We start from the raw sequence: 57,671 nt of genomic DNA, 5'->3' as shown, positions 1-57,671 counted from the left end.
TGGCGATGCCGTGCTCGTCGGCAGCGGCGATCACGTCCTTGTCGTTCATCGAACCGCCCGGCTGGATGACGGCGGTGGCGCCGGCGGCGATCGCCGACAGCAAGCCATCGGCGAAGGGGAAGAAGGCGTCGGAGGCGACGACCGAGCCCTTGGTCAGCGGTTCGGCGAGGCCGGCGGCCTCGGCGGCGTCGAGTGCCTTGCGGGCGGCGATGCGTGAGGAATCGACCCGGCTCATCTGGCCGGCGCCGATGCCGACGGTGGCGCCGTCCCTGACATAGACGATGGCGTTGGATTTGACGTGCTTGGCGATGCGGAAGGCGAATTTCAGGTCGGCCATTTCGGCTGGCGTCGGCGCCCGCGTGGTCACCACTTTCAATTCGAGGTCGTCGACGACGGCGTTGTCCCGGCCCTGGACGAGCAGGCCGCCGGCTACGGATTTGACCGTCGTGCCCGGCGTGCGCGGGTCCGGCAGCCCACCGGTGACCAGCAGGCGCAAGTTCTTCTTCGCCGCCACGATGGCCGCTGCCTCATCGGTGGCGCCGGGCGCGATGATCACCTCGGTGAAGGTTTTTACGATCTCTTCCGCCGCCTCGGCGTCGAGGGTGCGGTTGACGGCGATGATGCCGCCGAAGGCCGAGACCGGGTCGCAGGCCAGCGCCTTGGCGTAGGCGGCTTTCAGCGAGTCGCCTTCGGCAACGCCGCACGGATTGGCGTGCTTGATGATGGCGACGGCGGCGGAAAGGTCGGGGTCGAACTCGCCGACCAGTTCGAAGGCGGCGTCGGTGTCGTTGATGTTGTTGTAGGATAGCTGCTTGCCCTGCAGCTGGCGCGCCGTGGCGACGCCCGGGCGCTTGTCGCCGTTGACGTAGAAGCCGGCGCTCTGATGCGGGTTCTCGCCATAGCGCATCACCTCGACCAACCTGCCGCCAAAGGCGCGCCATGTCGGATGTTCGATCTCGAGCGCCTCGGCGAACCAGCCGGAGATCGCCGCGTCATAGCTGGCGGTGCGGGCAAAGGCCTTGGCCGCCAGCTTCTTGCGGAAATCCAGCGAAAGCGAGCCGATGGTCATCTCCAGCGCATTCAGCACCGAGGCGTAATCGCCGGGGTCGGTGACGATGGCGACATAGGCGTGGTTCTTGGCCGAGGCGCGGATCATCGCCGGCCCGCCAATGTCGATGTTTTCGACGATCGACGCGTAGTCGGCGCCGGAGCGGCGGACCTCCTCGAACGGATAGAGATTGGAGACGACGAGATCGATCGGCTCGATGCCGTATTTGCGCATTGCCGCGGAATGCTCCGGATCGTCGCGCACGCCAAGCAGCGCGCCATGCACCCCAGGATGCAAGGTCTTGACGCGGCCGTCCATGATCTCGGGGAAACCGGTGAGCTCGGAGACGTCGCGCACCGGAAGGCCCGCGTCAGCGATCGCCTTTGCCGTGCCGCCGGTCGAGACCAGCTCTACGCCTGCGGCTGCCAGCGCTTTGGCGAAATCGATGAGGCCGGTCTTGTCGAAAACGGAGAGCAGGGCGCGACGCACGGGAACAAGGTCTGGTGCGGGAATGTTCTTGGCGGCGACGGCCATGGGCTGGCAGCCTTTCACGACTGGTGTGATGGATGCCCGCGCCCGTAGCACATGCCGTCCGGAAATCAAACCGGCGGTCAGGTGGGGCAAGGCAACGAATCCGTATTAAAACGAAAAACCCGCCTGTGTGGCGGGTCACTGGCGCAAATCAGCACCATGGGCGAATTTATACCATAGCTGAGGTCACCGAGTCAAGAAAAAATTCCTATCGCTGCCGACGCAAGCTGCCGATGCCGCCGAACTGGTTGTCGTCAGGCCTTCTGTTAACCTGCGTTGGAAGCCCTGCCAGGAGGATCAGTTGTTTTCCGGATGACCGGCGATGCTGGTGCGCGTCAGCTGCCAGTGGACTTCGGCGATTTCCGAGGCCTTGAAGGCAAGCACGATCTGGCGGCTGCGGCGCGGGCCGCCAAGACCGGCGAAATAGATCGATTCCTCGACTTCCGGCACCACTTCGGCTGCTGTGAACACCCAGGTATCGGCCTGATCGGCGGCCAGCACCAGGCGGTCATGCTCGTCCTGCAAAAGGTTGATGTCGGGGTGGACATGGAAGCGGACGGTGACGAAGTCGCGGCCATTGTTGCGGATCGCTGCATTGCCGGGCCGCTGGAAGCGGTCGCGACCAGCCAGCACATTGCCGTTCGCCGACAGTTTCAGCTCGCGCTCATGCAGGAAGCCGAAGCGCGGGACATAGCCGTCATGGCGGGCGATGAAGCCCTGAATGCCCTTCTGGTCGGTGCGCTTGCACTGCACGTGCTGCGGGCCGCCGATCAGCGGCGAACCGAGCAGGTCGTTGACGCGCAGTGAATGGCTGAAGCGCGCCGACGAGGTGTCGTTGATGGTGGCGGTCGAGTGCGCGGCGGTGGCGCGCGCCAGCGGCCGGAATTCAGCCGCGCCATAGGTGTCGATGCCGGCATTGACGATGTAGTGCTGGCGGCCGGACGACAGTTCGAAGGCGAGACAGCTGGCGTGTGCGGCGTTGGACACATCGACCGGCGGCGGCGGGCCGGTGTCGGCGATGACCGTGGTGCCGCCCATCGACAGGCGCTCATAGCCGGAATGCGGCGCATGCAGCAGCGGCGCGCCGGCGGTGTCGTCGTGGCGCAGAATGGTGGCGATGCGGTCGTGGATGGTGGCGCCCATGCCGTTGAAGCGGGCGAGGCTGCCATCCTGATGGCGAAAGAAGCGCAGCGCCGGCAGCATGCGGTCGATGGCGCCGATCAGCGCCTGCGGCGGCGTTTCCGCCTGGTTGGCATAGGTCTGGCGCAGCGGCAGAAGGTCGGCGAGGATTTCCAGGACAACCATCGGATTGCGCGAAATATGCCCGCCATCGGCGAGGATCTGGCGGTCGAGTTCCTCGGCAAGATTGCGGGTCGCGCCACGCAGGGCCGATGCCGGCGCCGGCAGGGACAAGGCAGCGAAGGCGAGCGCGATGCGGGCCCGCAGCCTGTCCTTGCCGTCGGGCATTTCGCGCGCCATCGACCTGAGGTAGCGGATCTGGATGGCAACCGATTTCAGGAAGGCGCGGTAGAAAGGGAACTCGGCGCCCTGCAATACGACCGAGGAGTGCTGCAACCAGGCGATGATGCGCTTGGCCGTCGTGCCGGGCTCCCAGGCGATGCCGGAAATATGGCTGCCATGCATGGTGATCCAGTCGGAGACCAGGGCGCGGGCATTGGCGGCGGCGAGCTCGGTGCCGGCGGCGCGCATATGGCGCAGCCAGCGAAAGCCGTGCAGCGTCTTCTGCCAGCCGTGATTGGGCACGCTGATCTGGAAAGGCGACTTGCCGCCGGTCTCGACGAGATGCCCCGACAGGGGATAGCGGCCGTAATAGATCTCGAGTGCGATCTGCGGGTCGGCGAGGCGCAGGTCCGGCGGCGCGATCAGCACACGTTCCGGCGTGCGGCCGGAATAGCGCCAGCGATAGACAGGCCCGGCGCGCAGGCGCCGGCGCGTTTTGCGCCAGAACTCCTTCGCGACAAGCGTCCACAGACGCGTCGTGCTGCTGGCAGCAAGTGCCAAAACCCCTCCTGATCGTCCTCTACCCCGGCGCCGAGTCTACATGATTGCACGATTCGTGCGAAGGCGAATTCCACGACCCCACGCCGGTTCACCTGGCTTTGCCCCCGATCCTACCCCAAAAAGTCAGTAAATCCGGGCAATTCAATCGCTAGCCGGCTCGCCGCATGCGAGCGGCGAAGAAGCCGTCGAGGCCCGAGCGCTCCGGCACGCCGAGCTCCAGATCGGCGGGCGTGGTGCGCAGCGTGCCTTGCGGCGTCAGGAACGGATCGATGCCGGCGATCTCGCCTTGCCGCAGCGGATCGTTGGCGACTTCAGGCGTGCCGGCCAGAAAGGCGTGATAGAGATCCTCGCCTTCGAGCGGATCGAGCGAACAGTTGGAAAAGACGATCCTGCCGCCGGGCTTCACCAGCGTGACGGCGCGGGCGAGCAGCCTGCGTTGCAGGTCGGCCAGTTTTTCGACATCAGCCGAAGTCTTGGTCCATGGCACGTCGGGGTGCCGCCGCACCGTGCCGGTCGACGAGCAGGGTGCGTCGAGGAGAACAGCGTCGAACAGTTCTTCTGGCTCATACTTGAGCAGGTCGGCCTGGACGACTTCGGCCGACAGGCCGAGACGGTCGAGATTCTGCGTCAGCCGCACGAGCCGGTTTTTTGACGTGTCGACGGCGGTGACTTTCGCGCCGGCAACGATCAGCTGCGCGGTCTTGCCGCCGGGCGCGGCGCAGAGATCGGCAACCCGGAATCCCGTGACATCGCCGAACAGCCGGGCGGGCAGGCTGGCCGCGGCGTCCTGGACCCACCAGGCGCCCTCGGCAAAGCCAGGCAATTCAGTGACAGGACCGACAAGATTCTCGACCCGCACCGTGCCTGTCGGCAGGACTATACCGCCGAGTTTTTCGGCCCAGAGACCGGGATCGGCCTTGACCGAGAAGTCGACCGGCGCCTCAACGCGATGCGCTTCGAGGATCTGTCTGGCCTTCTCGTTGCCGTAAGTGGTCTTCAGCCGATCGGAAAACCACTTTGGCGCTTCGTCGGTGGCGGCAAGGGCGGCAGGCAATTCCGTTTCCTTGGCACGTGCCAGTGTGCGCAGAACGCCATTGACGAGGCCGGAGAAGCGCAGCGTGCGCGGATCGGACTTGGCATGGGTCACCGCAATGTCGACGGCGGCGCTGTCGGGAATATCGAGGAACAGGATCTGAGCTGCGGCCACATGCAATATGTGCGACAAAGCGGTGGCATTAGGCGGCAGCGGCTTTTCCAGGCGCCGCGCCAGCAGCCCTGATACGGTCATGCGATAGCGCAGCGCGGTGACCAGGATCGCGCGGACAAGGCCGCGATCGCGCAAGTCGAGCGCCTTGTACTGCGGGTGGCCGTTTTCGTGATCGGTCAGCCCATCAAGCGGGGTCCTGGCATCGATGACGGCGGCAAGCAGGCGCGCCGCCGCCTTGCGAGCGGCGAGCCCGGCAACGAAGTCGCCGCCGTCCCTGTGTTCCTGATCGCCTGAAACCGTGCGTCGAGCTCCTCTGTCCGCCACGCTCACGACCACCGGCCCTTGGGCCCGGTCGGATTGCGACCCCATGGGTTGGATTTGGGCTTGGCGGGCTCCGCCGGCTGCTCGGGCTGCGCTGCCTCGCTCCACGGGCCGGATGGCCGCGGTTGATCTGCCTGCCGTGGCGTCGACGCCTGGCGCGGGGCGGCCTGGGTTTCGCCTTGCATCTGCTGCGCCATCGCCTGCAAGGCTGCGATGCGGTTCTCAGTGGCGGGGTGGGTGGAGAACAGGCTGTCCATGCGCTCGCCGTGAAGGGGATTGATGATGAAGAGATGCGCGGTCGCGGGATTGCGCTCGGCATCGGGGTTGCGGATGCGTTCGGCGCCACGGGCGATCTTGTCAAGCGCCGATGCCAGCCAGAGCGGGTGTCCACAGATTTCAGCGCCACGCCGGTCGGCCTCGTATTCGCGGGTGCGGCTGACCGCCATCTGCACGACCATCGCGGCAAAGGGCGCTACGATCATCGCCGCCAGCACGCCGACAAAGCCGAACGGATTGTTGTCGCGATTGCCACTGAAAAAGAAGGCGAAATTGCCGAGCATCGAGATGGCACCGGCAAAGGTGGCGACGATCGTCATGGTGAGCGTGTCGCGGTGCTGCACATGGGCGAGCTCGTGCGCCATGACGGCTGCGACCTCTTCAGGCGTCAGCGCTTGTAACAGGCCGGTGGAGGCAGCAACCGCCGCGTTCTGCGGGTTGCGGCCGGTGGCAAAGGCGTTCGGCTGCGGGTTGTCGATCAGATAGGTCTTCGGCATCGGCAGGCCGGCCTGTTTGGCCATTGCCTGGACGATGGCGTAATATTCGGGCGCGTTCCTTTCGTCGACCTCGACGGCACGGTTCATCGACAGCACCATCTTGTCGGCATTCCAGTAGCTGAACAGATTGGTGCCGGCCGCGAACAGGAAGGCGATCATCATGCCGCCGGTTCCGCCGATCAAAAAGCCGACGCCCATGAACAGCGCCGTCATCGCGGCAAGAAGCATGGCGGTGCGGATGGTGTTCATCGTCTGCTCCTGTCGAAATGGCACCGAAAAGGGGTCGATCGTCGTGCGTTCATGGCTATATGATGGGAAACGCCAGTTCCTGTTTCAATTGACCGGGCTCAATCTGCCGAGATTATCGCATGACCGACGAAATCAGTAAAACAGGCGCCGCTTCTGCCGAAGCGGCATCGCAGAGAGAGCTAACGCCGGCCGCACGCCGTGCGTTGGCCGAGGCCGCAGCGCGGCGGGAAGACTACCGCGAAAAGGAGGCCGCGCTGCCGAAGGAGATCGGCGGCCGCGGCGGCAAGGAGCCAGGGCGCTACGGCGACTGGGAGGTAAAGGGCCTCACCAGCGATTTCTAGATGCCGCCTAGGCGGCGTTGCGCTGCGGCTCGAGCGCGATCCAGCCACGCTCGTCGACGGTGATGCCGACCATGTCGTAGCCTGCGATCGCGGCATGTTGCGTTGGCAAGGGGTGCTTGTGCGTGGCGCTGATGACCATGACCGCGGCGCCCGCCGCTTCGGCTGCCGCGATGCCAGCTGGAGCATCCTCGAAGACGAGGCAATCGCGCGCGTCGAAGCCGAGCCGTTCCGCGCCAAGCCGGAAGCAATCGGGCGCCGGCTTGCCGCGGGAGACATCTTCCGCCGCGACGATGATGGCCGGGACGGGGATGCCGGCGGCCTTCATGCGCAACAGCGCCAGCTCACGTGGGGCGGAGGTGACGATTGCCCAGCGTTCGGGCGGCAGCGAATCGAGGAATGCCACGGCGCCTGAGATCTGGATAATGCCATCGAGATCGGCCGCCTCGGCCTTCAGCAGCAGATCAGCCTCGTATGCCGGGTCGACGCCCGGCAGTGCCAGGCCGGTGATGGTCTCGATCGCGCGCACGCCATGGATCGTCGGCAGGAAGGCGGCGACGTCGAGCCCCTGGCGGAGAGCCCAATTGCTCCACACTCGTTCCGCCGAGGCGATGGAATTGATGAGCGTGCCGTCCATGTCGAAGAGGAAGGCCGCGAATTTTCTGCCTGAATACATGATTTTCCTTGAGTCCGGGGAGGCGCTTGGTCGGGTGGCCGAACCTAACGTCTCGACTGCGGCAGGGGAAGACACGGGGGCGTGCTTTTCGATCGGCCCAGGGAACCACGATATCCTCCGGGCGTTTGGGAAGGACTGCTTCTCACAACAACGATCGAAGGGGGACCAACGGTGCTGATCCGGCTCGGCTACGAAATCGCCATCGAATGCGTAGCCGCCACGCCGGTGATTTCAGTGCTCGAGATCCATCGGGACAGGCAGGGCGACATCAAGCGGCAGACGCGGGTGCTGACCTCGCCCGCGGTGCCGACAAGGCTGTACCACGATCTGCATGGCAATGCCTGCCGGCGCTTCACAGCGCCCGCCGGTGGTTTTCGCATCCTGTACGACGCGGTCGTAGAGGATAGCGGCGAGACGGACGAGGTAAACACCCTGGCCAGGGAAGTGCCGGTGGCGGATCTGCCCGACGAAGTTCTCGGTTATCTCCTCGGCAGCCGCTATTGCGAGACGGATCATCTGAGCAGCCTGGCCTGGCAGCTCTTCGGTGACATCCCGTCTGGCTGGGCGCGCGTGCAGGCGATCGTCGACTATGTCCACAACCGGCTGTCGTTCGGCTATGGCTATGCGCGCTCGACCCGCACCGCGGCTCAGGCGCATGAGGAGCGCGTCGGGGTTTGCCGCGACTTCGCCCATCTGGCGATCACGCTTTGCCGCTGCATGAATATTCCGGCACGCTATGTGAACGGCTATCTCGGCGATATCGGCGTGCCAGCCGATCCGGCGCCGATGGACTTCTCGGCGTGGCTGGAAGTGTTCCTCGATGGCAAATGGTACACGTTCGATCCTCGCCACAACACGCCCAGAATCGGCCGTATCGTCATCGCCCGCGGCCGCGACGCCACCGACGTGCCGCTGCTGCACAGTTTCGGCCCCCACCGGCTCAGCCTGTTCAAGGTGTGGACCTATGAACAGGAAGGCAATCTGTTCAACCCGCCCTACCACGGCATCGACAGGACCGTCAGCGCACAGATGCTAGCGTAATCGCGACGCCTACCGATGCGACAGGGTGGCAGCGAGGTTCTTTCCAGGCGCAACTTTCGGGACACATGGTCCGCTTCGGCACAGTGAGCTTGTGCCGCAACAGGACGCCGTCGATGGCGTCGCGATGCCTTGGGCCAGATCATGGTAAGCGGCCGGTAAACGCGAGCGCCACGGCGCGTTCCCGTTTACCAACCGTTCACCTTTGTAGGTTCCAAAACTTAACAAAAACAACGACTTGCTGTTGGAAGGCGAGCTCTCCGCCAGGCCAAGGCGTCATCCGGCGGGAATCCTGCATTGCCCTTTCCGCGGCGACGAGGCCGAGGCGAGTGGAGGCTGTAGGATGCGGAATTACGGGGGTCTTGTTCACGCGGTCGGCGGCTTCGCCAGGGATCGCGGTGGAAATTTCGCGGTCCTGTTCGGCCTTAGCGCCTCGGTCTTGGCGCTGGCAGCGGGCTTCTCGGTCAACGTATCGCAGCTCTACAATGCCAGATCGAGCCTCCAGAGCGTGGTCGACGCCGCGGTCACGTCGACGGCACGCGACCTGACGACCGGCGCCACCAACGAAGCCGATGCCGACACATCGGTGCAGGCCTTTCTCGACGCCAACAGCCAAGCAGGCATTCTGCAGGCCGACCAGATCGTGCTCGACAGGCTGATCGTCAACAGGACTGCCAAGACGGTTCAGGCCGACGCCCATATCGATGTCGCGCTGTACTTTCCGATTTTCGGCACGGGCGACATGAAACGCGTCACCGCTTCCACAACGGCGCTCTATTCGGACAAGACCGTCGAAGTGGCGATGATGCTCGACATAACGGGATCGATGGCCAAGCGCGGCAAGGTCGACAAAATCGGCGATCTGAAAGCTGCTGCAAAAAATGCTGTTCTGACGATGCTGCAGAAGCAGGATCCGCAGAACCCCCGCATCCGCGTAGCGATTGTGCCTTATGCATCTGGCGTCAACGCCGGCAAGCTGGCGGAAAACATCTATGCCGAGAAGCAAGGCAGCTCTGAGCTCCCACCCGTCGCCGGCAGTCCGCTTCTCGTCGCCAAGACAGGCAAAAATCTGCTGCCGTCCTTCAGCGACTACATCTCCATTGTCGGCGCGGCGATGCCACGCCCCGACAATTGCGCCACCGAGCGCAAGGACAAGAACGGCAACGCGGATATGAGCGCCGACGGCCCAGACACTGTTCGCACCGACAGGAACGGCAAGAAATACTATGCCCTGGTCAACCGGGACGATCATCTCGGCGGAGGTATGAACAGGTGCCCTGATGCGGAGGTGATCCCGCTGACCGCCGACTCCGATGCATTGCTTGAATCGATCGAGGACTTCCAGGCCGATGGCTACACGGCCGGCGCGATCGCCATTCAGTGGACCTATTATATGCTGTCGCCGCAATGGCGCACTGCAATCAGGAACGCCGGTCTCGGCAAAGGCGCCTCGGATGCCGATCCGAAGAAGATCGCCAAGGTCGCGATCCTGATGACCGATGGCCAGTTCAATACCGCCTTCGCCGGGGCTGGGGACAGGTACAACAGCCAGGGCAACCTTGCGCGCGGCAACGCCGAAACGCTGTGCGAAAACATGAAAAATGATGGCATCGAGATTTTCACCATTGGCTTCGATCTGGACGACAAGGACATGTCGGCAACCGAGCGGGACCAGGCAAAGGCGGTGCTGAAGGACTGTTCATCGAAGGACGCCTCCGCCGCCAAGAGGCATTTCTTCGACGTGTCCACCGGAGCCGAATTGGACGACGCCTTTCAGGAAATCATCCGCAACACCGAAAAGGTCGCATTGACCCAGTAGTCTAGTCCGCAAACGGAAAAGGCCGCCGCTTCTTTCGAAGCCGGCGGCCTTCCGTGTTTCCGTCCGTGGCGCGGCCCTATGGCGATGACCTATGAGGTCACCCGCCGCGCATTTCGCGCCTTAACGGGAAGACTGCTTCCCGAAAGTGCAATCCGCTGAGGCCACGTTCTGGAAAACGAAATCACTCGACATCGGATCACCTCCTTTCGATTTGTTGAACACATACTCATGATGGGGTGCGTTGCAGCAAAAGACAAGGCGCAGGTTTGAAAAAGTGGGAAGGTGCTTTTGGCACGACACTGGGTTGCGGGCTGTCGGCCGGGCAGGCAAGATCATGGCATAGAGCCGAGCCGGCAATCCGGGTCGGCCCCTGTGGGAGGGATGCATGGAGGCAGCCGAGAGAGCGGCGCGGATCGTGCGGACGGTTGTCGAGACGCTGAAACCGGGCTTTGCCGTCAGGCTGTGGACCGGGGAGCGGATCGGCCCCGCCACGGGTCCAGTGCTCACCATCAACGACCAGGACATCGTCTGGCAGGTGGTGAAGCGACCATCCCTGTCGACGCTGATCGAAATGTGGATTTCCAAGACGATCGATATCGAAGACGGGACGTTTTTCGACTTCTACGCCCTGCCGTCGCAAGGCAAGCTCAGAACCAAGCTCAAATCGCTGCCGAAAATGGCGATCCTGCGCGACCTGCCTTCCGTGCTTTTGGCACGCAGGCAGATGACGGCGCGGACCGATCTGTCGGGGCGCAACCCCTATGTCAGCGGTTCGAGCCAGGAGGCGATCCAGCATCACTATGACATTTCGAACGCCTTCTACCGGCTCTTCCTTGACGAGCGCATGGTCTACAGTTGCGGCTACTTCAAGGATTTCGCCAACAGCATCGATCAAGCGCAGATCGACAAGCTCGACCATATCTGCCGCAAGCTCCGGCTGAAGCCTGGCGAACGACTGCTCGACATCGGCTGTGGCTGGGGAGCGATGCTGATCCATGCCGCGAAGAACTATGGCATCATCGGCCACGGTGTCTCGCTGTCGCAGGCCCAGACCGAGCTGGCCCGCGAACGCATTCGCGCCGAGGGGCTGGAGGACCGCATCACCATCGAGATCAAATCCTATGCGGAGCTTACAGGCAGCTTCGACAAGATCTCGTCGATCGGCATGTTCGAGCATCTCGGACTCGCCAACCACGCGACCTATTTCTCAACTGTCCACCGCCTGCTGAAGCCCGGCGGCATCTATCTGCATCACGCCATCACCAGGCGCAGCAAGGGCGACATCAAGAAGACCCTGCGCAAGGGGCCGGAGTTCAAGGCGCTGATCAAATACATTTTCCCCGGCGGCGAACTCGACACGATCGGCATGACAACAGGCAATCTCGAGGCGCACGGCTTCCTGGTCTACGACGTGGAGAATCTGCGCGAGCATTACGCCCGCACCTGTCGCCTGTGGGCCGAGCGCCTGCACGCGCGTTTCGACGAGGCAATCGCCGAGGTGGGCGAAGCCAAGGCACGGCTATGGCTGCTTTACCTGACGGGCTGCTCGATCACCTTCGAACGCGCCTCGGCACAGATTTTCCAAACCGTCGTGACCAAGCGCGCGCGTGGTCCAAGCGGCCTGCCGCCGACGCGGGCGGATCTGTATCGATAGCTTACAGGAAGCGCATCGCGTCGCCGACTTCGACGCGCGCCGGCCGGTCGACCGTGCAATAGACCCCGAGATTGTGGGCGTTATGGCGGACAAGGTTGCGCAGGATCGCCGGATCGTGATCGAAGCCATCCTGGGCGACGATGGTGAAACCGCAGCGGCGGCAGGGTTCGGAGACAGTCAGCAGGAGATCGCCGACGGCAAGCTTGCGGCCGATCCATTCCGTTTCGGGAAACGACCCTTCGATTGCCGCCATGTCGACGACGATGTTGGGGCGGAAGCGGCGTGGGTCGACGACCCCTTCCGGGTGCAACGCTTTGAGCCGTGCCAGCGAGGCGGTGGTCAGCAGATGGATGGGCGCCTTGCGATAGCGCTCCGCGGTCAGCGGGCCGGAATAGTCAGGTCCGGCATTCTCGCGGCGAAACGGCCGGATCGAGGCCCCGAAGCCGAGATAGGCCGACACCGCGCGGTCGCTCTCGATACTTGGCGCAGCCAGCCAGTTGTCCCCGGGAACGGCAATCTCGAGTTCCAGGGTCGGCGACAGCCGGGTGCGGATGCGCGGCACCTTGTGCCATTTCGGGTCGCGGTCCGGTCGCGCGATCTCATTGTCGGACGCGTCGACGAGGCCGAACATGCGGTCGCCCTCGATGCTCTCGATATCGACCGAGATTGTTTCCCGACGCTCGCCGGCAAGCGAACTCGCCGGATAGCGCCAAAGCTCACTGACAGTGCCGAGCGCGGCCTGCATCAGCTCTTCTTGTTCTGCCGGTTGGCGATCAGGTCTTCGACGACGGCCGGGTCGGCGAGCGTCGAGGTATCGCCGAGGGCGGAGAAATCGTCCTCTGCGATCTTGCGCAGGATGCGGCGCATGATCTTGCCGGAACGCGTCTTCGGCAGGCCGGGCGCGAACTGGATCTTGTCGGGCGAAGCGATGGCGCCGATCTCCTTGCGGACATGGGCAACCAGCTCCTTGCGCAGTTCCTCGCTCGGCTGCTCGCCGGCCATCAGTGTGACGTAGCAGTAGATGCCCTGGCCCTTGATGTCATGCGGATAGCCGACGACGGCGGCTTCCGAAACCTTGTCGTGGCTGACCAGTGCGGATTCGACCTCGGCCGTGCCCATGCGATGGCCGGAGACGTTGATGACGTCGTCGACGCGGCCGGTGATCCAGTAATAGCCGTCGGCGTCGCGGCGACAGCCGTCACCGGTGAAGTACTTGCCCTTGTAGGTCGAGAAATAGGTCTGGATGAAGCGATCATGATCGCCATAGACGGTGCGCATCTGGCCGGGCCAGGAATCGGTGATGCACAGATTGCCGTCGGCCGCACCTTCCAGCACCTTGCCGTCGCCGTCGACCAGCTGCGGCTTGACGCCGAAGAAGGGCCGTGTCGCCGAACCCGCCTTGAGGTCGGTGGCGCCGGGCAGCGGCGTGATCAGGATGCCGCCGGTCTCGGTCTGCCACCATGTGTCGACGATCGGCACCTTGCCGTTGCCGACGATGTTGAAATACCACTCCCAGGCTTCCGGATTGATCGGCTCGCCGACCGAACCCAGCACGCGCAGCGACTTGCGCGACGTCTTCTTTACGTGCGCATCGCCGGCGCCCATCAGCGCGCGCAGGGCCGTCGGCGCGGTGTAGAAAATGTTGACCTTGTGCTTGTCGATGACTTCCCAGAACCGCGACTGCGACGGATAATTCGGCACGCCTTCGAACATCAGCGTGGTGGCGCCGTTGGCGAGCGGACCGTAGACGATGTAGCTGTGGCCGGTGACCCAGCCGACATCGGCGGTGCACCAGTAGATGTCACCGTCATGGTAGTCGAAGACATATTGGTGGGTCATCGAGACGTAGACGAGATAGCCGGCGGTGGTGTGCAGCACGCCCTTGGGCTTGCCGGTCGAGCCCGATGTGTAGAGGATGAACAGCGGGTCCTCGGCCTTCATCTTCTCGGGCTTGCATTCGGCTTTTACCGTCGCGACCTCGTCGTGGTACCAGACGTCGCGGCCGGGAACCCAGCCGGTCTTGCCGCCGGTGCGACGCACGACCACCACCTTTTCGACTTTCGTCCCGGCCTTCGCGGCGATCTCGATCGCCTTGTCGGTGTTTTCCTTCAACGGGATCGGCTTGCCGCCGCGCAGGCCTTCATCTGATGTGATGACGAAGGTCGACTTGCAGTCGTCGATGCGGCCGGCCAGCGCATCCGGCGAGAAACCGCCGAAGACGATCGAATGGACGGCGCCGATACGCGTGCAGGCCAGCATCGCATAGGCGGCTTCCGGGATCATCGGCATGTAGATGGTGACGCGGTCGCCTTTCTTGACGCCGTGTTTCTTCATCACATTGGCGAGCCGGCAGACATGCTCGTAGAGCTCGTTATAGGTGATCTTCTTGTCGTCGTAGGGATTGTCACCTTCCCAGATGATGGCGGTCTGGTTGCCGCGCTTCTTCAGGTGCCGGTCGATGCAGTTGTAGGAGACATTGGTCAGTCCGTCCTCGAACCATTTGATCGAGACCTTGCCGTCGAAGGAGGCGTTCTTGACCTTGCTGAAGGGCTTGAACCAGTCGATCCGCTTGCCGTGCTTGCCCCAGAATTTGTCCGGGTTCTTGAGGCTGTCGGCATACCATTTCAGGTAGGTGTCATTGTCGATCAGCGCGTTTTTCTTCCACGCCGGCTGGACGCGATGGACATGAACCTCGGACATTCCTGACTTTCCTCCCGAACAATCGCCGGCTTGAAATGCCGGCGGGATCGCAGCGACACGGCCGCGAATTCGGCGGCATTATTACCAGTTCCGCCGTTACGGCAACATTAGACGTTGGATTCGCGCGGCGGGATGCCGCAGGTGTTTTTCCCGCCGCTGTCAGCACTCGATCAGCGTCGCTGCTAACTGCATGTTTTCGCGCGGAAAACCCGTTTTCGATCAGGAAAAATCAATAGACAGTTAAGCAACGGCGCGCACACTCTGACGTTGGGAGGAAAGGAGACTCAACCAGGACCGCCCAAGGGGGACTGCCATGCGCGACCATTCCGAAATGGACCTGATGCTCAAAGGCTATGGCCTGACCACGGCCAAGATTCTCTATCACTTTCCCGATCATCCGCATCTGTTGCAGAGCTTCATCTGGCAGGACTACGATCTGGCGCCACAATTTCCGGTACTGATCAAGTTCATCGAGTTCTGGAAGGCCAAGCTGGACGGGCCGCTGCATTCGATCAGCTACACCCACCAGAAGCTGATCGCGCCGAATGAATGGCGCAAGGTGGATGGCGAGTTCGTGCTGCACTGAACGCGGTACAGCCGATCTCCCCCGCAAGGGGGGAGATTGGCAGCTTCAACGCCAGTGCTCACACCACCGGCGGATTGAGCCGGGCAAAGCCTTCCTGCCGCCGATACGGGAAGTACGGGTAGGGCGCGGTGACTTCGCTTGCCGCGTCGAGTTTCCTGATCTGCTCCGGCGTCAAATTCCAGCCGACGGCGCCGAGGTTCTGGCGCAGCTGTTCTTCGTTGCGGGCGCCGATGATGACGGAGGAAACAGTCGGACGCTGCAGCAGCCAGTTGATGGCGATCTGCGGCACGGTCTTGCCGGTTTCCAGCGCCACCGCATCGAGCGCATCCATCACCCGATAGAGATGCTCGTCCTCGACCGGCGGTCCGAAGCTTGCCGTGTCGTGCAGCCGGCTCTTTTCCGGCAAGGACTGGCCACGGCGGATCTTGCCGGTCAGGCGGCCCCAGCCAAGCGGGCTCCACACCAGCGCGCCGACGCCCTGGTCGAGGCCGAGCGGCATCAGCTCCCATTCATAGTCGCGCCCGACCAGCGAATAGTAGACCTGATGCGCGACATAGCGTGGATAGCCTTGGCTGTCGGCTTGCGCCAACGACTTCATCACCTGCCAGCCGGAGAAATTGGAGACGCCGACATAGCGCAGCTTGCCGGCGCGCACGAGTTCGTCCAGCGTCGACAAGACCTCCTCGATCGGCGTCCCGGCGTCGAAAGCGTGCAGTTGCAACAGGTCGATGTAATCGGTGCCGAGGCGCCTCAGCGCATCATCCACGGATCTGATCAGCCGCGACCGAGACGAGCCATAGTCGGCCGGCCCATCGCCCATCGGCAGCGCGGTCTTGGTCGAGATCAGCACGGCATCGCGGCGGCCTTTTATCGCTTCGCCAAGCACCTCTTCCGAGGCGCCGTTCGAATAGACGTCGGCAGTATCGAACAGATTGACGCCGGCCTCCAGGCAGATGTCGATCAGCCGCCGCGCTTCCCTGGCGTCGCTGTTGCCCCAGGCGCCGAACAGCGGGCCGGAACCGCCAAAGGTTCCCGCGCCAAATGAGAGTGCGGGCACTTTCAGGCCCGATGCACCGAGACGTCGGTAGTCCATCTTTTTGCTCCTGTGGAATGAAGGGTGTGGAAAGCGGGTTTGCAGAGGACGGTCACGACCGGATGGAGGCAGGCTCGCCGAGCGTGGCGGTGCGATCGAGACGCAGCGCCAGCCCCGCCACACCGAGTGCCGCGAGCGGCAGCAGGGCGGCGACCCAGGTGAGTGAGCCCAGGCCAAGGCCATGGGCAATCACCGCACCACCAAGCCAGGCACCTGCCGCATTGCCGAGATTGAAGGCGGCGATGTTGAAGGACGAGGCGAGGCTCTGGCCGGCACCTTGTGCCTTTTCCAGCACCCACATTTGCAGCGGCGCCACGGTGGCGAAGGCGGCGGCCCCGAGCAGACCGACATAGATGACGGCCATCACCTGGCTGTGGATGGCGAAGGTCATGGTGGCGAGCACCAGGGCCAGCACCACGAGACTGCCCAGCACGGCCGGCACCAGCCAGCGGTCGGCGACCTTGCCGCCAAGCAAGTTGCCGGCAATGAGGCCGCCACCGAAGACGAGCAGGATCGGCGACACGGCCGCTTCCTTGAAGCCGCTGATCTCGGTCAGCAGCGGCGCGATATAGGTGAAGACGGCGAAGACACCGGCATAGCCGAGCACGGTGGTGGCAAGACCGAGCAGGACAGGCGTGCGGCGCAAAACGGCGAGATCGGCGCGCAGATCGCTCTTTTCGGGCGCTGTTCGGCTGCGCGGCACCAGAGCCAGGATGACGGCGAAGGCCGCCAGACCGACCAGTGTCACCGCCCAGAAGGTCGCCCGCCAGCCGAAGGCCTGGCCGAGCCAGGTGCCGAAGGGTACGCCGAGGATGTTGGCGATGGTGAGCCCAGTGAACATCAGCGCGATCGCCGAGGCTTGTCTGTTGGGCGCGACCAGCCCGGTGGCGACGACAGAGCCGACGCCGAAGAAGGTGCCATGGGCGAAGGCGGTGATGATGCGGGCGCCCATCAGCGTCCAGTAGTCGGGCGCCAGTGCACAGGCGAGATTGCCAAGCGTGAAGATCGCCATCAGCGCCAGAAGCACGGTCTTGCGTGGCCAGTTGCCGGTGGCGATGGTCAGCAGGGGCGCGCCGATGACGACGCCGAGCGCATAGCCCGAAATGAGCTGGCCGGCGGCCGTGATCGAAACGCCGAGATCCTTGCTGACATCGAGCAGCAGACCCATGATGACAAATTCGGTGACGCCGATGCCGAAGGCACCGGCGGCAAGGGCGTAAAGAGCAAGAGGCATGGCGATTTCCACTTCGATGAGGAAGAGCGCCGTCCCGCGCCCCGACCCGTGAGATCGTGCTGCGACGCATTGTGAACCAGACTTGCCTTGGGCACATTTTCTGTGAAATAGATTCACAAATGGCCAGACCCGACATCAATCGCTCCGGTGAGATCGAAGTGTTCGTGCGCGTTGTCGAGGAAGGCAGTTTTTCCTCTGCCGCACGCGCCTTGCGCATGACGCCATCGGCGGTGAGCAAGCTGATCGCGCGGCTGGAGGCCCGGCTTGGCGCGCGGCTGGTCAGCCGTTCGACGCGAAAGCTGCAACTGACGCCGGAAGGCACAGCCTTCTACGACAGCGGCCTGCGCATCCTCGCCGACATGGCGGCGGCCGAGCAGGAGGCAGCGGCGGGTGCTTCACCGCGCGGACGTTTGCGCGTCAACAGCTACGTGCCCTTCGGAGTGCACCGGCTGATCCCGCTTCTGCCTCGGTTCCTCGAACGCTACCCCGAAATCTCAGTCGATCTGGTGCTGACCGACAGCGTCATCGACCTGATGGCGGAACGGGCCGATGTCGCCATCCGTGCCGGGCCGCTGAGTGAGTCACGGCTGGTGGCGCGCAAGCTCGGGCAAAGCCCGGTGGTCGTCGTTGCAGCACCTTCCTATCTGGAGGCGCACGGCACGCCGCTGACGCCAGCGGATCTCGACAGGCACAACCGCATGGGCTTCGGGTTCGTCAGGCATATCGATGGCTGGCCGTTCCTCGACGCGGACGGCCGCGCCATCATGGTTCCCATCACCGGCAACACGCTGGTCAGCGATGGCGAGGCGATGCGGCTGATGGCGCTGGCGGGCGCGGGCGTCGCCCGGCTGGCCCACTGGCATGTGGCGGCCGATATCGCCGCGGGTCGGCTGGTGTCGCTGCTGGAGGCATTCAATCCCGGTGACGAGGAGCCCACCCACGCCGTCTATGTCGGCCAGGGCCGGCATCTGCCGGCGCGGGTGCGTGCCTTTCTCGATTTTCTGGGTGAGAGCGTCCGGCTGACCTGACATCCCGGGAGCCACGGCTCACGGGATGTCAGCGTGGGCTGTATTTATGCTTTCGGCGTGAACGGCGCCGGGCGGCGGCCCGCTGCCTGGCGCTCCAGCATCCAGCCGGGATATTCGGACGGCAGGGCGCTGACCTCGTCGAGACGAAGCAGATCGTCGCTGTCGAGCTTCACTTCCGTCGCGGCAAGGTTCTGCTCCAGCTGCTCCATGCGGCTGGCGCCGATGATGACGCTCATCACGAAGGGCTTGGCCAGGACATAGCCGAGCGCCACCGTGGCGACGCTGACATCATGCTTTTTGGCGATTTCGCGCATGACGGTAACGGTCGCCCAGGCACGGTCCTCATTGACCGGCGGGAAGTTGAAGGACGCGCGGCGGCCTTCGCCATTGCCGGGCGCGCCGGGGCCGTACTTGCCGGAGAGCAGGCCACCGGCCATCGGCGACCACACCATCAGGCCGAGCTTCTCCTCGTTGAGCAGCGGCACGATCTCGCGCTCGAGGTCGCGGCCGGCGATCGAATAGTAGGACTGCACGGTCTCGAAACGGGCAAAGCCCTTGCGCTCGGCGATGCCGAGCGCCTTGGCGATGCGCCATGCCGCCCAGTTGGAGACGCCGACATAGCGAACCTTGCCGCTGGCAACGAGATCGTCGAGCGCCCGCAGCGTTTCGTCGATCGGCGTCACGGTGTCGGTGCCGTGCAGCTGGTAAAGATCGATATGGTCGAGTTGCAGCCGCTTCAGGCTGGCATCGACCGAATCCATGATGTGGCCGCGTGAAGAGCCGCGCTGGTTCGGACCGTCGCCCATGGCGCCGTGGGCTTTGGTGGCGATGACCACATTCTGCCTGTTCACGCCGAGATCCCTGAGCGACTGGCCGAGCAGCCGTTCGGATTCGCCAAAGGAGTAGACGTCGGCCGTATCGAAGAAATTGACGCCGGCGGCGAGCGAATGGGCAACGATCTCGTTGACGCCCCTCTGGTCGAGACTGGCGATCAGGCCCCATTGGGCATTTTCACCGGCAGCACCGAAGGTCATGGTGCCGAGGCAGATTTCGGAGACGAACATCCCCGTATTTCCAAGCTGATTGTAACGCATGGTGGCGGCTCCAGAGAGTTTGTGATGACGCAAAGCAAATAGGAACGGTACGTTTCGTTTCCAATTGCTGGCTCAACGAGCCCGCCGAGTTGGCCTATAACCCCTCACCGCATCTAATGCGCCATCAGAAAGCGCCCGCTGCATTCACCGAACGAGGTTCGCATGAGTATGCGGATTATAAGTCTATAACTCGGATCTTCGTCTTCGGGCGGCGATTGACCTCCTCGACGAAGTCGTCATCCCACACGGGACCTGAGAGAAGATATTCCGCAAGCGAAGGTGTTGCGCCGACCAGTCGGTCGTAGTTCTCGGGGGAGAGTACGACAGCAGTTGGCTTTCCGCGCACCGTGATGGTTTGTGGCCCTTGTTCCCGCGCCTGCCGTACGAATTTCGACAGATTGTTCTTCGCGTCCTTAAGATGCCAGTTCAAGGGCACTACTCGCTAGATGGCTTCGCTAGTCATATACCAGATGCCGTTGAAGCATGGCAGGGTTTCCGCTCGAACAGATGTGTTGCTAGTCCCTCGACATGGGTTGGAAGCTATTGGCAGCGAGAATCTATAGCCTCTTTCGGCGGCAGATCGCAAACCTCGGGATAAACATCTCTCTCGTCGTCATCCACGGGCGGAGCAAGGAGCGCAGCGACGCAGCGCAGACCCGAGGATCCATCCCGCGACATCTGCCGAAGAATGCAGCGGAACAGAATTCTGCACCGCTGCATTTTCCTTGTCGTCACGGCATGGATCCTAGGGTCTGCGCTCCGCTTCGCGTCGCTCCGCCCTAGGATGACGAAGGTGTGGTGGCCTGCAGCCAATCGAATATGTTGAAATTTAGCGACTAGAGACCGGTCTGTGCATCGGAACTATCGGCTGCCGAAGATCGCCGAACCGACGCGGACGCTGGTGGCGCCGAAGGCGATCGCCGTCTCGTAGTCGCCAGACATGCCCATCGAGAGTTTGGCGACGCCGGCTTCCTTGCCGAGCTTTTCCAACAGCGCGAAGTGCGGGCCGGGGTTCTCATCGGCCGGCGGGATGCACATCAGGCCCTCGATGGCGAGGCCATGCACGTCGCGGCAGCGGGCGACAAAGGCCACGGCGTCGCGGGGCTCGATGCCTGCCTTCTGCGGCTCGGAGCCGGTGTTGACCTGGACGTAGAGCTTCGGTGCGCGGCCCTGCCTGGCGATCTCCTTGGCCAGTTCGGCGGCGATCTTCTCGCGATCGATCGTCTCGATGACGTCGAACAGCGCCACAGCCTCCTTGGCCTTGTTGGATTGCAGCGGGCCGATCAGATGCAGTTCGATGTCGGGAAATGCGTCCTTCAGATCAGGCCATTTGCCTTGCGCCTCCTGCACGCGGTTCTCGCCGAAGACGCGCTGGCCGGCCTCGATGACCGGGCCGATGTCGGCAGCGTCGAAGGTCTTTGAGACCGCGACCAGCGTCACGACGCCGGCTTCGCGGCCGGCCTCGCGCTCGGCGGCGGCGATCTTCGCCTTGACCGCGAAAAATTGCTGAACGGCGTCACCCATATGCAAATCCTGCTGTTTTGACCGGCGTTTTTGTCAGACGCGATACCCATATGGTTGACGGGTTTGCCAAACCATGGTGAACACCCGGACCACATTCCCTGAACTGCCGAGCCATCGCCCGCAGTTCGCGCCTGCTTTTAAGTGAAAAACGTCCCATGGCAACCGAACGATACAATCCACGCGCGTCAGAGCCCAAATGGCAGAAGGCCTGGGACGCCAAGAAGCTGTTCGAAGCGCACAATGACGATCCGCGCCCGAAATACTATGTGCTGGAGATGTTTCCCTATCCGTCGGGGCGCATCCATATAGGCCACACCCGCAACTACACGATGGGCGACGTGGTGGCGCGCTACAAGCGGGCCAAGGGCTTCAACGTACTGCACCCGATGGGCTGGGACGCCTTCGGCATGCCGGCCGAAAACGCGGCGATGCAAAACAAGGTCCACCCCAAGGAATGGACCTACCAGAACATCGCCACCATGCGCGAGCAGCTCAAGGTCATGGGCCTGTCGCTGGACTGGGCGCGCGAATTCGCCACCTGCGAAGTCGACTACTACCACCGCCAGCAGATGCTGTTCCTCGATTTTGTCGAGAAGGGGCTGGTGACGCGCAAATCCTCCAAGGTCAACTGGGACCCGGAGGACATGACCGTGCTCGCCAACGAGCAGGTCATCGACGGGCGCGGCTGGCGCTCGGGCGCGCTGGTCGAACAGCGCGAACTGACGCAGTGGTTCTTCAAGATCACCGACTTCGCGCAGGATCTGCTGGATTCGCTCGACGGCCTCGACGAATGGCCGGAAAAGGTGAAGCTGATGCAGCAGAACTGGATCGGCCGCTCGGAAGGCCTGCTGATCCGCTGGCCTCTGGCCGACGCCTCTGATGGCGAGCATGAGCTGGAAGTCTATACGACAAGGCCCGACACCATCTTCGGCGCTTCCTTCATGGCTGTCGCCGCCGATCATCCGTTGGCCAAGAAGGCCGCTGCGCACAATCCGGCGCTGGCGAAGTTCATCGAGGATATCGGCCATATGGGCACCTCGGTGGCGGCGCTGGAGACAGCTGAGAAGAAGGGTTTTGACACCGGCATCCGCGTCGTCCATCCGTTTGACGACAACTGGATGCTGCCTGTCTATGTCGCCAATTTCGTGCTGATGGAATACGGCACCGGCGCCATTTTCGGCTGTCCGTCCGGCGACCAGCGCGACCTCGACTTCGCCAACAAATACGGCCTGCCGGTGATTCCGGTGGTGATGCCGGAAGGCGAGAATCCGGCGACGTTCCAGATCATCGATGAAGCCTATGTCGATGACGGCGTGATGATCAATTCGCGCTTTCTCGACGGCATGAAGCCGGATCAGGCTTTCGACGAGGTCGCCAAACTGCTGGAGCAGAAGACCATCGGCAACCGGCCGATGGCCGAGCGCAAGGTGAATTTCCGCCTGCGCGACTGGGGCATTTCGCGCCAGCGCTACTGGGGCTGCCCGATCCCGATGATCCATTGCGAGGCTTGCGGCGTGGTGCCGGTGCCGAAGGCGGACCTGCCGGTGAAGCTTCCCGACGATGTCGATTTCGATCGCCCGGGCAATCCGCTCGACCGGCATCCGACATGGCGCCATGTGAAATGCCCGCAATGCGGCAGGGATGCCCGGCGCGAAACCGACACGATGGACACGTTCGTCGATTCGTCCTGGTATTTTGCCCGCTTCACGGCACCGTGGGCGCATGAACCGACCGATCCCAAGGCGGCGAATGAATGGCTGCCGGTCGACCAGTATATTGGCGGCATCGAGCACGCGATCCTGCACCTGCTCTATTCGCGCTTCTTCACCCGCGCCATGCGTGAGACCGGCCATGTCGATCTGGCCGAGCCGTTCAAGGGCCTGTTCACGCAAGGCATGGTGGTGCACGAAACCTATCGTGTCGGCACGGCATCGAATGGCCGCTGGCTGGCGCCCACCGAGGTTCGGCTGGAGGATGTCGACGGCAAGCGCAGCGCCATCGACATCGCCACCGGCGAGGCCGTCACCATCGGCCCGCTGGAAAAAATGTCGAAGTCGAAGAAGAACACGGTGAGCCCGGAAGACATCACTGACGGCTACGGCGCCGATACAGCGCGCTGGTTCATGCTGTCGGATTCGCCGCCCGAACGCGATGTCGAATGGACCGATGATGGCGCCGCTGGCGCGCATCGCTTCATCCAGCGCATCTGGCGCCTGGTGTCGACGGCGGCCGAGACGCTAGCCGGCATCAAGCCCGCGGCGGCCGGCAGCGGCGAAGCCGCAGTGGTTTCCAAGGCTGCGCACAAGATCCTGAAGGCGGTCGGTGAGGATATCGAGAAGCTCGCTTTCAACCGCGCCATCGCCCGCATCTACGAACTGGCCAACGCGCTGACCACGCCGCTCAACGAGGTGGCCGAAGGCAAGGCCGATGCAGCGCTGAAAGGCGCCTGCCGGCAGGCGGTGGAGATTCTCGTGCATCTGATCGCGCCGGTCATGCCGCATCTGGCCGAGGAGTGCTGGGCAGCGCTTGGCGGCACCGATCTCGTTGCCGAACGGCCTTGGCCGGTCTTCGATCCGGCGCTGGTCGTCGACAACGAAGTCACCTATCCGGTACAGGTCAACGGCAAGAAGCGGGGGGATTTGACAATTGCCCGCGACGCGGACCAAGGTGCGGTCGAAAAAGCGGTATTGGCTCTCGACTTCGTGCAGAAAGCACTCGAAGGGAAGGCTCCGCGCAAGGTGATCATCGTGCCGCAGAGGATCGTCAATGTCGTTGCCTGATCGGGAAAAGACAGAGTTGAGCCATTTGCTGCGCCGCATAGCGCTTGCCGGCCTGATAGGTTCGCTCGCGCTTGTCTCGGCCTGCACGGTGCGGCCGCTCTATTCGAGCGCGCCACTGTCGGGTTCGCAGGCCAGTGCCAGTGCCGAACTGGCGTTGATCGGCATCAAGCCGGTCAATACGCGTTACGGCCAACAGGTGCGCAACAATCTGATTTTCGGGTTTGGACGAGGCGCCGGCGAGCCGGCCTCGCCGGCATATTCGCTCAATCTCGGCGTGACCGAAGCGGTCGAGTCCGCGGCACTCGTGCAGGTCGGAACGGATGAAGACGAACCGACCGCCGGTTCCGTGACGCTGACCGGCAGCTATACGCTGGCCGATGCGAAGACCGGCGTGGTGATCGCATCCGGCAAACGTTCGATCACCTCGTCCTTCGACAGGCCGCGTCAGGAATTCGCCGCATACCGGGCGCAGATCGACGCCGAGAATCGCGCTGCGCGAGAGTTGGCGGAAGCGCTGCAGCTGTCCATTGCCCAGGACCTTGTCCGGCACGGCAAGACCGGCTAGCGCACCTCATCGCTTCACGGAAACGGTCTGGCTCCAGGCACGATGGGGTGATCGCGGGATCATGACCAGATTCTCGAACAGAGATTGTCCGAAGACCCATCGAGCTGCTGCGGCACGGCGAGTAGATCGCGCCACCAGCGTGGATGCGGCGAGACGACGATCGTGCCGTGTCCTCGCAGACCACCACGAAGATTTTGGTGCCCAGGATGGTCGGCGATCCATCCGGGAAGCAACTGTTAACCACTCGCTCCCTATTGCTCGGCAGACATTTCAAAGTGAGTCTTGAGAATGGAAGCCAAGCGTTTTTCCCGGGTCAATTTATCGACGGCTGCATTGCCTGATGGCCCCGAGGGGAAGCGCTTGGAGAGCATCTGCGACAGGGGTGGTCAGCGAAGTTCTTCCGCGGCAGGCGACCTTGATCGTCCGGCTCGCAAGGAGCCGGACGGCCGGCAGCCCACCACACGCCGGGCCGGCTATTCCGCACCGGTGGTCGATCTCGGCGGCAACAAGCGGCCCTATATGGAGCCGCGGGGTGGCTCGGACGATACGCCTTCGAAAATCGGCGATATCGAGAGCCCTGCCTGGCAGGAATATTTCTTCCTTGCACCCAACGTGCGTTTTACACGCACGCCGGACTATGAGGCCAGGAAGCATCGTCCGCCGCACGAGCGTGTTGTCGAACACGCCGCGACGCGCCCAGCAGAGCAAGCCGTTGCTCAATCCATGATCAACGGGGCGTCTTCCGCGCCTTCGCTACTGGCATTGCCGGCTTCGGTGAAAAGCCCTGCTTCCCAGCCGCTGGCCGGCCACGCCTCGCAAGGGCCACTGCCGCCGGCTGCTGCTTTTGTTGCCCCGGAGCGCACCAGGGAGAGGGTGCCAGCCGTTGCGCCGGTGCCGCCGAGGTCGGTCGCTACGGCACGGGCATCCGCGCGCGCGTCCGTTGCTCCGGGCGCCAAAACGACCACTTCCGAAAGGCTGCGCTGGCCATATCTTTCGGATCATGCCTTCTTCGAGGCCATGGCACCCTATCTGGTCGACGTTTCGTCGCCGGCCCGGCAGACCGGTCCAGCGTCGCCTGCACCGGTCGCCGTGGCGCCAGTGACCACTATGCCGATCGACATTCGCCCGACGACAGGGGCCGATGCCACCGCATTGTTTCGTGTCATCGACTGCCTTCCGGGCCAGGTCTTGAAGCCGTTGCCGGATGTTTGGCCGGCCAATTCGAACCGGACCGTCGCCCAACCTGGCGTGCCGGCGAGCAATGCGCCGTCGCCGGTCCAGGCTGTCGCAATCCCAGCCGCCAAAAGCGATGCCGTTTCCGTGTCGGCCGCGCCAAGTGTGAACGTCCCTGCCAGGGCCGTTGGCGCCCGCTCCGCGCGCTTGCCTGGGGCTGGAAAGGTCGTGCTGTCAACCGCAGGCGATCCCTATGAGCTTCCCTCGGAAGAGCTGTTGCAGCAGCCACCGGAGGGACAAGGCTTCTACATGTCGCAGGAGCGGCTCGAGCAGAACGCCGATCTGCTGGAAAGCGTGCTCGAGGACTTCGGCGTGCGTGGCGAGATCATTCATGTTCGCCCAGGCCCGGTCGTCACGCTCTATGAGTTCGAGCCGGCGCCGGGCGTCAAATCTTCTCGCGTCATCGGGCTTGCAGACGATATCGCCCGCTCCATGTCGGCGATTTCGGCGCGCGTCGCCGTCGTGCCTGGCCGCAACGTCATCGGCATCGAGCTCCCGAACGAGATGCGCGAAACCGTCTATTTCCGGGAGCTGATCGAATCGGAAGGCTTTCGCAAGACCAACTGCAAGCTGGCGCTTTGTCTCGGCAAGACGATCGGCGGCGAGCCGGTCATCGCCGAGCTGGCGAAGATGCCGCATTTGCTGGTGGCCGGAACCACCGGCTCCGGCAAGTCGGTCGCCATCAACACCATGATCCTGTCGTTGCTCTATCGGTTGAAGCCGGAAGAATGCCGGCTGATCATGGTCGATCCCAAGATGCTCGAACTCTCTGTCTATGACGGCATCCCGCATCTTCTGACGCCCGTCGTCACGGACCCCAAGAAAGCCGTGACGGCGCTCAAATGGGCGGTGCGCGAGATGGAGGACCGGTATCGCAAGATGGCGCGGCTCGGTGTGCGCAACATCGACGGCTACAACGAGCGTGCCGCCGCTGCCCGCGACAAGGGCGAGACGGTTGTCATGACGGTGCAGACCGGCTTCGAAAAGGGCACCGGCGAACCGCTTTTCGAACAGCAGGAAATCGACCTTGCGCCGATGCCCTACATTGTCGTCATCGTCGACGAGATGGCCGACCTGATGATGGTCGCCGGCAAGGAGATCGAAGGCGCGATCCAGCGACTGGCGCAGATGGCGCGCGCCGCCGGCATTCACCTGATCATGGCAACGCAGCGCCCCTCGGTCGATGTCATCACGGGCACGATCAAGGCCAACTTCCCGACCCGGATTTCCTTCCAGGTGACATCGAAGATCGACAGCCGCACAATCCTGGGCGAGCAAGGCGCCGAACAATTGCTTGGCCAGGGCGACATGCTGCACATGATGGGCGGCGGGCGCATTTCCCGCGTGCACGGGCCATTTGTTTCCGACGCGGAGGTCGAGCATGTGGTCGCGCATCTCAAGGCGCAGGGCCGCCCTGAATATCTGGAAACCGTGACGGCCGATGAGGACGAGGAAGAAATCGAAGACGATCAGGGCACGGTCTTCGACAAGGGTTCCGTTGCAGCCGAAGACAGCGACGCGATCTACGACGAGGCGGTCAAGGTGGTGGTGCGCGACAAGAAATGCTCGACGTCCTACATCCAGCGGCGCCTCGGCATCGGCTACAACCGCGCTGCGTCCCTGGTCGAGCGTATGGAAAAGGAAGGCTTGGTCGGCACACCCAACCATGTCGGCAAGCGCGAAATCATCATGGGCCGGCGCCAGCCGGCAAGCGCGTCCGAGGACGATGGCGCGGATTGAGCGGCAGTCTGCTTGGAGCGCACATGAAAAAGGCCGGTTGCCCGGCCTTTTCATCACAAGCGAATTGGCTTCAGCCGATCGCCATTCTCAGCCGATCTTCTGGCCGGTCTTTGCCCAGTCGGCGAGGAACTGTTCCAGGCCCTTGTCGGTCAGCGGGTGCTTGACCAGTGCCTTCAGCGTCGCCGGCGGCGCGGTCACGACATCGGCGCCGATGAGCGCCGCCTGCTTGACATGGTTCACGGTGCGCACCGAAGCGACCAGGATCTCGGTCTGGAAATCGTAATTGTCGTAGATCTGCCTGATCTCCTGGATCAGCTCCATGCCGTCGATGCCGATGTCGTCGACGCGGCCGACGAAGGGCGAGATGAACGAGGCACCGGCCTTGGCCGCCAGCAGCGCCTGGTTGGCCGAAAAGCACAGCGTGACGTTGACCAGGCGGTTCATCTCGGTGCGGATCGTCTTGCAGGCCTTGAGCCCGTCCAGCGTCAGCGGCACCTTGATGCAGACATTGTCGGCGATCTTGGCCAGAACCTTGGCCTGCTGCATCATCTCGGAATATTCGGTGGCGGTGACTTCAGCCGAGACCGGACCCTTGACGATGTCGCAAATCTCTTTGGTGACCTCGGCGATCTTGCCGCCGGATTTGAGGATCAGCGACGGATTGGTGGTGACGCCGTCGAGCAGCCCCAGATCGTTCAGCTCACGGATATCCTTGACGTCGGCGGTGTCGACAAAAAATTTCATGGCGGGTCTCCTGAAGATTTTCATGTGCATGTCATGCACATTCGGGGTCGGCCTTTGATCTAGACCAAAGTCAGGGCAAGGTCACGCCTCATGATCGAAGATTCGCCCTTTGTCGCAGCCGCACCGGTGCTGGTGCCGATGCCGGCCGAACGCCCCTACACCTATGCCGTGCCGGCCGGCATGCGCGTGGTGCCGGGCTCGATCGTGCGCGTGCCGCTCGGTCCGCGCCAGGTCGCCGGCATCGTCTGGGATGGCGCGGTCGAGAAGGTCGACGCGAAAAAGCTGCGCCCCATCGAACAGGTTTTCGACTGCCCGCCGATCGACCGCGCGATGCGCCGCTTCGTCGACTGGGTGGCGCAATACACGCTGTCGCCGCCGGGCATGGTGGCGCGCATGCTGCTCAGGGCGCCGGAGGCTTTCGACCCTGAACCGTGGATCGAGGGATTGCAGCGCACGCTTCTCGCACCCGACCGGATGACGAGCGCCAGGCAGCGCGTGCTGGAGACGGCCGAAGGCGGCCTTGCCTGGACGCGCTCCGGCCTCGCTCACGCCGCCGGCGTGTCGTCGACGGTGATCGACGGCCTGAGGGCGCAAGGCGTGTTCGAGACCGTGATGATCCCGCCGCGCCCGGTGGTGGCCGCGCCCGATCCCGGCTACGCCATTCCGGAACTGATGCCGGACCAGAGCGCCGCGGCGCAGATGCTGCGCGCCAATGTCGCAGCCGGCGTGTTCAACGTCGCGCTGCTCGACGGCGTCACCGGATCAGGTAAGACCGAGGTCTATTTCGAGGCGGTGGCGGCTGCGCTCGACCAGGGCAGGCAGGTGCTGATCCTGCTGCCGGAAATCGCGCTGACGCATGCCTTTCTCGAGCGCTTCCAGCAGCGCTTCGGCGCCAAGCCGGGTGAATGGCATTCCGACCTGCCGCCGCGGATGCGCGAGCGGGTTTGGCGGCAAGTGGCGGAAGGCGGCGTGCGGGTCGTTGCCGGTGCGCGTTCGGCGCTGTTCCTGCCGTTCAAGGAGCTCGGCCTGATCGTCGTCGACGAGGAGCACGACCCTGCCTACAAGCAGGAGGACCGCGTCTTCTACAATGCGCGCGATATGGCAGTGGTGCGCGGCCATATCGGCAGCTTCCCCGTGGTGCTGGCGTCGGCGACGCCGTCCGTCGAAAGCCGGGTCAATGCCAGCCAAGGTAAATACAACAGAGCGGTGCTTTCCGCTCGCTTCGCCGAGGCGGCGCTTCCGCATCTGAAGGCGGTCGACATGCGGCGCGCGCCGCCGGCGCGTGGCGGTTTCCTGTCGCCGGTGCTGCTCGACCAGATGCGCCAGACGCTGGAGAGGCAGGAGCAGTCGCTGCTGTTCCTCAACCGGCGCGGCTATGCGCCGCTGACGCTGTGCCGGGTTTGTGGCCACCGCTTCGGCTGCCCGGTCTGCTCGGCCTGGCTGGTCGAACACCGTTTTCGCGGCCAGCTGGTCTGCCATCATTGCGGGCACAATGAGCGCCGCCCCGAAGCCTGCCCGGAATGCGGCACGCTCGATCATCTGGTCGCCTGCGGGCCAGGTGTCGAGCGGATCGCCGAAGAGGTCGTTGCGCATTTTCCCGACGCACGCACCATCGTCTTGTCGTCGGACCTGATGGGCGGCGTAAGGCGGCTGCGGCTGGAGCTGGAGGCGATCGCCGATGGCGAGGCCGACATCGTCATCGGCACGCAGCTCGTCGCCAAGGGCCACAACTTCCCCAACATGACCCTGGTCGGCGTCGTCGATGCCGATCTTGGCCTTGCCAATGGCGATCCGCGCGCCGCCGAGCGCACATTTCAGCTGCTCAGCCAGGTCACCGGCCGCGCCGGCCGCACCGGCAAGAAGAGCCTTGGCCTGCTGCAGACTTTTCAGCCCGACCACCCGGTGATGCGGGCGATCGTCTCGGGCGACGCCGAGGCCTTTTACGAGCGCGAGATCGCCGAGCGCGAACGGGCCGCACTGCCGCCCTTCGGCCGGCTCGCAGGCGTCATCGTTAGTGCGGTGACGCGGGCTGAAGCCGAAGGCCATGCACGTGGCCTGCGCCGCGCCGCGCCCGAGGCGACGGATTTGTTCGTGCTCGGCCCGGCGGAGGCGCCGCTGTCACTGCTCGGCGGCCGCCATCGCTTCCGCCTGCTGATCCAGGGCGAGCGGCGCGCCGATATGCAAGGTTTTATCAGGGCCATGCTGGCCAACGGGCCAAAACAGCGCGGTTCGGTCAGGGTGCAGGTCGATATTGATCCGCAGAGCTTTTTGTAGAGGCGATGGCTGCCGGGCGCTTGGTAAGTGGATTCAAATAGGTACGTCGGGCGGCTCAAAACTCGACGTCTCGTGACGGCGATTCGTTTCGCTCAAATTCAATGCCGCCAGGATACCGAAGTAACCAATCAGCCAAATTTCTCCGACTGTCTTGCGAATAGAGCTTTCGCCCTTCATCGACCGGGACGATCATGGCAGCCGGCCTGCCATTTTTTTTATGATGGTTGGCTCGCCGTTTCCCGCAGCCTCCACAATTGCCGAGAGTGTCGCCTTGGCCTGCTGAAGCTGAACGGTTTTCACTGCGACCTCCTTATGCTCTCATGTGTTTATAGTATCGGGGATCGCCCAGGAAAAGGAACAGCCCTTATGAAAACCCTCGGCCTTCTGGGCGGCATGAGCTGGGAATCGACCGCCATCTACTATCGCCTGCTCAACGAGATCGTGCGCGAGCGGCTGGGCGGCTTGCATTCTGCCAAACTCCTGCTGTGGTCCTTCGATTTTGCAGAGATCGCCGAGCGGCAGCATCACGGCGACTGGGACGGCGCCGGCGTGCTTCTCGTCGAAGCAGCGCGCAAACTCGAGGCCGGCGGCGCGGAAGGTCTGCTTTTGTGCACCAACACCATGCACAGGCTGGCCGATGAGGTGCAGGCGTCGGTGTCGATCCCGCTGATCCACATCGCCGACGCCACGGCGGTGGCGGTCAAGCGCGCCGGCATGCAGCGGCCGGCGCTGCTGGCGACGCGCTTCACCATGGAGCAGGACTTCTACAAGGGCCGGCTCGCCGACAGATTTGGATTGAGCCCTGTGGTGCCGGATGCGGCCGGGCGCGACATGGTCCATCGTGTCATCTATGAGGAACTGTGCCAAGGCATCGTCAAGGAGACTTCAAAGGCGGCTTACATAGCCGAGACCGAGCGCCTGCGCCGCGAAGAGGCGGCCGACAGCGTCATCATGGGCTGCACCGAGATCACCATGCTCATCGGCCAGCAGGACTTCGACGTTCCGGTCTTCGACACAACGCGCATCCATGCCGAGGCGGCGGTCGAATTCACGCTGGGCTGACAGGCTTCCGCAAATTGCCGGACTCCATCTGGCGTCCTTTCTTTGCTTCGCTAGAATGCCCGGAATTTCAAAACAGGCATTTCGAGGGGACGAGATGGATTTTGCGCTTCCATGGCCGACGAGCCAGGGCGAATGGCTGGCCTGGTCGAGCGCCGTCTTCACCGTGCTGCTCGGTCTTTTGTTTTTTCTGGCACCTGGTCTCGCCTTCCGTGCCCTGCGCTTGCAGGTCAAGCCAGAGAAGGCTGCCGCGATCGCCGAGGGGCGCGGCAGGATGTCGGGCTTTTATCTCGGTGTCGGCCTGTGCTGTATCCTGCTGGCGCAGCCGCTGGTCTACATGGCGCTCGGCTTTTCCTGGTTGTTCACCGCCTTCGGCCGGCTGCTGTCGATGATGTCTGATGGCGCCAACACGCCTTTCAATTGGGTTTCCATTGTGCTGGAATTGGTCCTGGCGGCGTTGCCGCTCGCCTTTGCCTTCGGCTTTCTGCCTTGAATCGTTGGGTATTCCGCGATGGAAGACGGGTGACTTTCCCCGGATGCGACAATAGTGCCTGAAAACCATGCGGAACGACGCATTGCGGTCTTAAAATGCCTGTGCTAGACGGCAATCGACTTTCGGCCGGGGATAGCGGAAGCCGCGCCTCCGTGCTCGAAAAAATGCAGTAAGGTCAAAGATTTAGCCAGAGTTTTTGCTCGCGCCAACAATCTACGGCCTGTCAGACAAGAGAAAAGACGGTCCGTGGCTCAATCGTCATCGCCAATCTCAGGTGTCGCAGAACGCTATGCGGGTTCGCTGTTCGAACTCGCCCTGCAGGCAAATTCCGTGGCCAAGGTCGAAGCCGACCTCAGCAGTTTCGAAGCCATGCTCGCGGGCAGCGCTGATCTCACCCGGCTGATCAATAGCCCGGTGTTCTCCAGCGAGGACCAGGCGAAGGCCATTGCGGCGATTGCCGACAAGGCGGGGATTGCCGGCCTCACGGGCAATTTCCTGCGCGTCGTCGCCCGCAACCGCCGGCTGTTCGCCATTCCCGGCATGATCAGGGCGTTCCGCCAGATATCAGCCGAACATCGTGGCGAGACCGCTGCTGAAGTGACGTCGGCGCACGAGCTGACGGCTGCCCAGCAGACCGAACTCAAGGCGGCGCTGAAGAGCGTTGCCGGCAAGGACGTGGCCATCTCCGTCACCGTCGATCCGTCGCTGCTCGGCGGGCTGGTGGTCAAGATGGGCTCGCGCCAGATCGATACGTCGCTCAAAACCAAACTCAATTCGCTCAAGCTTGCACTGAAAGAGGTCGGCTGATGGACATCCGCGCCGCGGAAATTTCCGCAATTCTGAAAGACCAGATCAAGAATTTCGGCAAGGAGGCCGAGGTCTCCGAAGTCGGACAGGTGCTGTCCGTCGGTGACGGTATCGCCCGTGTCTACGGCCTCGACAATGTCCAGGCCGGCGAGATGGTCGAATTCCCCGGCGGCATCCGCGGCATGGCGCTCAACCTCGAAGCCGACAATGTCGGCGTCGTCATCTTCGGCGCCGACCGCGACATCAAGGAAGGCGATATCGTCAAGCGCACCGGCGCGATCGTCGACGTCCCCGTCGGCCCCGGCCTGCTCGGCCGCGTTGTCGATGCGCTCGGCAATCCGATCGACGGCAAGGGTCCGATCAAGGCAGTCGAGCGCAAGCGCGTCGACGTCAAGGCGCCCGGCATCATCCCGCGCAAGTCGGTGAACGAGCCGATGTCGACCGGCCTCAAGGCCATCGATGCGTTGATCCCGGTCGGTCGCGGCCAGCGCGAGCTGGTCATCGGCGATCGCCAGACCGGCAAGACCGCCATCATCCTCGACACGATGCTCAACCAGAAGTCGGTGCACGACAACGGCCCCGAGAAGGAAAAGCTCTACTGCGTCTATGTCGCCGTCGGCCAGAAGCGCTCGACCGTCGCGCAGTTCGTCAAGGTGCTGGAAGAGCGCGGCGCGCTCGAATACTCGATCATCGTCGCCGCCACCGCTTCCGATCCGGCACCGATGCAGTTCCTGGCGCCGTTCGCTGGCGCCACCATGGGCGAATATTTCCGCGACAATGGCATGCACGCGCTGATCAGCTATGACGATCTGTCGAAGCAGGCCGTCGCCTATCGCCAGATGTCGCTGCTGCTGCGCCGCCCGCCGGGCCGCGAAGCCTATCCGGGCGACGTCTTCTACCTGCACTCGCGCCTGCTCGAGCGCGCCGCCAAGCTCAACGACGATCTGGGCGGTGGTTCGCTGACCGCGCTGCCGATCATCGAGACGCAGGCCAACGACGTGTCGGCCTACATCCCGACCAACGTGATCTCGATCACCGACGGCCAGATATTCCTCGAAACCAACCTGTTCTTCCAGGGCATCCGTCCTGCGGTGAACGTCGGCCTGTCGGTCAGCCGCGTCGGCTCGGCCGCGCAGATCAAGGCGATGAAGCAGGTTGCCGGCTCGATCAAGGGCGAGCTCGCGCAGTACCGCGAAATGGCGGCCTTCGCGCAGTTCGGCTCCGATCTCGACGCCGCCACGCAGCGCCTGCTCAACCGCGGATCGCGCCTGACCGAACTCCTGAAGCAGCCGCAGTTCTCGCCGCTGAAGACGGAAGAGCAGGTCGCGGTGATCTTCGCCGGCGTCAACGGCTATCTCGACAAGCTGCCGGTCAACCAGGTCGGCAAGTTCGAGCATGGCCTGCTCAGCCACATGCGTTCGGCCGGCAAGGACGTCCTCGATGCCATCCGCAAGGAAAAGGCGCTGTCGGACGATCTGCGCGCCAAGCTGAAGGCCGAGATCGACGCTTTCGCCAAGACCTTCGCCTGAGCGAATTGCAAGACGGGATCAGGTTTGAAGCATGCCTTCATTAAAAGACCTTCGTAACCGTATCGCCTCGGTCAAGGCGACGCAGAAGATCACCAAGGCGATGCAGATGGTCGCCGCGGCGAAGCTGCGCCGTGCGCAAGAGGCTGCGGAAGCGGCGCGCCCCTATTCGGAGCGCATGGGTTCCGTGCTGGCCAACATCACCCAGGCCATCGGCGGCGGCGGCGATGCCCCGGCGCTGATGACCGGCACCGGCAAGGATGACGTGCATCTGCTCGTCGTCTGCACCGCCGAGCGCGGCCTGTGCGGCGGCTTCAATTCGCAGATCGCCCGCCTTGCCCGCGACCATATCCGCAAGCTTTTGGCGGACGGCAAGCAGGTCAAGATCATCTGCGTCGGCAAGAAGGGTTTCGACATCCTGCGCCGCGACTATGCGTCGATGATCATCGACCGCGTCGATCTGCGCGAGGTCAAGACACTCGGCTTCGTCAATGCCGATGCGATCGCCAAGAAGGTCATCCACCTCTTCAATGAGGGCGGCTTCGACATCTGCACGCTGTTCTATTCGCAGTTCAAGTCGGTGATCAGCCAGATCCCGACCGCGCAGCAGATCATTCCGGCCGGCGTTGCTTCGGCTCCTGCCGAGGCGACGGATGGCGGCAACGCCGTCTACGAATATGAACCGGAGCCGGGCGAAATCCTCTCCGACCTCATTCCGCGCAACATCTCCGTGCAGGTTTTCCGGGCGCTGCTCGAAAATGTGGCCGGCGAAATGGGCGCCAAGATGAGCGCCATGGACAATGCGACGCGCAACGCCGGCGACATGATCAACAAGCTGTCGATCACCTATAACCGCCAGCGGCAGGCGCAGATCACCAAGGAACTGATCGAAATCATTTCGGGCGCCGAGGCGCTCTAGGCGCGGTTCGCGGGTCATCGACCCGCGATCGGACCGCGTGAGAAACAAAGGACGAAAAAGGGTAAAGACGATGGCGAAAGCAGCGACCCCCCAGAAGGCGACATCCAAGACGGCAGCCCCCAAGGCCGCAGCCGCGAAAACCGCAGCCCCCGTGAAGGCGGCAAAGGCTCCAGCAGCAGCCGCGAAGGCTGCCCCGGCCAAGGCAGCAGCGCCGGCGAAGGCGGCCGCTGCCAAGACATCGGCAGTGGCCAGCAAGGCAACCGGCGTTGCCGGCAAGGTCCGCCAGGTCATCGGCGCCGTTGTCGACGTGCAGTTCGGCGATCACCTGCCGGCGATCCTGAACGCGCTCGAGACGACCAATGTCGGTAACCGACTGGTGCTCGAAGTCGCCCAGCACCTGGGTGAAAACACCGTGCGCTGCATCGCCATGGACTCGACCGAAGGTCTGGTTCGCGGCCAGGAAGTGCGTGACACCGGCGCGCCGATCACCGTGCCGGTCGGCCCGGGCATGCTCGGCCGCATCATCAACGTCATCGGCGAGCCGGTCGACGAAGAAGGCCCGGTCGACGCGACCGAAATGCGCTCCATCCACCAGCCGGCTCCGACCTATGTCGAGCAGTCGACGGAAGCGCAGATCCTGATCACCGGCATCAAGGTGCTCGACCTGCTGGCTCCCTACGCCAAGGGCGGCAAGATCGGCCTGTTCGGCGGCGCCGGCGTCGGCAAGACCGTGCTGATCCAGGAACTGATCAACAACATCGCCAAGGCGCATGGCGGCTACTCGGTGTTCGCCGGCGTCGGCGAGCGCACCCGCGAAGGCAACGATCTCTATCACGAGTTCATCGAATCCGGCGTCAACAAGAAGGGCGGCGGCGAGGGCTCCAAGGCCGCACTCGTCTATGGCCAGATGAACGAGCCGCCGGGCGCGCGCGCCCGCGTCGGCCTGACCGGCCTGACGGTTGCCGAATATTTCCGCGACCAGGGCCAGGACGTGCTGTTCTTCGTCGACAACATCTTCCGCTTCACGCAAGCGGGTTCGGAAGTGTCGGCTCTGCTCGGCCGCATCCCGTCGGCCGTCGGCTATCAGCCGACGCTCGCCACCGACATGGGCGCGCTGCAGGAACGCATCACCACAACCACCAAGGGCTCGATCACGTCCGTGCAGGCCATCTATGTGCCCGCCGACGACTTGACCGATCCGGCGCCGGCGACCTCGTTCGCCCACCTTGACGCGACGACGACGCTCAACCGCGCCATCGCCGAAAAGGGCATCTATCCGGCCGTCGATCCGCTGGATTCGACCTCGCGCATGCTCGACCCGCTGGTCGTCGGCGACGAGCATTATGGCGTCGCGCGCCAGGTGCAGTCGATCCTCCAGCGCTACAAGTCGCTGCAGGACATCATCGCCATCCTGGGCATGGACGAGCTGTCGGAAGAGGACAAGCAAACCGTGGCCCGCGCCCGCAAGATCGAGCGCTTCCTGTCGCAGCCGTTCTTCGTCGCCGAAGTGTTCACCGGCGCGCCGGGCAAGCTGGTCGACCTCGCCGACACCATCAAGGGCTTCAAGGGCCTCTGCAACGGCGACTACGATCACCTTCCGGAAGCTGCCTTCTACATGGTCGGCGGCATCGAGGAAGCGGTCGAGAAGGCACAGCGCCTCGCGGCTGAAGCGGCTTAATTTAGGGAATAGGGAGTAGTCAGTAGTGAGTGGGGAATAGCAGCTGCGTAATGTGGACCGGTCAGGGCCACTTACTACTGCCTAGTTCCTATTCCCTACTCACTAAATTGATCATGGCTGAAGCTTTCAAGTTCGAACTGGTCTCGCCGGAGCGTCTGCTCGTTTCCGAGCAGGTCGAATCCGTCGTCATTCCCGGCGCCGAAGGCGAGATGACCGTCATGGCGCATCACGCTCCGGTCATGACCACGATCAAGCCCGGCGTCGTCACGGTGAAGACCGCGGCGGGCGGCGAAGAGCGCTATGTGGTGTTCGGCGGCTTCGCCGACATCGTTCCGGCCGGCTGCACGCTGCTGGCGGAATCGGCTGTCGCGGTGAAGGATGTCGACCGCGCCGATCTCGCGCGCCGCATCCAGGAAGCCAGGGAAGACGCCACTGATGCCAAGGACGACGAGGCTCGCAGCAAGGCGGAACAGTTCCTTAGCCAGCTCACCACGCTGGAAGGCGCCATCCTGCCGGCGTAAGGCCTGAGCGCAGACTCTGGAATTCATGCCCTCACATTGGTAGCGCGCAGGACGGGCGTTCGGTCGCGATCCTTCGCGCCCCCCTCTGTCCTGCCGGACATCTCCCCCACGAGGGGGGAGATTGGCAGCTCGGATGTCGGTGCTCTTCCTGTAACGTTAGAGATTTGCGAAAGAGGGGGGCGCTGTCCCGCCGACATCATAACCGCGAGGCCGTAGCTCAGGTCTGCTCGCTCTGTATGCCCAAGGCGGCGAAGGCCAGAACCGGACCATCGCGCCGCAGGTGGACGAGATGGACGGCCACCAGTTCGATCAGCGTCTGCCGCTCGGCATGATCCCCAGCGAAGCCGGCCAGGTCGAACACCGCGGTCACGGTTTCGTTGGCCGGCAGCTGCTCGCTCAAAAGTGCCGTCAGCGCCGCGTCGAGCGGATCGGTGAAATGTCCCGCCGGCAAGGTTTTTCCTCGCGCGGCGCAAGCGGCGATCCAGGCAGCCACCACCAGGGTTAGATGGACCAATTCAGTACCGGCTTCGAGGCATTCGATGGCGGAGGCGACGATGCGCTGCGGCAGTTTCTGGCTGCCGTCATTGGCGATCTGCGCCGTGCGATGGGCAAGTGCAGTGTTGGAAAAACGCTCCGCGAGCTCCGCAGTATAGGCGCTCGTGTCCAATCCGGCATCCTCGGGCAGGGTCGGGATGGCTTCGGCCCACAATGCATCAACGAATTGCCGGATCGCCGGGTCGGCGAAGGCGCGGTCGACGGTGGCATGACCGCTGAGCAGGCCAAGATAGGCGATGGCCGAATGCGAGCCGTTGAGCAGCCTGAGCTTCATGTCCTCGAACGGGCCGACATCGCGAACCATGGTGACGCCGAATTGTTCCCACGCGGGCCGGCCAGTCGGGAACTTATCTTCGACCACCCACTGACAAAACGGCTCGGTCATCACGGGCCAGGCATCCTCGACGCCGAGTTCTTCAGCGATCCGCACCCGATCGGCGTCAGTGGTTGCGGGCACGATGCGATCGACCATGCTGGAGGGAAACGCGACTTGTTGTGCGATGTGGTCGGCAATTCCGACATCGCTCGATTGCGCGAGCCCGGCATCTCGCAACTGGGCGAATTCGACCAACAGCCGGTGCAGCGTGGCGCCGTTGGCCGGCAAATTGTCGCAACACAGGACAGTGAAGGGCGGCGTGCCGGCGGCGCGTCGCCGGGCAAGCGCCTCGGTCAGAAAACCATGCGCTGTCTTCGGCATCCGGGGATTGGCCAGATCATGGGCGATATCGGGATGTGCGGCGTCCAATCCGCCGCCTGCCGCCCTCAGATAGGCCTTTTCAGTGATCGTCAGCGTGACGATGCGGGTGCGCGGATCGGTCAGCGCGACCAGCACCGCCCTGGGATCCTCCGGCGCCACCAGCATCACACCGATCGAACCGATGACCTGAAGCCTTTCGGTTCCACTGCTTCTGATCGCCAGCGTGTAGAGCCCGTCCTGCGGCGTGAGAGCGTCGCGCGTGTCGGTGCTGCGCAGCGAAACGCCTGTTATGCCCCAATCCGCGTCGCCTGCCGCCAGGCAATCCTCGACATAGGCTGCCTGATGGGCGCGGTGGAAGGCGCCGACACCAAGGTGCACGATGCCCGGGACGACGCGGCTGCGATCATACGCAGGTGTCGCGATCGAAGCCGGCAGCGCGCGCGCCGTCTTCGTGGAAAGGCGTTCGGTCGTCGTGGTGCGACTGGGCTGGTCGGATGACATGAGTGGCCTCGGCAGGGATCGGCAAAGCGGCGTAACATTCGATTTCCTGCCACACAATGGGTCGAAAAGTCATCATACAACAATCGGATTTTTGTATGTTGACATTATTTCTTGCCGCCCCTACCGATAGTGGCCTTGGGAGGATGACCGTGACACTGACCCATGCGGATCTGCTGTTTCCCGCCGAGGCGCATTCGCGCGCGATTGCCCGTGATCTCTATGCCGGGATCAAGGACCTGCCCCTTGTCAGCCCGCATGGCCACACCGATCCGCGCTGGTATGCGCTGAACGAGCCATTTCCGGATCCGGCGCAACTGCTCATCGTCCCGGATCACTACATCTTCCGCATGCTGTTCAGCCAGGGCGTCCGCCTCGAGGATCTCGGCGTCGCGACGCTGGACGGCGCGCCTGTCGAAACCGACGGCCGGACGATCTGGCGGCGCTTTGCCGAGCACTATTATCTGTTTCGGGGCACACCGACCCGGCTGTGGTTCGACCACGTACTTGCCGATCTGTTCGGCATCGACGAACCGCTGACCGCCGCGACGGCCGACCGCCACTACGACACGATTGCAACGCTGCTGCAGTGGGAGAATTTTCGCCCGCGCGCGCTGTTCGAGCGTTTCAACATCGAGGTCATCGCGACCACGGAAGGCGCGCTCGACGATCTCAAATGGCACCAGATGATCCGCGACAGCGGCTGGCAGGGCCGTGTGGTCACCGCCTACCGGCCGGATGCCGTCGTCGATCCTGATTTCGAGGGGTTTTCACCCAATCTCGATCGGCTCGGCGAGATCACCGGCTGCGACACCGGCAGCTGGGCCGGATATCTCGACGCGCATCGCCAGCGGCGCGCCTTCTTCAAAAGCTTCGGCGCGACTTCGTCAGATCATGGCCATCCGACGGCCGAGACCGCCAATCTTTCGGATGCGGCGGCGCAAGAGCTGTTCAATCGGGTTCGCCGTGGTTCCGACGATGAGCGCGAGCGAAAACTGTTCCGCGCCCAGATGCTGACCGAGATGGCCAAGATGAGCCTCGACGATGGGCTGGTCCTGCAGATCCATCCCGGCTCCTGGCGCAACCATTCGCCCGCAATCTTCCAAAAATTCGGCCGCGACAAGGGCTTCGATATCCCGACCCGGACCGACTATGTGACGGCGCTGAAGCCGCTGCTCGACTGCGTCGGGCTGGAGCGCGACCTCACCGTCATTCTCTTTACGCTCGACGAAACCAGCTATGCGCGCGAGCTGGCTCCGCTGGCCGGCGTCTACCCGGCGCTGAAGCTCGGGCCGGCCTGGTGGTTCCACGACAGCCCGGAAGGCATGCAGCGGTTCCGCGAGATGACCACCGAGACGGCCGGCTTCTACAACACCGTCGGCTTCAATGACGATACCCGCGCCTTTCCATCGATCCCGGCACGTCACGATGTGGCGCGGCGGGTCGACTGCGCGTTCCTGGCGCGTCTCGTCGCCGAGCACAGGCTGCGCGAGGACGAGGCGCATGAGCTGGCGCGGGAACTGACCTATACGCTGGCGAAAAAGGCGTATCGGCTCTGAAGGGGCAACTCGCCCGCAATGCAAAGGGAGGAAACCATGTTGCATTTTTCAAGACTGACGGGAGCTGCGCTGCTCGCCGCCGCACTGATGGCCGGAATGGCAAGCGCCCAGACGGTTCTGCGCTCGTCCGACACCCACCCGGACGGCTATCCGACGGTCGAGGCAGTCAAATATTTCGGCGAGCTTGTAAAGGAGCGTACGGCCGGCCGCTATGCGGTCGAGCTCTATCATTCCGCGCAGCTAGGCGAAGAAAAGGACACGATCGAGCAGGTTCGCACCGGCGTGATCGACCTCAACCGCATCTCGATGGCGCCGTTCAACGGGCTCATTCCCGAAACCACTGTGCCCTCGCTGCCCTATATCTTCCGCTCGGAAGACCATATGCACAAGGTCATGGACGGGGCGGTCGGCGATCAGATCGCGGCGGCGTTCGAACAGGTCGGGCTGGTGCTGCTCGCCTTCTATGACAGTGGCGCGCGCTCCTTCTACAATTCGAAGAAACCGATCAACTCATTAGCCGATCTGTCCGGCATGAAGTTCCGCGTCATCCAGTCCGACATCTTCGTCGACATGGTGGCGGCACTCGGCGCCAACGCGACTCCGATGCCGTATGGCGAGGTGTATTCGGCGATCGAGACCGGGGTCATTGACGGCGCGGAAAACAATTTTCCGAGCTACGACACCGCAAAGCATGCGGAAGTCGCCAAGTTCTATTCGCTCGACGAGCACACTATGGTGCCGGAAGCCTTCGTCATGGCGAAGTCGAGCTGGGACAAGCTGACGCCGGAGGATCAGGCGATCTTCAAGGCGGCCGCCAAGGAGAGCGTCGCCAGGCAGCGCGAGCTGTGGACCGCCAAGGTCAAGGAATCGCGCGCCAAAGTCGAAGCGGCCGGTTCGCAGATCACGACGCCGGACAAGCAGCCCTTCATCGACGCCATGGGTCCGGTCTACGAGAAGCACGTCAAGGACGACAAGTTGAAGGCCATGGTCGAAGCCATCAAGGCCGTGCAGTGATCAAGCGGCGGCGCGGGCATTCCGCGCCGCCATCCCCCTTGCGGAGAGAACCGGTGACCTCCAGCCCAGCACACAGACCGCCCCTGTCCGGCGTCGCCCGCATGATGTCGCGCGTCAGCACAGCGGCGCTATGGGTCGCAGGCATCGGGCTGGTGCTGATGACCGCCTTCGTCGCCTGGCAGGTGTTCGGTCGTTATGTCCTGAACCGCTCGCCAAGCTGGACCGAGCAGGGCTCGGTGATGCTGATGAGCTGGTTCATTTTCCTCGGCGCTGCCGTCGGGGTGCGCGAGAACTATCACCTCGGCTTCGACGTCCTGCTCTACGTGCTGCCCAAAGGCGGCAAGCGTTGGCTGCGGATGATCTCGGACCTCGTCGCGCTCGCCTTCGGCATCGGTATGATCTGGTATGGCAGCCAACTGGTCGCATTGACCTGGGGCGCTACCTTGCCGTCGCTCGGCATATCGGGGGGCTGGGACTACGTCCCGCTGGTCGCGGGAGGCGTGCTCGTCGCGCTCTTCACGCTGGAGCGCATCGTGCTTCGTCTCTCCGGTGCGCCGATCGACGATGTGCTCGATGAACTGCCGCCGGCGGAAGTCGCAACCGAACTCGACACGGCGAACGTGAAGGTCTGACGGCATGGAACTCTGGATCCTCTTCGGCGTCTTCACCCTTCTGATGCTTATCGGCACGCCGATCGCTTTCTGCCTCGGCGTCGCAAGCTTTGCCACCGTCCTCTACATGGGCCTGCCGCCGCTCATCGTGTTCCAGCGCCTGAATTCCGGCATGAGCGTCTTTTCGCTGCTGGCCATTCCCTTCTTCATCTATGCCGGCGACTTGATGGTGCGCGGCGGCATCGCCAGCAAGATCGTTGCCTTCGCCGGCTCGCTCGTTGGCCATTTGCGCGGCGGCCTCGGGCAGGTCAACATTGCGACCGCTACACTATTCGGCGGCATTTCGGGCTCCGCCGTGGCCGAGGCAGCGGCGGTCGGCGGCTTGATGATCCCGCAGATGAAGGCGCGTGGATATGGAGCGGATTACGCCGTCAACGTCACGTCGATGGCGGCGCTGATCGCGCTGCTCCTGCCGCCGTCGCACAACATGATCATCTACTCGATCTCGGCAGGTGGAAAGATCTCCATCGCCGACCTGTTCACGGCCGGCATCATTCCGGGCCTGCTGTTGGCCTTGTCGCTGATGATCACCGCCTATTTCGTGGCGCGCTCCCGCGGCTATCCGACCGAGCCGTTTCCGGGCTTCACCGCCGTCGCGCATCTCTTCGCTGTCGCGGTGCCCGGCCTGCTGCTGATCGCGATCATCTTCGGTGGCGTACGATCGGGCGTTTTCACGGCGACCGAGAGTTCCTGCGTCGCGGTCATCTATGCGTTGCTCGTTACTGTCTTCGTTTACCGGCAGATGACTTGGGAAGGTTTCGTCCATGCCACCCATGGTGCCGTGCGCACCACGGCCATGGTGCTGCTCATTATCGGCATGGCGGCGGCGTTCTCGTGGTTGATGGCCTTCCTGAAAGTGCCGGCAGCGCTCATAGCCTCCATGAACGCGATCTCGGACGATCCGCTGGTCGTGCTTCTCCTGCTCAACGTCTTGATGCTGTTCCTCGGCACCTTCATGGACATGGGGCCGACGATTATCATCTGCACGCCGATCTTCCTGCCCGTGGCGCAAGCCTACGGCGTCGACCCGGTGCATTTTGGCGTTATCATGATCCTCAACTTCGGCATCGGGCTGAATACGCCGCCGGTGGGCGCTGTGCAGTTCGTGGCGTGCGCAGTGGGCAAGATATCCGTCTGGGAAGCGATGCGCTCGATCTGGCCGTTCTATGGGGCCGGGCTCGTGGTACTGGGGCTCGTCACTTACATTCCGGCCATTTCGCTCTGGCTACCGAGCGTCTTCAAATAGGGGCGACATGGCATCGGACACCGCAACCGACCTCAGGGTCGAGAGAAAACCCAAACTGTCGGAGACCGTGGTCGCGACGATCCGCAAGCAGTTGCAGGCGGGTGAGATCCTGCCCGGCCATAAATTACCGACCGAAGGCCAACTGACCGAAACCTTCGGCGTCAGCCGCACCGTCATCCGCGAGGCGCTGGCCAAGCTTGCCGCCGACGGGCTGGTCGAACCGCGCCAGGGCGCCGGCGTCTTCGTCACAGAGCACATCTCGACAATGTTCGGCGCGCTGGCCGCCGACATGGGCAGCAAGGATTCGATCGCACTCAACGTGCTCGAAGTGCGGCTGGCGATCGAGATCGAATCGGCCGGGCTCGCCGCCATCCGTCGCAACGCCGCGCAGGAGGCGGCGATCCAGGAAGCCTTCTTCGAATTCGAGCGGCTGCTGCTTGCCAGCGAGCCGACCGGTCCGGCCGACCTCGCCTTCCATCGCGCCATCGCCAGCGCCACCAGCAACCCCTTCTATGTCGAGATGCTCGACGTGCTCGGCCGGCGCGCCATCCCGTGCGACGTGACTTCGCCCTGGTCGACCGAACTGGCGCAATCCGACAGCTACCAGCGCGGGCTCCAGCGCGAGCACCTGGTGATCCTCAACGCCATTACCTCTGGCGATGCCGAGGCCGCGCGCGAGGCGATGCGCGCACACCTCACCGCCAGCCAGCAGCGTTACCGCGAGCGGCTGCATGCACGTCAGGCTTTTTATTCCAGTTCGGTCAAGGCCGCCGCCGGCAAATGACCCATCTCAAGTCAGGACGAAAATGAGCCAGAGCCATATCGACTGTACATCACGCTTTGCCATCGACCCGGTCGCCGCCGCGGCGATGGGAACCGATGAGCTGCGTCACAATTTCCACATTGACGGCCTGTTCCAGCGCGGCCGCATCAGCCTGACCTACACCCATTACGACCGCATGATCGTTGGTGGCGCCGTGCCGACTGGCGCACCGCTGCCGCTGGAAGCGATCAAGCCGACCGGCACGAAGAACTTTCTCGACCGTCGCGAGCTGATCGCCGTCAACATCGGCGGCGCGGGCGTCATCACGGCCGGCGGCCAGTCCTTCGAATTGCAGGCGCGCGACATGCTCTATCTCGGCATGGGCACCACCGACGTGTCCTTCGCCTCGGTGGACAAGACCGCGCCGGCTAAATTCTATCTGCTCAGCGCGCCTGCGCATCAGGCCTGGCCCAGCCGGCTGATCCGCATCGGCGACGCCAAGCGCCTCGATCTCGGCAGCAAGGACACCTGCAACGAGCGTTCGATCTTCCAGTTCATCCATGCCGAGGGCGTGAAGACCTGCCAGCTGGTGGTCGGCATGACTCAGTTGGCTCCAGGATCGGTGTGGAACACCATGCCATGCCATGTGCATGACCGGCGCATGGAGGCCTATCTCTATTTCGACCTGGCCGAGACGGCGCGCGTCTTCCATTTCATGGGCGAGCCTGACGAGACGCGCCATATCGTCATGGGCAATGAGGAGGCGGTGCTGTCGCCGGGATGGTCGATCCACTCCGGTGCCGGCACTTCCAATTATGCTTTCATCTGGGCGATGGCCGGCGACAATGTCGACTATACCGATGTCGACCCGGTGGCGTTGGGCGATCTGCGGTGAGCGACCCCTTCAGCCTTGCCGGAAAACGTATCCTGGTCACCGGCGCCAACACCGGCATCGGCCAAGGCATCGCCGTGTGCGTCGCACGCGCCGGGGGCGCGGTGGTCGGCGTCGGCCGCTCGTCGATGGACGATACGGCAGACAAGATTGCCGCGGTGGGCGGGCAATTCGAAGCGGTGAGCGCCGACCTCGCCGACACGTCGGCCGCCGGCCCGTTGCTCGACCGGATCTGGGACGAAAGCGGTCCGCTCGACGGGCTGGTCAACAATGCCGGCATCATCCGCCGCGCCGATGCCGTCGATCTCAGAGAGGCCGATTGGGACGACGTCATGGACGTCAACCTGAAGACGGTTTTCTTGCTCTGCCAAAGCTTTGCAAGGCGTGCCTTGGCCGCTGAGCGGAAAGGCAAGATCGTCAACATCGCCTCGGTGCTGGGCTTTCAGGGCGGCATCCGTGTCGCGTCTTACACGGCCTCGAAGCATGGCGTGCTCGGCATCACCCGGCTGCTCGCCTGCGAATGGGCGCAAAAAGGCATCAACGTCAACGCCATCGCGCCGGGCTATATCGAGACCAACAACACGCAGGCGCTGCGCGCCGATCCCGACCGCAGCGCCGCCATCCTGGCGCGGATCCCGGCCGGTCGCTGGGGGGAAGCGGGCGACATTGGCGATGCCGCCGTGTTCCTGCTGGCGCCGGCGTCGAACTACATGCATGGAGCGGTGGTGCCTGTGGATGGCGGCTGGCTTGCGCGATGAGGAGACGACGATGACCACAAAGATTTTCGCGCATGCCGGCGAGGGCGCCTGGACGCCGACCCCGGACGGCAACAGGCGACGCGTTCTCCTGCATACCGACGAGTTGATGCTGGTCGAATTCGGCTTCGACAAGGGTGGCGTCGGCGCCCTGCATTCGCACCCACACGTCCAGGCTAGCTATGTCGCCGAGGGCCGCTTCGAGGTGACCATCGACGGTAGGACCGAAACCATCGAGACCGGCGGCAGCTTCATTGTGCCGTCCGGTCTGGTGCACGGCGTCAAGGCGCTGGAAGCAGGGCGGCTGGTCGACAGCTTCACGCCGCACCGGGCCGATTTCCTCGGCTAGCCAGGGAAGACCCGCACCTCAAAAGAGGCGCGGGTTGTTGCCTGGGCGCTTGTGGCGCCGCGGTACTCAAGACATGACCGCAGGATGCGAACCTGCCGCATGATGGTGAACATAGGCTTAACGCGCCGGGTGTTCGTGATGGCGGTGACTGCGTCGGTCAGGTGATATGCCGGAGCAGGCTGAAGAGCCGCTCGAACGTCTTGCCGTAGGGCGGGCGCAACAAGGCTCCCGCGCTCAGCCGGGACTGCAGGAAAACCGGCTTCTCCTTGCTGAAGGTGCGAAAGCCCCATTCGCCGTGATAGGCGCCCACGCCGCTGGCGCCGACGCCGCCGAAAGGCTGGTTCTCCTGCACCAGATGCAGCATGCAGTCGTTGATGGTGACGCCGCCGGCGACGGTCTCATGCAGGATGCGTTGACGGTTGCCGCTGTCGCGCCCGAACCAGTAGAGCGCCAGCGGCCGGTCCGCCCCGTTCACATGGGCTATCGCCTCGTCGATCCCGGCATATTCGACGATGGGCAGTACCGGCCCAAAAATCTCCTCGCGCATCAGCCGCAGGTTTGCGCCGGCGTTGCGGACCAGGGTCGGCGGCAATTTCCGGCTGGTACCGCCAAGCTCCTCACTGGCCGGGTTGATTTCGGTGACATCGGCGCCGGCGTCACGCGCTTCAGTGATCATGTCGCGCAGGCGCTGGTGGTGCCGATCGCTGAGGATGGCGGTATAATCGGGGTTGTCGCGCAGGGTCGGGTAGAGCTTCGCGATCGCCGTTGCGAGCTTCGCGGCGACCGCGTCTGCTCGCCCCTTCGGGACCAGAAGATAATCCGGCGCGATGCAGGTCTGCCCGGCATTCAACAGCTTGCCATAGGCAATGCTGGATACCGCCGCGTCGAGATCGCATGACGGATCGAAGATTGCCGGCGACTTGCCGCCGAGTTCGAGCGTGACCGGGGTCAGGTTGGCGGCCGCGGCGATCGCGACCTGGCGTCCGACCGCGGTCGAGCCGGTGAACAGCAAATGATCGAAAGGCATCGACACGAAGGCCTTTCCCATCTCCGCGTCGCCGCTGATGACGCTGAGCTCATCGGGTGCGAAATGCTCGGCAACGAGTTTGGCCAGCAGCGCTGAAAATGCCGGCGTCAATTCGGAAGGTTTTATAAGCACGCGATTGCCGGCCGCGAGTGCCGCCGTGACCGGCGCGACGGCGAGCTGGAAAGGATAATTCCAGGGCGACACGATGCCGACGACGCCGAGCGGCTGCGGGACGAGGCGATTTCGGCCGGGCAGGAACGGCATGGTGGTGACAACGCGGCGTTCGCGCCAGCCCCTGAGGTGCGACAGCGCGTGGCGGATACCGGCGCGCACGACGAACAGTTCCGCAAGACGCGTCTCATGCGCGGAACGGCCGCCAAAGTCGGTGTCGATGGCGGTGCAGATGTCGGCTTCATGCCGCTCGGTCAACGCCAACAGGCGTTTCAGGCGATCCTTGCGGATGCCAAAGTTGGGGAAAGGCTGCGCCTCGAAGGCAGCACGCTGCAACCGAAACCGCTCGCCGAGAGCATCCTGAATGGCCTGCAGCATCGCGCCCTCCCTGACTTGTCGGGCCGAGCTTACATCGTGGTGCGTGGCGGAATCCAGCGGGGGTGCAGGTCTCACAAGGGAAGGTGCTGCGGCGAGCCTTGGATCAATCGGTCAGCTTCCGCGTTCGCGCCGCAGGCTTTCCTTGGGCCGGCTTGTTCTGGTTGTGGTCCGGTGTCAGCTGCGCTAAGGCAAGGTGCCCATGCGGAGAGTCGTTTTGACCGGTTTCCACATCCTCTCCAATCCACGAAATTGCAGCCCGGTGTCTGCCTGATGCAGGCATCGGCGATGAGCATCTTGGCCGTGGCCCGCAGGCGGCGCGTTTCGTCCCGGGTGGCCCTGATGCAAGATCGGGTTGCCGCATTGCGCCAGCGGAATTGCGGATGAAGGGCGCGCGCAGGCTTGAGGCTGCGTTTGGAGCGGCCGCGCGAAGGGTTATGCGGGAGTTTCTGCGATTCGTGCCGCTGTCTCTGAAACAGCGCATGCAAAGACGCACATACGCACGCGCAACGCCCGCCAACAGAATTTTCATTTCGGGCTGCGCGCGTAGCGGAACGACGCTGACACAGCGGCTGATGAGGTGTTTCGGGGATATTTTCGTCCATCCGCCCGAAGCGCGATACACAATGCTGGACATGCTGGATCGGCCGGAATCGAACCTCGTCGTCAAGCGCGATGCGCGCGGTTTTGCGCATCTGGCGAAGCTACCTCCCTCCATCGGCTTGATCTATTGTGTGCGCCATCCATTCGACACGCTGACAAGTTCGCATCCGCAAACACGCCACGAGCGTCGGTTCCACGTCACGCCGCATCGCTGGCTGGCCGAATACGACGCGCTGACCCGGCTGAAGAAGGCACAACCGCACCGGCAGATACTCTTTGTCCGCTACGAAGACATGATCGGCGCGCCCGATGCGCAGCAGGACAGAATCGCGCAGTCGTTCGGACTGACACCGCGCATTCGTTTCAGCGAGGATCCGGACAATCCGATCCGGGTGGCTTCGTTGAGAAAATGGGAACGGAATGAAGAATTCAGGACCTATCTCGACGGTCTGCCCCCGGCATTTCTCGTCGGCGTCCGGCGTTTCTGCGCCGAGTTCGGCTATGACATGCCAATAAGCACGCCGACCGTGGACGCGCGGTGATGCAGGCACCGGCGGCCGTCGCGACAGAAGAGCGAGATCCCAAGCGGCGCGTGCTGAAAGACGTGTTCGGCTTCGATGATTTTCGCCCCGGCCAGGCCGATGTCATGGACGCGCTGCTGGCTGGGCGTCATGTGCTGGCCGTCATGCCGACAGGTGCGGGCAAATCGCTCTGCTACCAAGTGCCGGCACTGGTCCTGGGTGGGCTCACCATTGTCGTTTCGCCGCTGGTGGCGCTGATGCAGGATCAGGTCGCCGCCTTGCGGCTTGCCGGCGTGGCGGCCGACACGATCAATTCCTCGATCGACCGCGATGCCAATATCGCCGCATGGCGTCGCGTCGCCTCGGGCCAGACGCGCCTGCTCTATCTCGCGCCGGAGCGGCTGATGACCGAGCGCATGCTCGAGGCGCTGGCCAGGCTCGATATCAGCCTGATCGCCGTCGACGAGGCGCATTGCATCTCGCAATGGGGGCCGGCGTTCCGGCGCGAATACGAGGACCTGTCGCGTCTGCGCGGCATCTTTCCCAACGTGCCGATCATCGCGCTGACGGCAACGGCGGACGAAGGCACGCGCACCGACATCGAATCCCGGCTATTTGCCGAGCGCGTCGAGACCCTGGTGCTGGGCTTCGACCGGCCGAACATCAAGCTTGCCATCGAGGCCAAGCAGGACAGCAAGCGGCAATTGCTGCGCTTCGTCGCGCGCCATCCCGGCCGCAGCGGCATCGTCTACTGCCTGTCGCGCAAGAAGACGGAGGAGATGGCGGCCTTCCTCGAGAAGAACGGCGTGACCGCGCTCGCCTATCATGCCGGCATGAGCAAGGAGGCGCGAGACGCCAACCAGAACAGCTTCATGACCCTTTCAGGCGTCGTCATGGTGGCGACCATCGCTTTCGGCATGGGCATCGACAAGCCTGATGTCGCCTATGTCTTCCACACCGACATGCCGGGCAGCCTGGAGGCCTACTACCAGGAGATCGGCCGCGCCGGCCGCGATGGGCGGGACGCCGAGGCGCATATGCTGTTCGGCCTTGGCGATATCCGCATGCGCCGGATGTTCATCGACGACGAGGATGCGCCGCCCGAGCACAAGAGGCGCTCGCATGGCCGGCTCGACACGCTGATCGGCTATTGCGAGACGGCGCAGTGCCGCCGCCAGGTGCTGCTCGGCTATTTCGGCGAAGAAGCGCAGCCTTGCGGCAATTGCGACACCTGCCTCGACCAGGCGCCGCGCGCCGATGGCGGAGCGGAGGCGCGGATCATCCTGGCAGCCATCGCCCAGAGTGGCGAACGCTTCGGTGCCGGCCATGTCATCGACATTCTGCTCGGCCATGAAACCGAGAAGGTGCTGGCCAGGAACCACCAGAGGCTCGCCAGCTTCGGCAGCGGACTGGCGCATAAGAAGGATTTTTGGCTGTCGCTGATCCGGCAACTCGTCGCCGGCGGGTTCCTGATCCCGGATCCGGCCGGCCATGGCGGGCTCGCCATCGCCGAAAAGGGCCAGGCGCTTGGCCGTGGCGAGGTGCCGTTCCATTATCGTGTCGAGGTACGCAGCCGCGCCTTGCGCGGCAAGACGCGCTCCGGGCAGGATTTCGGGCAATCGGATGTGGACACCGGGCTGCTGGCCGCGCTGAAGACCTTGCGACTGCGGCTCGCCAAGGAGCGCCAGGTGCCGGCCTATGTGGTGTTTTCCGATCGCACCCTGATCGACATGGCAGAGCGCCGCCCAAACGACCTCGACGCCTTCGCTGAAGTGAATGGGGTTGGGGCGGCAAAGCTGAAGGAGTTCGGCCAGGTTTTTCTGAGTGCGATTGCCGAGCACCAATCCGATGGTTCGGCCTGAGGTCAGATCAGCGACTGGTCACGCGCCCTGAAGCATAGGGATCTTCGGAGAAGGCATCCGTTCCGAAACCTCCTGTTCCGTCGCCGCCCATTCCTCCACCGCCCATGCCCCCGCCGAGACCGATCAGTTCAATGTTCTCTGGCCGGCCAGTCGACAGATCAGGCCCAGACTGAGGCGTTCATCGACTTCATGGCTGAGCATCTGCAACCGCAATAGGTGCCGCTGTCCGCTTATCCCGCAGCGTCGACCCGCGGGGCGTCAGTCGCGCGATATGGACAGTCCCGTGAAAAGCGGAGCGTAGGCGGCGAGCCTGCGGGATACGAACTCCGTGAAGAGCCGCACGCGCTTCGTCTTGCGTGTCTCCCCCTGTGTGAGAAGCCAGAGCGTTCCGTACATGTGCAGGTCGGTGCCCGGCACCCTCACCAGCAGGGGGTCGGCATCTCCGACGAAGCACGGCAGTGTCGTGATCCCGAGACCTTGCCGTACGGCAACGATCTGCGCCTCGGCGTCCGTGGTCCTGAATGGAACCCCCGCGGTGCGAACCTCACCCGCGCCGGCCCACTCTGGAATTCCATGAACGCTTATGACGATCCACCGGATGGGATCAGGCGCGCCCGCACGCCACGCGGCCAGGCGATCGCGGGACATGTAGACGCCGCCGAACACCTCCGGTCCCTTCAGGCCGTGAAGATTGAGCGGCAGGGTTTTGCGGTCGTAGACGACGCGGATCGCGACGTCGGCCTCTCGGCTGGTCAGATTTGCCAGCTCGCCGGACGACAGGATTTCCATCTCGATGTCCGGGTGCAGACGCGCGAAATCGGCGAAGTCCGGCATGAGCAGGTGTGTCGCGAGGGGAGGTGCCAGCGTCACCCGCAGAAGCCCGCGCACACCCTGGTCGCGCCCGAAGACGCGCGTCTCCAGCTGGTGCGACGACGCTTCCATCTGGTTCGCGAGATCGAGGACCTCCTCGCCCGCAGCCGTCAGGCGGTAGCCCGAAGGCAGCTTTTCGAACATGTGCGCTCCGAGGCGTTCCTCGAGCTGGGCGACGCGTCGCAGCACGGTCGAGTGATTCACCCCGAGCTGCGCGCCGGCAGCCCGCACCGAGCCTCCGCGCGCGACGGCAAGAAAGTAGCGAATGTCATCCCAGTCGATCATGGTGCAATCCGGCACCGCGCGGTGCGCCTTCCAAAGCCCGTATCTAACGCATGCTACAGCAGTACGGGCGGGACATCATAGCTTATGTCGACAGGGGCGGCGCAATTCCGAATGGCGGACACGGATCGTCACGGCTGGCGTCAGTTCCTGAAAGCGGATCGATTTTGCACCACCGATGTGCGCGCATCCGCACTCACGGCGTGACTCTGACGGGCCCATCTAGAGGTTCTCGGGGCTTACCCGAACGACCAAAGACAGAGCCTGGAAGGATTGAGTTATGGGAAAACTAGACGGTAAGGTTGCGGTTATTACGGGTGGCGCCACCGGCATCGGCCGCGCCGCAGCGAAGCGCTTCATCGAGGAGGGCGCCTTCGTCTTCATCTTCGGCCGCCGGCAGGAAGCGCTAGATGCCGCCGTGGCCGACCTCGGGCCTAATGCCCGCGCGGTGAAAGGCTCGGTTTCCAACGAGGCCGACCTCGACCGGCTCTACGCAGCGGTGAAGGCCGAGCGCGGAACCCTCGACATCGTCTTCGCCAATGCCGGGGCGGGAGGCCTGCTTCCGCTCGGCGAGATCACCGCCGAGCACATTGACGAAACCTTCGACACCAATGTGAAGGGTACGATCTTCACGGTCCAGAAGGCGCTGCCGCTGATGGGCGAGGGCGGTTCGATCATCCTGACCGGATCGAGCGCCGGCACCACGGGCGCCCCCGCATTCAGCGTCTACAGCGCGAGCAAGGCGGCCGTGCGCAATCTTGCGCGGAGCTGGGCGGAGGACCTGAAGGGCACCGGCATCCGGGTAAACGTGCTGTCGCCCGGGCCGACAGCGACCGAACTCGCGAAGGCAGCGATAGGGGAGGAGGGCTTGAAGGCCTTTGCCTCGATGAACCCGCTCCAGCGCATGGCCGATCCGGCTGAGATTGGAGCGGCGGCTGCCTTTCTCGCGTCATCGGACAGCAGCTTCATGACCGCCAGTGAGGTAGCCGTCGACGGCGGCTTGGCGCAAATCTGACGCCCTGCGCCCGGCCGGTCACTCCATTCGATATTTTGAGCCCGCAGGGCGTGGTAAACTGAAGGAGAATATACATGAGCTATGCAATTATTGGCTTCGGCAAGATCGGCCACGCTCTTGCCAAGGCGTTTGCCCGCAACGGCATCGAAGTGTCCGTGGCTACCACGCGCGACCCGGAAAGCTTTGCAGCCGATGCGGCCGCGATCGGACCCACGATTATCCCGAAAACGCTGGCGGAAGCGATCAAGGCGGACATCGTCTTTCTGGCGGTTCGTTTCGAGTCGCACCCAGATGTTGCGAAGGCTCTGTCAAGCTGGGAAGGCAAGACGATCATCGACGCGACGAACGTGTTTCCAGTCCCTGAAGAGCTGGACGGTCTGCCGTCCTCCGCTTTCGTCGCAAAGGCGTTCACCGGCGCCAAGTTGGTCAAAGGCTTCAATCACCTGATCGCGGCGACTTTGGCTGCCGATCCGATCGTGGAGGGCGGGCACCGGGTCGTCTTCCTGTCGAGCGACGACGAGGACGCGATCGCTCCCGTGGCGGCCTTAGCCAAACAACTCGGGTTCGCACCGGTCAAGCTGGGGAAGCTCAACGAGGGTGGCGCACTGGTGCACGCACGCGGCCGCACTTGGGGCCAGCTGATCTTCCAGGACCTGTTCAAGAAGGAGCAGTAACGGATTTATCGTGCACCGACAGAGTGGCCGGTGTTCGACGCCGGCCACATCGTCAGCAACGAGCCGAGCCGCAAAGTGACATGCTTGAAAGCGGCTTACATTTGCCTGGGATCCTTCGGCCGACATGTGCCGGCCACCCATGAATCGTAATTGCAATAGCTGACGTCCCAGCCGGCATCGCGTCTTTTGGAAGTTACCTCACGACCGCCCGGGCGGATGGGTCCGAAGCCACCCCAACTGCCATCCGAGCCTTTGCAATTTCCCATGACGCGATAATTGCAGTTGTTTACGACGAAGTTGCCGTCCATCGACACGCATGCCGATGCGACAGTGGAAAGACTGAAGAAGGCCGTGCCGACGACTGTGACGGCGAGAGAGGCTTTGCGCATAGTGGTCTCCTAACTGGCTGGGCGAACCAACCATTACGAGATCTTGGGCCGGCCACTTCCCCCATTTGGGCCAAACCGGCTGGCAAATTCACAGCGACATGGCTGCGCTTGCGGACAGAAAACCATGTGCGGAGAGCCGAATGGGCCTGCCCATCGCCGAAGCTTTACGCCTCCGCAAAGGCCAGAGTGTCCCGGCTCGGGCGGCTTTGTCCTGTTGGCTGCGCGATATGCGCGCGATATGCGGCAGGCGGCTAGCAGCCCAGGAGATGTCAGGTTCTTGGGCTAAATGGCGGAGAGGGAGGGATTCCCTTTCACCTCTATGATACTGAAAATACTAGTCTTTTCGCGCTTTTTGTTACACAGTTTGTTACACAGCTACAACTACGATTTATAACCGCTCTAAGCTCGCAGCTTTTGGGCTCGCCTGCCCAATCCATCCGATCTGTCGAAACCGATGGCTTGTAGGACACTCCCGCGTGTGTACGTTGGGGCTTGGGTCAGAAGGTGACCCACAGCAAAGACGGGAGCGCCGCAGCGCAAAAGATCTCATCGGTCAAGGAACAGATAGTGAAGTAGCCTGTGACAATCGGCGCCAGCATCACCTCCAAAGCCGACCAGGAAAAACCCGCAAAAAACGTCGCCCTCAGATACCCCGTCGGCAATGAATATGGGACCGAAGTTGCGCGGCAGATCGGGCGTTAGATGCCTTCATGACATCTGAACCTGAGCAGGCTCCTACGCCGCGAGCCGGCACATTTCCGAACGGAGTTTCGTCCGGCTGCGCAAAAAGGTGCCCTGTCGAGACTTACTTGTTGGCCAAATGGCTTAGCAGGGACGAACTCGTGAAGAGATTGATAATGCAACACTATCAGTCGTTGTGCTGATCCGACAGGCTGTGCGTTTTGGCACGAAAATCATGGCGAAAAGCGCACCGGCACTTTACTCTCCAAATTATGATTCGCCTCGATCCCGCGACCGCCAGCTCCTCTGCGCCGCCCTCCGTTCCCGCGTGGGCGATCACAAGCGCCGGCGCGCCGAGTGACGGCGACGCCGCCTTCCGGGCCGGCGCCGCCCTGGGTGCCCTCGACACGCTCGCCCGCGCGCAGGCAGCCTGGGCCGGCGCTTGGCGGCAGCGGCTGGCGGTTCGCTGCGCCGCCTCCAGCATGCGGCTCGCCGGCCGCGCCGAGGATGCGGCCGCCTTGCGCGATGCCTGGCATTTGCGTCCCCTACGTGCTGACCCCGGTCCCGCAGGCGCCGTCTTTGGCGCCTGGCGGCAGTTGGCCAGGCAGCCGCCCGCCGCTACGCCCGGCCGGCTCGGGAAGATACTCGACCAGCTTGGCCTCCATTGGGACGGCGCCGCGCTCGCCGACCTTTGCACGCAGATCGAAAAACTCGGGGTATCCCAGCGGTCGGCGCCATTCGACGCCGCGGCGATCGCCGCTGAGGTCGTCGCCATGCGTCCCGATGCCGAAGTCTTTGGCTGGTGGCTCGCCGACCTGGTACTGGCGCAACGCCTGGGCTGGCCGCAGCCCCTGCCGCTCCTAATGGCGCAGGGTTTTGGACCATCTTTCCGCACCGAGGCCGGCGGTGGCCGGCGCATCCGGCCCGGGGACAAGAATTTTGAGCGGGCGGTTTGCATCGCGCTCGTCGCGGCCGCCGCGGACGCTTGTCGGTTGGCCGCCGAGCTGTCGCGCCGGGCCGAAAAACTCCTGGCGGTGGCGCCGAAACTGCGCGCCAAAGGCGCCGGCGACGTAATCTTTCTGCTGCTCAGTGAAGACGCCGTGTCCGGATCGCTGACGACGGACAATCTGTCGCGCTTTGCATCGCGACGGCTGTTCGAACGGCTGCAGCAACTGGAGGTCGTGCGCGAGCTCTCCGGCCGCCCCACATTCCGGCTGTTCGGGCTGTAGCGATGAGCGAAGCGTCCGCCCGCCGCAAGCCAAACGATCAGCCGGCGCTGCTCGACACCGAACTGGAACATCTGCCGCCGGAGCTGCGCTGGTGCGAATGGATGGCCCGCGTCGAAGCGGTGATCTTTGCGGCAAATGAACCGGTGACACGTAGTGTCCTCGCGCGGGTGGTGGGAAAAAACTGCAATATCGAGCTGATCATCGACGACATTCGCGCCGAACTCGCCGGCCGCCCTTACGAGCTGGTCGCGGTCGCCGGCGGCTGGCAGCACCGGACCAAAAAGGTTTTTGGCGACGCCATTCACGCAGCCTTCGGCACGGCAGCGGGCGAGGGAGCAAAAGAACTGTCGCAGGCGGAGGCGCTTGTCTTGATGTGCATTGCCTATTTCCAGCCGATCACCCGTGGCGAGCTGTCGAGCTTTTTCGGCAAGGAGGTGTCACGTGACCTGATCGGCGTGCTGCGCGCTGAGCAGCTGGTCGCCTCGGGGCCGCGCAGCCCGCAGCCGGGCGCGCCCTACACCTATGTGACGACCAAAACTTTTCTGTCGCAGTTCGGGCTCGACACGCTGCGCCAGCTGCCGGATTTCGAGGCGCTCGAGGACGCCGGGCTGCTGTCGAAGGAGAAGCTGCTGGATCATCCCAGGGTTTGCAGATATCGACGATGATGGCGCCAGCGCCGCGCTCGACGAATAGATGATCCCATCACGGCGGGACACACGCGATCTCGCCGCTCGTCACATAGAAGATTGCGCCACGCACGCCGTCTGGTCTCGCCGGCTGGGTCCTTCGCGTGACGGAAGGGAGGTGGCGGCACGCGTCCGCTTGTCGATGAAGGATAAGCGAACAGGCAATTGATCGAGCCTGGTCGCACATGTCGATCACCATTGAGAGCTCTCGAAGGGAGAAAGTTCAATTGAACCACGTCTACCTTGAGCTTCTCGCGACGATTGAGGCGTTAAGATCCAGCCCATCGGGGCGACCATTCAGACGCTGATGGACAAGGTTCGCGACCTTTCACAGACGATCAAAGCCCTGAAAGACGATCTCCACCAGACAGCCGGCTATGGCCTGCTAAGAACCTAGCCAGCCGGCGAGTGCCCATCCCGGCCATTGTCAGCGAGGCGGCCATCCCAACAAGATCGCCTTGCCGCCACCGCCAATGGCGGATGCTGACAGCAGCGCCATAAGAACGCCAACGTAGATGGGGAAGATCATCCTCGGGCTATTCGTCCTTCCAAATGACAGTCTTCCCCCGAAAATCCCAATGAAATTTGAGGTTGGCTTTCAGTACCTCGGTGGGGATCCTCGGCTCGATCGCTGTGTGGAGAGCGTTATACGTTTCTCGGCAGAAGCTCGGCGGCGGGACATTCAGCTTGTACCCCGACGGGTACCTAAAATCTTGCTGAGAATTCATCAGGTCAAGGTTGTTGGCAATCATCTTCACGTTCCCAATCGGCGGCATTCCTAGGGCCACTGCGGCTTCGTAAATGTCCTCGATCTTGTGACCGAAGCCGAGCCGGAGACCGCGTTTCGACACGCCCTTTGAAGCTAGATACGCTTTCAAGAGGAGTTCTAGGTGTGAGCTTTCGAGAGGTTGTCCATTCGGACCGGACCGAGGAGACTGGAGTTACCACGCTTCAGCATCCATCGGAGGGTCCGAATGAACATCCACAAGAATGCCCGTCTCACACCGCTGCGT

The 57,671-nt window shown here is 63.5% G+C and carries 48 protein-coding genes (1 of these 48 running past the window's edge); 31 read left to right on the top strand and 17 right to left on the bottom strand.

What is annotated here, in order from left to right:
• The 4 genes from purH to htpX all read right to left on the bottom strand — a co-directional run.
• Window positions 1–1,582, bottom strand: the 5' portion of a protein-coding gene (gene purH / locus EOA19_RS15315; RefSeq protein WP_128304076.1) for a bifunctional phosphoribosylaminoimidazolecarboxamide formyltransferase/IMP cyclohydrolase. 35 nt of this gene lie to the left of the window's left edge; 1,582 of the gene's 1,617 nt are visible here — the first part of the coding sequence; it begins with the start codon at window positions 1,580–1,582; the stop codon falls past the left edge of the window.
• Between the two features lie 294 nt (window positions 1,583–1,876).
• Complete coding sequence (locus tag EOA19_RS15310; RefSeq protein ID WP_127382023.1) at window positions 1,877–3,601, bottom strand: heparinase II/III family protein; 1,725 nt, start codon at window positions 3,599–3,601, stop codon at window positions 1,877–1,879.
• A gap of 148 nt (window positions 3,602–3,749) precedes the next feature.
• Entirely contained in the window at window positions 3,750–5,138 is a 1,389-nt protein-coding gene (locus EOA19_RS15305; protein WP_245486182.1) for an RsmB/NOP family class I SAM-dependent RNA methyltransferase, read from the bottom strand.
• Window positions 5,135–6,151: a zinc metalloprotease HtpX gene (htpX, locus tag EOA19_RS15300; RefSeq protein WP_128304074.1), complete on the bottom strand. Its 1,017-nt coding sequence runs from the start codon at window positions 6,149–6,151 to the stop codon at window positions 5,135–5,137. The genes EOA19_RS15305 and htpX overlap by 4 nt, the downstream gene beginning before the upstream one ends.
• Window positions 6,152–6,270: 119 nt before the next feature.
• Here htpX and EOA19_RS15295 point away from each other — a divergent pair, with 119 nt between their 5' ends.
• Window positions 6,271–6,492, top strand: a complete 222-nt coding sequence (locus EOA19_RS15295) for a DUF1674 domain-containing protein (RefSeq protein WP_127382026.1) — start codon at window positions 6,271–6,273, stop codon at window positions 6,490–6,492.
• Between the two features lie 7 nt (window positions 6,493–6,499).
• Here EOA19_RS15295 and EOA19_RS15290 read toward each other — a convergent pair whose 3' ends face one another.
• A complete protein-coding gene (locus EOA19_RS15290) occupies window positions 6,500–7,165 on the bottom strand; it encodes an HAD-IA family hydrolase (protein WP_127301864.1) in 666 nt (221 codons plus the stop codon).
• Between the two features lie 171 nt (window positions 7,166–7,336).
• On the opposite strand from EOA19_RS15290, the gene EOA19_RS15285 reads away from it, so the two are divergent.
• The 3 genes from EOA19_RS15285 to EOA19_RS15275 all read left to right on the top strand — a co-directional run bounded on the left by EOA19_RS15285 (window position 7,337) and on the right by EOA19_RS15275 (window position 11,676).
• Window positions 7,337–8,206 (top strand): transglutaminase family protein, encoded by an 870-nt coding sequence (locus tag EOA19_RS15285; RefSeq protein ID WP_127269220.1) that lies wholly within the window; start codon window positions 7,337–7,339, stop codon window positions 8,204–8,206.
• Window positions 8,207–8,546: 340 nt separating this feature from the next.
• Window positions 8,547–10,022, top strand: a complete 1,476-nt coding sequence (locus EOA19_RS15280) for a TadE/TadG family type IV pilus assembly protein (protein ID WP_128304073.1) — start codon at window positions 8,547–8,549, stop codon at window positions 10,020–10,022.
• Between the two features lie 385 nt (window positions 10,023–10,407).
• Window positions 10,408–11,676: a cyclopropane-fatty-acyl-phospholipid synthase family protein gene (locus EOA19_RS15275; protein WP_128304072.1), complete on the top strand. Its 1,269-nt coding sequence runs from the start codon at window positions 10,408–10,410 to the stop codon at window positions 11,674–11,676.
• Window position 11,677: 1 nt separating this feature from the next.
• On the opposite strand, the gene EOA19_RS15270 is transcribed toward EOA19_RS15275, so the two are convergent.
• On the bottom strand, window positions 11,678–12,421 hold the full coding sequence (locus tag EOA19_RS15270) for an MOSC domain-containing protein (RefSeq protein WP_128304071.1): 744 nt from the start codon (window positions 12,419–12,421) through the stop codon (window positions 11,678–11,680).
• A complete protein-coding gene (gene acs, locus EOA19_RS15265; RefSeq protein WP_128304070.1) occupies window positions 12,421–14,376 on the bottom strand; it encodes an acetate--CoA ligase in 1,956 nt (651 codons plus the stop codon). The genes EOA19_RS15270 and acs overlap by 1 nt, the downstream gene beginning before the upstream one ends.
• 313 nt (window positions 14,377–14,689) lie before the next feature.
• Between acs and EOA19_RS15260 the strand changes: the two genes are divergently transcribed.
• The gene (locus EOA19_RS15260) at window positions 14,690–14,962 is read left to right on the top strand and encodes an usg protein (protein ID WP_109664371.1); all 273 of its coding nucleotides are present in this window, start codon (window positions 14,690–14,692) and stop codon (window positions 14,960–14,962) included.
• A 58-nt stretch (window positions 14,963–15,020) separates the two neighbouring features.
• Here the strand turns inward: EOA19_RS15260 and EOA19_RS15255 are convergent, their stop codons facing one another.
• Both EOA19_RS15255 and EOA19_RS15250 read right to left on the bottom strand, forming a co-directional pair.
• Entirely contained in the window at window positions 15,021–16,055 is a 1,035-nt protein-coding gene (locus EOA19_RS15255; RefSeq protein ID WP_128304069.1) for an aldo/keto reductase, read from the bottom strand.
• Between the two features lie 52 nt (window positions 16,056–16,107).
• The gene (locus EOA19_RS15250; RefSeq protein WP_128304068.1) at window positions 16,108–17,289 is read right to left on the bottom strand and encodes an MFS transporter; all 1,182 of its coding nucleotides are present in this window, start codon (window positions 17,287–17,289) and stop codon (window positions 16,108–16,110) included.
• A 119-nt stretch (window positions 17,290–17,408) separates the two neighbouring features.
• Between EOA19_RS15250 and EOA19_RS15245 the strand changes: the two genes are divergently transcribed.
• A complete protein-coding gene (locus tag EOA19_RS15245) occupies window positions 17,409–18,317 on the top strand; it encodes a LysR substrate-binding domain-containing protein (RefSeq protein ID WP_023811745.1) in 909 nt (302 codons plus the stop codon).
• 44 nt (window positions 18,318–18,361) lie between these two features.
• On the opposite strand, the gene EOA19_RS15240 is transcribed toward EOA19_RS15245, so the two are convergent.
• From EOA19_RS15240 to EOA19_RS15230, 3 genes are all read right to left on the bottom strand, one after another.
• A complete protein-coding gene (locus EOA19_RS15240; protein ID WP_128304067.1) occupies window positions 18,362–19,411 on the bottom strand; it encodes an aldo/keto reductase in 1,050 nt (349 codons plus the stop codon).
• Between the two features lie 175 nt (window positions 19,412–19,586).
• The gene (locus EOA19_RS15235; RefSeq protein ID WP_023811747.1) at window positions 19,587–19,841 is read right to left on the bottom strand and encodes a type II toxin-antitoxin system Phd/YefM family antitoxin; all 255 of its coding nucleotides are present in this window, start codon (window positions 19,839–19,841) and stop codon (window positions 19,587–19,589) included.
• A gap of 431 nt (window positions 19,842–20,272) precedes the next feature.
• The gene (locus EOA19_RS15230) at window positions 20,273–20,935 is read right to left on the bottom strand and encodes a YggS family pyridoxal phosphate-dependent enzyme (RefSeq protein ID WP_128304066.1); all 663 of its coding nucleotides are present in this window, start codon (window positions 20,933–20,935) and stop codon (window positions 20,273–20,275) included.
• A gap of 155 nt (window positions 20,936–21,090) precedes the next feature.
• On the opposite strand from EOA19_RS15230, the gene leuS reads away from it, so the two are divergent.
• The 3 genes from leuS to EOA19_RS15215 all read left to right on the top strand — a co-directional run bounded on the left by leuS (window position 21,091) and on the right by EOA19_RS15215 (window position 27,253).
• Entirely contained in the window at window positions 21,091–23,715 is a 2,625-nt protein-coding gene (leuS, locus tag EOA19_RS15225; protein WP_128304065.1) for a leucine--tRNA ligase, read from the top strand.
• Window positions 23,702–24,280 carry an LPS assembly lipoprotein LptE gene (lptE, locus tag EOA19_RS15220; protein WP_023811749.1) on the top strand — a complete coding sequence of 193 codons (579 nt, stop codon included), beginning with the start codon at window positions 23,702–23,704 and terminating at the stop codon, window positions 24,278–24,280. Before leuS ends, lptE begins: the two co-directional genes overlap by 14 nt.
• 288 nt (window positions 24,281–24,568) lie before the next feature.
• Window positions 24,569–27,253 (top strand): DNA translocase FtsK, encoded by a 2,685-nt coding sequence (locus EOA19_RS15215; RefSeq protein ID WP_128304064.1) that lies wholly within the window; start codon window positions 24,569–24,571, stop codon window positions 27,251–27,253.
• Window positions 27,254–27,340: 87 nt separating this feature from the next.
• Here EOA19_RS15215 and fsa read toward each other — a convergent pair whose 3' ends face one another.
• Window positions 27,341–27,997 carry a fructose-6-phosphate aldolase gene (fsa, locus tag EOA19_RS15210; protein ID WP_023811751.1) on the bottom strand — a complete coding sequence of 219 codons (657 nt, stop codon included), beginning with the start codon at window positions 27,995–27,997 and terminating at the stop codon, window positions 27,341–27,343.
• A 90-nt stretch (window positions 27,998–28,087) separates the two neighbouring features.
• On the opposite strand from fsa, the gene EOA19_RS15205 reads away from it, so the two are divergent.
• Complete coding sequence (locus EOA19_RS15205) at window positions 28,088–30,271, top strand: primosomal protein N' (protein ID WP_128304063.1); 2,184 nt, start codon at window positions 28,088–28,090, stop codon at window positions 30,269–30,271.
• A 189-nt stretch (window positions 30,272–30,460) separates the two neighbouring features.
• Here the strand turns inward: EOA19_RS15205 and EOA19_RS35885 are convergent, their stop codons facing one another.
• Window positions 30,461–30,571 (bottom strand): type II toxin-antitoxin system Phd/YefM family antitoxin, encoded by a 111-nt coding sequence (locus tag EOA19_RS35885; protein WP_245486181.1) that lies wholly within the window; start codon window positions 30,569–30,571, stop codon window positions 30,461–30,463.
• A gap of 66 nt (window positions 30,572–30,637) precedes the next feature.
• Here EOA19_RS35885 and EOA19_RS15195 point away from each other — a divergent pair, with 66 nt between their 5' ends.
• The 7 genes from EOA19_RS15195 to EOA19_RS15165 all read left to right on the top strand — a co-directional run bounded on the left by EOA19_RS15195 (window position 30,638) and on the right by EOA19_RS15165 (window position 37,274).
• A complete protein-coding gene (locus tag EOA19_RS15195) occupies window positions 30,638–31,333 on the top strand; it encodes an aspartate/glutamate racemase family protein (protein ID WP_023811754.1) in 696 nt (231 codons plus the stop codon).
• Between the two features lie 94 nt (window positions 31,334–31,427).
• Window positions 31,428–31,823: a DUF4345 family protein gene (locus EOA19_RS15190; protein WP_128304062.1), complete on the top strand. Its 396-nt coding sequence runs from the start codon at window positions 31,428–31,430 to the stop codon at window positions 31,821–31,823.
• Window positions 31,824–32,069: 246 nt separating this feature from the next.
• On the top strand, window positions 32,070–32,630 hold the full coding sequence (locus tag EOA19_RS15185) for a F0F1 ATP synthase subunit delta (protein WP_128304061.1): 561 nt from the start codon (window positions 32,070–32,072) through the stop codon (window positions 32,628–32,630).
• Window positions 32,630–34,159 (top strand): F0F1 ATP synthase subunit alpha, encoded by a 1,530-nt coding sequence (gene atpA / locus EOA19_RS15180; RefSeq protein WP_023811756.1) that lies wholly within the window; start codon window positions 32,630–32,632, stop codon window positions 34,157–34,159. Before EOA19_RS15185 ends, atpA begins: the two co-directional genes overlap by 1 nt.
• 31 nt (window positions 34,160–34,190) lie before the next feature.
• Window positions 34,191–35,075 carry a F0F1 ATP synthase subunit gamma gene (locus tag EOA19_RS15175; protein ID WP_023811757.1) on the top strand — a complete coding sequence of 295 codons (885 nt, stop codon included), beginning with the start codon at window positions 34,191–34,193 and terminating at the stop codon, window positions 35,073–35,075.
• 70 nt (window positions 35,076–35,145) lie between these two features.
• Window positions 35,146–36,753, top strand: a complete 1,608-nt coding sequence (gene atpD, locus EOA19_RS15170; protein ID WP_023811758.1) for a F0F1 ATP synthase subunit beta — start codon at window positions 35,146–35,148, stop codon at window positions 36,751–36,753.
• Between the two features lie 113 nt (window positions 36,754–36,866).
• Window positions 36,867–37,274: a F0F1 ATP synthase subunit epsilon gene (locus EOA19_RS15165; protein WP_127413902.1), complete on the top strand. Its 408-nt coding sequence runs from the start codon at window positions 36,867–36,869 to the stop codon at window positions 37,272–37,274.
• A 217-nt stretch (window positions 37,275–37,491) separates the two neighbouring features.
• Here EOA19_RS15165 and EOA19_RS15160 read toward each other — a convergent pair whose 3' ends face one another.
• Window positions 37,492–39,027 carry a mannitol dehydrogenase family protein gene (locus tag EOA19_RS15160; RefSeq protein ID WP_128304060.1) on the bottom strand — a complete coding sequence of 512 codons (1,536 nt, stop codon included), beginning with the start codon at window positions 39,025–39,027 and terminating at the stop codon, window positions 37,492–37,494.
• Between the two features lie 143 nt (window positions 39,028–39,170).
• Between EOA19_RS15160 and uxaC the strand changes: the two genes are divergently transcribed.
• The 8 genes from uxaC to EOA19_RS15120 all read left to right on the top strand — a co-directional run bounded on the left by uxaC (window position 39,171) and on the right by EOA19_RS15120 (window position 46,273).
• A complete protein-coding gene (uxaC, locus tag EOA19_RS15155; protein ID WP_031213440.1) occupies window positions 39,171–40,583 on the top strand; it encodes a glucuronate isomerase in 1,413 nt (470 codons plus the stop codon).
• A 36-nt stretch (window positions 40,584–40,619) separates the two neighbouring features.
• Window positions 40,620–41,597, top strand: a complete 978-nt coding sequence (locus EOA19_RS15150; RefSeq protein WP_128304059.1) for a TRAP transporter substrate-binding protein — start codon at window positions 40,620–40,622, stop codon at window positions 41,595–41,597.
• 101 nt (window positions 41,598–41,698) lie between these two features.
• Window positions 41,699–42,229: a TRAP transporter small permease gene (locus tag EOA19_RS15145; RefSeq protein WP_031213442.1), complete on the top strand. Its 531-nt coding sequence runs from the start codon at window positions 41,699–41,701 to the stop codon at window positions 42,227–42,229.
• Between the two features lie 4 nt (window positions 42,230–42,233).
• On the top strand, window positions 42,234–43,514 hold the full coding sequence (locus EOA19_RS15140; protein WP_127269374.1) for a TRAP transporter large permease: 1,281 nt from the start codon (window positions 42,234–42,236) through the stop codon (window positions 43,512–43,514).
• A 7-nt stretch (window positions 43,515–43,521) separates the two neighbouring features.
• Window positions 43,522–44,298 (top strand): FadR/GntR family transcriptional regulator, encoded by a 777-nt coding sequence (locus tag EOA19_RS15135; RefSeq protein ID WP_128304058.1) that lies wholly within the window; start codon window positions 43,522–43,524, stop codon window positions 44,296–44,298.
• 22 nt (window positions 44,299–44,320) lie between these two features.
• Window positions 44,321–45,172 (top strand): 5-dehydro-4-deoxy-D-glucuronate isomerase, encoded by an 852-nt coding sequence (kduI, locus tag EOA19_RS15130; protein WP_128304057.1) that lies wholly within the window; start codon window positions 44,321–44,323, stop codon window positions 45,170–45,172.
• Window positions 45,169–45,927 carry a 2-dehydro-3-deoxy-D-gluconate 5-dehydrogenase KduD gene (gene kduD / locus EOA19_RS15125; RefSeq protein ID WP_128304056.1) on the top strand — a complete coding sequence of 253 codons (759 nt, stop codon included), beginning with the start codon at window positions 45,169–45,171 and terminating at the stop codon, window positions 45,925–45,927. Before kduI ends, kduD begins: the two co-directional genes overlap by 4 nt.
• A 10-nt stretch (window positions 45,928–45,937) precedes the next feature.
• Entirely contained in the window at window positions 45,938–46,273 is a 336-nt protein-coding gene (locus tag EOA19_RS15120) for a cupin domain-containing protein (RefSeq protein WP_023811768.1), read from the top strand.
• A 157-nt stretch (window positions 46,274–46,430) separates the two neighbouring features.
• On the opposite strand, the gene EOA19_RS15115 is transcribed toward EOA19_RS15120, so the two are convergent.
• A complete protein-coding gene (locus tag EOA19_RS15115; RefSeq protein ID WP_128304055.1) occupies window positions 46,431–47,849 on the bottom strand; it encodes a coniferyl aldehyde dehydrogenase in 1,419 nt (472 codons plus the stop codon).
• Window positions 47,850–48,229: 380 nt separating this feature from the next.
• On the opposite strand from EOA19_RS15115, the gene EOA19_RS15110 reads away from it, so the two are divergent.
• The gene (locus EOA19_RS15110; RefSeq protein ID WP_128304054.1) at window positions 48,230–48,991 is read left to right on the top strand and encodes a sulfotransferase; all 762 of its coding nucleotides are present in this window, start codon (window positions 48,230–48,232) and stop codon (window positions 48,989–48,991) included.
• A complete protein-coding gene (recQ, locus tag EOA19_RS15105) occupies window positions 48,991–50,832 on the top strand; it encodes a DNA helicase RecQ (protein ID WP_128304053.1) in 1,842 nt (613 codons plus the stop codon). Before EOA19_RS15110 ends, recQ begins: the two co-directional genes overlap by 1 nt.
• Before the next feature lie 258 nt (window positions 50,833–51,090).
• Here recQ and EOA19_RS15100 read toward each other — a convergent pair whose 3' ends face one another.
• Window positions 51,091–51,987: a LysR family transcriptional regulator gene (locus tag EOA19_RS15100; protein WP_128304052.1), complete on the bottom strand. Its 897-nt coding sequence runs from the start codon at window positions 51,985–51,987 to the stop codon at window positions 51,091–51,093.
• Between the two features lie 277 nt (window positions 51,988–52,264).
• Here EOA19_RS15100 and EOA19_RS15095 point away from each other — a divergent pair, with 277 nt between their 5' ends.
• The 4 genes from EOA19_RS15095 to EOA19_RS15075 all read left to right on the top strand — a co-directional run bounded on the left by EOA19_RS15095 (window position 52,265) and on the right by EOA19_RS15075 (window position 56,637).
• The gene (locus EOA19_RS15095) at window positions 52,265–52,999 is read left to right on the top strand and encodes an SDR family oxidoreductase (protein ID WP_128304051.1); all 735 of its coding nucleotides are present in this window, start codon (window positions 52,265–52,267) and stop codon (window positions 52,997–52,999) included.
• A 74-nt stretch (window positions 53,000–53,073) separates the two neighbouring features.
• Window positions 53,074–53,673 carry an NADPH-dependent F420 reductase gene (locus EOA19_RS15090; RefSeq protein ID WP_128304050.1) on the top strand — a complete coding sequence of 200 codons (600 nt, stop codon included), beginning with the start codon at window positions 53,074–53,076 and terminating at the stop codon, window positions 53,671–53,673.
• 1,342 nt (window positions 53,674–55,015) lie between these two features.
• Entirely contained in the window at window positions 55,016–55,972 is a 957-nt protein-coding gene (locus tag EOA19_RS15080; RefSeq protein WP_063169437.1) for a DUF1403 family protein, read from the top strand.
• Between the two features lie 2 nt (window positions 55,973–55,974).
• A complete protein-coding gene (locus tag EOA19_RS15075; RefSeq protein ID WP_063169436.1) occupies window positions 55,975–56,637 on the top strand; it encodes an SMC-Scp complex subunit ScpB in 663 nt (220 codons plus the stop codon).
• The last annotated feature ends 1,034 nt before the right edge of the window (window positions 56,638–57,671 follow it).

It is taken from the genome of Mesorhizobium sp. M7A.F.Ca.US.010.02.1.1 (assembly GCF_004023085.1).
In the GTDB taxonomy this organism is placed as follows: Bacteria; Pseudomonadota; Alphaproteobacteria; order Rhizobiales; family Rhizobiaceae; genus Mesorhizobium.
The sequence above is the reverse complement of the archived record's forward strand: the minus strand, read 5'-3'. Positions and strand labels throughout refer to the sequence as shown.

Bases quoted from the DNA above. Each gene is read 5' to 3' on its own strand.
- EOA19_RS15120 (WP_023811768.1), top strand. From the start codon at position 45,938: ATGACCACAAAGATTTTCGCGCATGCCGGCGAGGGCGCCTGGACGCCG.
- EOA19_RS15255 (WP_128304069.1), bottom strand. From the start codon at position 16,055: ATGGACTACCGACGTCTCGGTGCATCGGGCCTGAAAGTGCCCGCACTC.
- atpA (WP_023811756.1), top strand. From the start codon at position 32,630: ATGGACATCCGCGCCGCGGAAATTTCCGCAATTCTGAAAGACCAGATC.
- EOA19_RS15115 (WP_128304055.1), bottom strand. From the start codon at position 47,849: ATGCTGCAGGCCATTCAGGATGCTCTCGGCGAGCGGTTTCGGTTGCAG.
- EOA19_RS15195 (WP_023811754.1), top strand. From the start codon at position 30,638: ATGAAAACCCTCGGCCTTCTGGGCGGCATGAGCTGGGAATCGACCGCC.
- EOA19_RS15230 (WP_128304066.1), bottom strand. From the start codon at position 20,935: ATGGGTGACGCCGTTCAGCAATTTTTCGCGGTCAAGGCGAAGATCGCC.
- EOA19_RS15150 (WP_128304059.1), top strand. From the start codon at position 40,620: ATGTTGCATTTTTCAAGACTGACGGGAGCTGCGCTGCTCGCCGCCGCA.
- EOA19_RS15240 (WP_128304067.1), bottom strand. From the start codon at position 19,411: ATGCGTTACAATCAGCTTGGAAATACGGGGATGTTCGTCTCCGAAATC.
- EOA19_RS15095 (WP_128304051.1), top strand. From the start codon at position 52,265: ATGGGAAAACTAGACGGTAAGGTTGCGGTTATTACGGGTGGCGCCACC.
- EOA19_RS15135 (WP_128304058.1), top strand. From the start codon at position 43,522: ATGGCATCGGACACCGCAACCGACCTCAGGGTCGAGAGAAAACCCAAA.
- EOA19_RS15280 (WP_128304073.1), top strand. From the start codon at position 8,547: ATGCGGAATTACGGGGGTCTTGTTCACGCGGTCGGCGGCTTCGCCAGG.
- EOA19_RS15110 (WP_128304054.1), top strand. From the start codon at position 48,230: ATGAAGGGCGCGCGCAGGCTTGAGGCTGCGTTTGGAGCGGCCGCGCGA.
- recQ (WP_128304053.1), top strand. From the start codon at position 48,991: ATGCAGGCACCGGCGGCCGTCGCGACAGAAGAGCGAGATCCCAAGCGG.
- atpD (WP_023811758.1), top strand. From the start codon at position 35,146: ATGGCGAAAGCAGCGACCCCCCAGAAGGCGACATCCAAGACGGCAGCC.
- EOA19_RS15245 (WP_023811745.1), top strand. From the start codon at position 17,409: ATGGCCAGACCCGACATCAATCGCTCCGGTGAGATCGAAGTGTTCGTG.
- EOA19_RS15190 (WP_128304062.1), top strand. From the start codon at position 31,428: ATGGATTTTGCGCTTCCATGGCCGACGAGCCAGGGCGAATGGCTGGCC.
- EOA19_RS15290 (WP_127301864.1), bottom strand. From the start codon at position 7,165: ATGTATTCAGGCAGAAAATTCGCGGCCTTCCTCTTCGACATGGACGGC.
- acs (WP_128304070.1), bottom strand. From the start codon at position 14,376: ATGTCCGAGGTTCATGTCCATCGCGTCCAGCCGGCGTGGAAGAAAAAC.
- htpX (WP_128304074.1), bottom strand. From the start codon at position 6,151: ATGAACACCATCCGCACCGCCATGCTTCTTGCCGCGATGACGGCGCTG.
- fsa (WP_023811751.1), bottom strand. From the start codon at position 27,997: ATGAAATTTTTTGTCGACACCGCCGACGTCAAGGATATCCGTGAGCTG.
- EOA19_RS15215 (WP_128304064.1), top strand. From the start codon at position 24,569: ATGGAAGCCAAGCGTTTTTCCCGGGTCAATTTATCGACGGCTGCATTG.
- EOA19_RS15090 (WP_128304050.1), top strand. From the start codon at position 53,074: ATGAGCTATGCAATTATTGGCTTCGGCAAGATCGGCCACGCTCTTGCC.
- EOA19_RS15275 (WP_128304072.1), top strand. From the start codon at position 10,408: ATGGAGGCAGCCGAGAGAGCGGCGCGGATCGTGCGGACGGTTGTCGAG.
- EOA19_RS15270 (WP_128304071.1), bottom strand. From the start codon at position 12,421: ATGCAGGCCGCGCTCGGCACTGTCAGTGAGCTTTGGCGCTATCCGGCG.
- EOA19_RS15075 (WP_063169436.1), top strand. From the start codon at position 55,975: ATGAGCGAAGCGTCCGCCCGCCGCAAGCCAAACGATCAGCCGGCGCTG.
- lptE (WP_023811749.1), top strand. From the start codon at position 23,702: ATGTCGTTGCCTGATCGGGAAAAGACAGAGTTGAGCCATTTGCTGCGC.
- EOA19_RS15250 (WP_128304068.1), bottom strand. From the start codon at position 17,289: ATGCCTCTTGCTCTTTACGCCCTTGCCGCCGGTGCCTTCGGCATCGGC.
- EOA19_RS15165 (WP_127413902.1), top strand. From the start codon at position 36,867: ATGGCTGAAGCTTTCAAGTTCGAACTGGTCTCGCCGGAGCGTCTGCTC.
- EOA19_RS15140 (WP_127269374.1), top strand. From the start codon at position 42,234: ATGGAACTCTGGATCCTCTTCGGCGTCTTCACCCTTCTGATGCTTATC.
- uxaC (WP_031213440.1), top strand. From the start codon at position 39,171: ATGACCGTGACACTGACCCATGCGGATCTGCTGTTTCCCGCCGAGGCG.
- EOA19_RS15145 (WP_031213442.1), top strand. From the start codon at position 41,699: ATGATGTCGCGCGTCAGCACAGCGGCGCTATGGGTCGCAGGCATCGGG.
- EOA19_RS15295 (WP_127382026.1), top strand. From the start codon at position 6,271: ATGACCGACGAAATCAGTAAAACAGGCGCCGCTTCTGCCGAAGCGGCA.
- leuS (WP_128304065.1), top strand. From the start codon at position 21,091: ATGGCAACCGAACGATACAATCCACGCGCGTCAGAGCCCAAATGGCAG.
- EOA19_RS15260 (WP_109664371.1), top strand. From the start codon at position 14,690: ATGCGCGACCATTCCGAAATGGACCTGATGCTCAAAGGCTATGGCCTG.
- EOA19_RS15205 (WP_128304063.1), top strand. From the start codon at position 28,088: ATGATCGAAGATTCGCCCTTTGTCGCAGCCGCACCGGTGCTGGTGCCG.
- EOA19_RS15160 (WP_128304060.1), bottom strand. From the start codon at position 39,027: ATGTCATCCGACCAGCCCAGTCGCACCACGACGACCGAACGCCTTTCC.
- EOA19_RS15175 (WP_023811757.1), top strand. From the start codon at position 34,191: ATGCCTTCATTAAAAGACCTTCGTAACCGTATCGCCTCGGTCAAGGCG.
- EOA19_RS15100 (WP_128304052.1), bottom strand. From the start codon at position 51,987: ATGATCGACTGGGATGACATTCGCTACTTTCTTGCCGTCGCGCGCGGA.
- kduI (WP_128304057.1), top strand. From the start codon at position 44,321: ATGAGCCAGAGCCATATCGACTGTACATCACGCTTTGCCATCGACCCG.
- EOA19_RS15080 (WP_063169437.1), top strand. From the start codon at position 55,016: ATGATTCGCCTCGATCCCGCGACCGCCAGCTCCTCTGCGCCGCCCTCC.